A 57671-nucleotide genomic window follows, 5' to 3' on the forward strand; every position below is an offset into this window, starting at 1 on the left:
CATTCTTTCTCTGTACGACCTACCTAAACGTTTTCCTTTTTCAAACTTAAATGAAAAATAATATAGAAAATATAAATGAAAAATAATTAACATTAATACTGAAACGAACAAGAATGGCTCAATATAAATACCCGAAGAAAAATTACACAACTCTACAATGGTTGAATTCATCGTTCCCGCATCCCTTCACTCGCATAGCGCAGCACGGGCTGCAGCACATATTCCAGCACCCGTCTCTCTCCCGTCAGCAGGTCCGCCGTCACGGACATGCCCGGCACCAGGCGCACGTCCCTGCCGTCCACTGTCAGATGTTCCCGTTCGATCTCGATCCGTGCAGTGTAGGACAGCATCTGTGGGGCCGCCTGCGGGCCGGTCGTGGCGGCACCCGCCGCGCCGGCGGCATTGTTCGCGTCCTGGGGCACCACGGCATCAGCGCTGAGGCTGACGATTTTTCCCTCGATGCTGCCGTAGCGCATGTAGTTGAAGGCATCGACCTTCACCGCCGCCCGCTGGCCGATCTCGATAAAGCCGATATCCCGGTTCGTCACCGTCGCCTCAACCGTCAGACGGTCCCCGTCCGGCACGATCCGCATCAGTGCTGCACCAGGCTGGACATAGCCGCCGAGCGTATGCACCGAGAGGCCGGTCACCTCCCCTGCGACCGGGGCCGCGAGCGTCATGCGGCCGACCCGGTCGGTTGCCTTGATCCGTTCCTGCGCCGCCGCGTTTGCCTTCTGCCGGGCTTCCGCCAGGGAGCGCTGACGCTCTGCTTCGAAGGCAAGCAGCAGGTTCTCCGCCGTCGCCTCTGCACTGGCCAGGGTCGCCTGTGCTTCCTCGATCTGCTTATCCAGAACCAGACCCTGGTGCCGGGTTTCCAGCAGCACCTGCTCATGCTCCAGATAGACGGATTTCTGCGTCAACTGCTTCTCGTAAAGAATGCGCTGGCCGTCGACCCGCTCGGTCAGCAGCGGCAGCACCGCCGACACCTTGTCCTGCTCCGCCCGGAGCGAGGCCAAGGTCGCCCGCGCCCGCGCCGCCTCCCGGCCAGCCCGCTGCCGCTCGCCCATCAGCGCCGCCCATTCCGCCCTCAGCACCGCGAGACTGTCCGCCACCTCATGCGCGGGCACGCCCTTCGGGATCTCGAACAGCTCCTCCGGCTGCAACGGCGCACCGCCCGAGGCCAGTGCGGCGGCACCGATAAGCGCTTCCTCTCGGGCGACGTCAAGCAGGGCCGCCAGCCATTCCCGGGTCAGTTTCTCAAGGTCCGCATCACTCTCCGTCGGGTCGAGATCGATCAGCGGGTCGCCCTTGGCGACATGATCGCCATCCTCGACATGGATCGAGCGGACGATCCCCGGCAGGGTGCTCTCCACCACCTTGACCTTGCCGCCGGGCACGATCTTGCCGGGTGCCGCCACGACGATGTCCAGATGGCCGAACCAGGCCCAGACGCCGGTAAAAAACAACATCAGTGCAATCAAGGCAGGAAGCATCATTACAAGGCGTGAGGGCGGTGCCACCGCCGCCTCGACATGGCTGGCGAGGAAGGCCTCATGCAGGTCTTTCAGATCGTCATGGCCGAGCGTGCCGTCACCGCCGACAGCGGGAGGCGTGGGGTCGGCTTGCGGTGCATCGGACTCTTGCTCGGAAGAATGGGACGGCGTCCCGCTGGCGGGCGCTACCGGGGAAGTGTGCGGGTGCAGGATTCGCGTCGTGATAGCCGGATCATCGGCCGGCACAGAATCTTGCACCCGCGCATCACCCGGTCCAACTCCCGCCGCGTTTTCGCGAGCGAGGTCTTCCGCCGAAACCCTTCTCGGCACTATGCGGGCTAATTCCGCCATGCCGTCCCCCAACATCGCCACCGCCGTTCCGGGAGCCGTCCGGATCCGGCGGGGCTTCTATTTCCCCAAAGACCAAGCGCTATTCGGCGCCGAGCCGCTCATCACTCCTCCGGTTCTGCAAGGCGTCCATCCTTGCGTACCACTTCCCTTTTCCGAGCAATTCCCGATGACTGCCCATTTCAGCAATCCGACCGTTCTCGACTACTATAGTGTGACGCAAGTGACGCACTGATGACAAGCGATGCGTGATAATTATGACAGTTCTACCGCGACAAATTTCATCCATTCGATCCTGAATCAGGCGCTCCGCCTCGAAATCGAGGGCAGAAGTCGCCTCGTCCAGAATCAGGATACGGGGGTTGGTCGCCAGCGCCCGCGCCAGAACAACGCGCTGGCGCTCTCCGCCAGAGAGCTTTGCCCCGCGCTCGCCAATCACCGTGTCGTAGGCGTTCGGCAGGGCGAGAATAAAGTCGTGCGCACCGGTCAGCTTGGCCGCCGCCATCACCTGCTCCATCGGCATGGTCGGATCGGCGACGGCGATGTTGTCCCGGATCGAACGATTGAAGAGGAACGGGTCCTGCAGGACATGCGCAACCTGACGACGCAGCCAGGCAGGATCCACCAGGGCGAGGTCCACCCCATCGATCAGAATCTTGCCTTTTTGTGGCCAATAGAGCCTCTGGATTAACTTGGCGATCGTACTCTTGCCCGATCCGGACGGACCGACGATGGCCGCCACTGTTCCCGGCTCGAGAACAAAGCTCACATCCTCCAGCACATCCGGCGTGTCGTCACCGTAGCGGAAGGAAACATTCCGGAATTCGACCCGGCCGCGGATATCCGGCAGGGCGGCAGAGCTGGTCGTCTTCGGCTCCGGCACAGCATTCATCACCTCGCCGAGACGGGTGACTGCGAGCAGCACCTGCTGCAGTTGGTTCCACATCTGCGCCACACGCTGGGCCGGCGCCAGCGCCCGCATGGTCATCATGTTGATGGCGATGAGCTGGCCCGCCGACATGCTGCCGTCGATGACAAAGCGAGCACCGAGATAGAGCGTGACGACAACGCAGATCCGGTTGATCAGGGTAACCAACTGGTTCGCGTTCTGAGTCAGTTTCTCGCTCTTCTCGCCCCAGACCGTCTGGTCGGCCATTTGCCGCTCCCAAGAGCGCTGCAATCCAGGCTCGACGGCGAGGCTTTTCACCGTTTCCATGCCAAACACGGTTTCCACCAGGAAGCCCTGGTTCTCGGTCATGTTCGTTGCCCGGGACATCAGCCGCTGCTTCAGGATCGGCGTGATCACGCCATAAACGACAAAGATCAGCGCCATGCCGATCCCGACCACGAGCGCAAGAAAAGGCGCGAAATATGCGATCACACCAAGGAAGACGACGGAAAACAGCAGGTCGATGATTGAGGTTGGCGCGGAGCCGGTCAGAAAGGAGCGGATCTGTTGCAGCTCCTGAGCCCGCTGGGTGGTTCGGCCAGTCTGCCGGCTGGCGAAGAAACTCACTGGAAGAGCGGAGAGATGGCGGAAGAAGCGGCCAGCCAACTCCACATCAATCCGGTGCGCGGCGAAGGACATCAGTCTGCCGCGGAGCACCCCCATAACGAATTCGAAAATACCGACCGCAAAAAGCCCGATCGCCAAAATATCGAGCGTGGTGAGCGCACCGGTACTCAGCACCTTGTCCATGATCAACATGAAGAACAACGGCGTGGAGAGAGCGAAGACCTGCAGCAGAAACGACGCGATCGCGACCTCGGCCACGAGGTGCTTATATTTCAGAAGGATCGGCAGGAACCAGGAGAGCCCGAAGGCCCGGCGCTCGTCCAGCTCCTGCGTCCGTGGCGGCGCGACCTCGAGAATCCGTCCAGCATATAGTTTTTCAAAATCCGGCAGAGACCAGGTTGCCGGCTTTCCGCTATCGGGATCTGTCAGCAGGATTTTGTCACCGCTCGCCCTACCAATCAGGACGAAATGCACCTTCTCATCGCGCCGCAGCTCGGCGACAGCCGGCAGTCGGGCACCGGCGATTTTACCGGCGGGAACGGATTTGAGCGAGGCTTCGCAATCGAACGCCCGGGCGACGGCGAGAAAGTCCTCCGCCGTCGCCTCCCCTTCCTCCATCCCGAGCTCATGGGCAAGACGGTGAGCAGGTACAGGAAAACCGATCAGCGCGAACAGGGCTGCAAGAGCCCTTATCCCGCCACGTTCGGCTGTCCTGGTTTCTGCCTCGGACAACGCTAAAGAACCTCCATGTTACCTAAACTTTTAGATGAAATTTCTTACCTGAATAGTAAGTACATTGTTACGACACGCTGAAAACCAGCGTCAAGGTAAAGGAAAGGTTAATGCCCTTATTTCGCCCGAAAACTTAGTCAGCGCATCTTACAAAAAAGTCGACTTAATTATTGATATCAGTATCATAATTTAATTCTTAACGCCTTGTTATGTTTAAAATAATTTGATTTCGGCAAAGGTAGGATAGAAATATTTACGGCAAAACGATTAAGCCTCACCACAACAAACGCGATAATGCATACATGCCCCAGTTTTGTCCGCGCCGGCGCCTTATCACCGCACTGAGCGTGATCATCTGCCGTTTTATCGAAAGCTAATTCTCGCGCAGCTGCAGCCGCACATAGCGATTGTCGGCGCGGTCCACAGCACCCCCGATTTTCCCGTTCGACGAGACGCCATTTCCGATACGCGCCATCGTCGGCCCAAGGCACTCGGTCGCCTCGCCCGTTCGTAGAAACCTGCAGCAGAACCACCCGGACTGCTGAAAAACGAGCGGGCGCATGTCCTGCCGTGCTTTTTTTTCCGATGGCCTGGGTAGATTACCCAGCATCTCAATCCAAGCTTCCCGTACTGCATTCGGCCGCCGAATTTTACGCGTAAAGCTTTGGCGGACTCTTTGTCAGGAAAACAGGACCGTCCGCCGAACCAAAACCATCGGTCGCGCATCTCGCTGCCGCGGCGCTTCATCCGGTGATTGAGCTGCGGGCCTCCGCCCAATTCAAGGCGGCACCGAAGGCTTGACCGATCAGATCATGATAACCCGTCAAACGACTTCACGGATTATTCACGGATCATAGCCGATACTGCCCGAATATTCTCGCGTTTCTACGCTATAGAACACAAGGGAAACACATTCCAATATATTGATTTTACTTGAAAAATAATGGTGCTGCCGGAGTGATTTGAACACTCGACCTCTCCCTTACCAAGGGAGTGCTCTACCCCTGAGCTACGGCAGCATTTTGCGGCGAAAAAGCCTGCAGCGAGGAAGGCCCCTCGCAAAGCGCGGCGGAACATGCCACAGGGACTCCCGAGGTGCAAGCACGTTTCTTGACTGGAATTCACGACCCTCTCGCGGCATTCTCCAACCATGGCAAAGCCCCCGAAAACAGCCACTTCAGGCGATCAGAAAACCGAAGCCGATCTCCGCGCCGAGCGCCGGGCCGCCGCGTTACGGGCGAATCTGCACCGCCGCAAGGCTCAGGCACGCCAGCGCACCGACGGGACCGACGCTTCGTCAATCGACGCGAAGAAAGATGACGGGCACTGACGCATGGATGTCAGGCCAGCGACGCGCCTGATAGGCCGGCATTTAATCGCGGCTCACGACTAAAGGCCCAAAATCCTGCCGCATTCTCGGTAAAAGCTCTTCTTACGCAGACTTGTGAGAGCGCACAGGGATAAAGTAAAACAATTCGGGGCTCGGTGCCGCTCGGACCGCCCCGCATGAAAATTGGGGATCTTAATGGACAAGTTGGTCATCAGGGGCGGCACGCCGCTCAAAGGACAAATTCCGATCAGCGGAGCGAAGAACGCCGCATTGCCGTTAATGGCGGCAACCTTGCTGACGGACCAGCCGGTCACCCTCACCAACATGCCGAAGCTCGCCGATATCCATTCCATGGCGGCACTGCTGGACCAGCACGGTGTGAAGCGCAAGACCCAGGACGAAGCAAGCGGCGGGCAGACCGTCGACTTTCATGCAAAGACCATAGAAAGCACCACCGCCCCCTACGATCTTGTACGCAAGATGCGGGCATCCGTCCTGGTACTCGGCCCCCTGCTGGCCCGGGAAGGGCAAGCTACCGTCTCCCTGCCCGGCGGTTGCGCCATCGGCAACCGGCCGGTTGACCTGCACCTGAAGGGCCTTGCCGAGCTTGGCGCCGAAGTCGCCCTTGAAGGCGGTTATGTGAAAGCGGAAGTGCCGTCCGGGCGTCTGCATGGCGGACGCGTGGTGTTCCCGGTTGTTTCCGTCGGCGCCACCGAGAACCTGCTGATGGCTGCGTGCCTCGCGGACGGGGAGAGTATCCTGGTCAATGCGGCGCGCGAGCCGGAAATCACCGATCTCGCCGAATGCCTGATTGCCATGGGTGCGGAGATCGAAGGCCATGGCACCGACACTATACGCATCCAGGGCAAAGATGCCCTGGGCGGCGCCGTTCACAAGGTTGTGCCGGACCGGATCGAGACCGGCACATATGTGATGGCCACGGCCATCACTGGCGGCGAAGTCGAGCTGACCAATACCCGTTCCGGACTGCTCGAGAGCGTCTTCGAGATCCTGCGTGAGGCTGGCGTGACCATCGAGGAAGGCGACCGCTCCATCCGGGTCTCGGCGAAACGCGGCGGGCTCAAGGGTGTCGACGTAATGACCGAACCGTTCCCGGGCTTCCCGACCGATCTGCAAGCCCAGTTCATGACCCTGATGAGTGTCGCAAACGGCGCCTCCATGATCACCGAAACGATTTTCGAAAACCGCTTCATGCATGTGCCAGAGCTGGCCCGCATGGGAGCGAATATCAACGTGCACCACTCTTCCGCACTGGTGCGCGGGGTCGACCGCCTGATCGGTGCGCCGGTCATGGCAACGGATCTACGTGCCTCGGTCAGTCTTGTGCTCGCCGCCATGGCAGCAGACGGGGAAACGGAAGTGAACCGGATCTATCATCTCGACCGCGGGTATGAGAATTTGGTCGAGAAGCTGAGCGCCTGCGGCGCCAACATTCGCCGTGTCGCGACGAATGCCGGTGCATCCGCGGAAGAAGAAACCGTCTGATTGGCAGAATCACCGATGGCACCCAGAAATATCAGCCTGCTTGAAGTCGGCGACAAGCCGCTTCGGGTCCGTGTCGAGGATGCCGAGGATCTGGCCATCGCGGCCAGCCTGCTGCAGGACGCGCTTCTTCCCGTTCGGGAAATGACTTTCGAGCAACAGGACGACCGCTTTGCCATGGTCGTCCACCGCTATAAATGGGAGTCTGCGCCCTCAACAGATACCGTGCCGGCCGAAGGCGACACGCTCTATAGCGAACGTGTTCATTGCGGAATCCGCTTCGAAGGGGTCGGCGCGGTCCGCACGCATGGCCTCGACCGCAGCAAGCGGGACAGTATTTTGAATCTGCTCACCATCCACGCATCGCCGGGGCAGATAGACCTCGCCTTTGCAAACAACGTGACCATTCGACTCGCAGTTGATCGCATCCTGTGCCATATCGAGGACCTCGGCGAGCCTTGGCCGACCGTCTTCACCCCGTCCCATCCTGTTTCCGACGATGAGACGGCTCCGACGGACGAAGCCTCGGGCGCCTGATCGAACGGCCTGCCGGGCACGGCGGCAGCTGTCGGACGCAAACAGGAGAGACGCGGTGACCGCGAACCAGCCACTGATCCTTGCCCTGCCGAAGGGACGGATCCTGAAGGCCATAACGCCCATTCTTAAGCGGGCGGGGATTGAGCTTGAGGACGATTTTTTCAACGAATCCTCCCGGCGCCTTCAGTTCCACACCAGCCAGGCGGACCTTGAAGTCATCCGGGTGCGCAGTTTCGACACGGCGACCTTCCTCGCCTTCGGCGCCGCCCATCTTGCCATTGCCGGCAGCGACGTGCTGATGGAATTCGACCATCCGGAAATCTATGCGCCGGTCGACCTCAATGTCGGTCACTGCCGCCTTGCCGTGGCAGAACCGGCGGAACTTGCCGCGAAAGAGAACCCGCAGCACTGGAGCCACCTCCGGATCGCCACGAAGTACCCGAACGTCACACGGCGCCACTTTGCCGCCCGTGGCGTGCAGGCGGAATGCATCAAGCTGAATGGTGCCATGGAGCTCGCACCGGGCCTCGGCCTTTGCCGGAGGATTGTGGATCTGGTGGAGACTGGTTCCACCCTGAAGGCGAACGGTCTTGTCGAGGTTGAACAGATTGCCGCCGTCAGCGCCCGCCTAGCAGTCAACCGGGCAGCTCTCAAGACCCGCCCGGGTGCGGTGAAGGATCTGGTCGACCGTATCGGGGAGGCAGCCCTTGCCGCGTAAACTGATCGCCGGCACGCCGGATTTCGAAGACGCATTTGAAGCACTGGTCGATTCCAAACGGGAAACCGACAGCGATGTCTCCGATACCGTCTCTGGTATTATCTCTGATGTGATTGCGCGCGGTGACGCCGCCTTGATCGATCTCAGCCGCAAATTCGACCATATCGACCTGGCCGAAACCGGCATTGCAATCTCGGCGGAAGAGATTTCAAGGGCACGTTCCGCCTGCTCCGCCGAAACGCTTGCCGCACTTGGAAAAGCGGCGGAGCGGATCGAGGCCTTTCACAGGGCGCAACTGCCGGAAAGCATCGACTATAAGGATGCGGACGGCGTGGGCCTCGGCCTGCGGCATACGCCGGTGGACGCTGTCGGCCTTTATGTGCCGGGCGGCAAGGCAGCTTATCCAAGCTCCGTGCTGATGAACGCAATGCCGGCCAAGGTCGCGGGTGTGCCACGCCGGGTCATGATGGTGCCGACGCCTGGTAACGACATCAATCCGCTGGTGCTTGCCGCTGCCGAGCTTGCCGGGATCACCGAGATTTACCGCGTTGGCGGCGCTCAGGCCGTGGCCGCGCTGGCTTACGGTACCGAAAGCATCAAACCGGTCGACAAGATCATTGGCCCCGGCAACGCCTATGTCGCCGCTGCCAAACGTCAGGTTTTCGGCAAGGTCGGCATCGATTCCATCGCCGGTCCATCAGAAATTCTCGTTGTTGCGGACGCAGATAATGATCCGTCCTGGATCGCCATCGATCTGCTCTCTCAAGCCGAGCATGACGAGGTCGCCCAATCGATCCTGATTACCGACGATGCGGATTTTTCTACCGCCGTCGAAGACGCGATTGCCGACCATCTTGCCACCCTCCCCCGCGCGAACATCGCGGGCGCGAGCTGGAACGATCACGGCGCGGTCATCGTGGTCGAGGATCTTGAGGACGCGATACCGCTCGTCGACCGTCTTGCGCCGGAACATCTGGAGCTAGCAATCTCCGATCCAGACGCGATGGCGGCCAAAATCCGTCACGCGGGAGCCATGTTCCTCGGCCGTCACACACCGGAAGCCATCGGCGACTATGTCGCGGGCCCGAACCATGTGCTGCCGACAGCACGGACCGCGCGTTTCTCTTCCGGTCTTGGCGTCCTCGACTTTCTGAAACGGACCACTTGGGTGAAATGCGACCCGTCCAGTCTCGCCGCCATTGGTCCCGCTGCGGTGACCCTGGCGGAAGCGGAAGGGCTCGGAGCACATGCTCGTTCCGTTGCCATCCGTCTCGGAGCAGCCGCCGAGTAGGCGGGGCATGCCATGGCGCGCGATTTCGGCGACGGCCCGATCGAGGGAGACGAAGATGCGGGCCGCGCCAATGCCTGCATTTCCAAGATCGAGCTGGATGAACCCTCCGTGGTCCGGCGCAGTCCCGAGGTTGAGCACGAGCGCGCCGTCGCCATCTATGACCTGCTTGAAGACAACAGCTTCGCGCCGGCGGGTGATGATCAGGGCGGCCCCTACGAGCTGAGATTACGGATCGAGGAAAACCGCCTGCTGTTCGACATCAGCGATCCAGAGCGGGGCGGCAATTACCAGATCTGGCTTGCAATGTCGCCGTTCCGCCGTGTGGTTCGGGACTATTTCAAGATCTGCGAGAGTTACTATGACGCAATAAAACGGCTCAACCCGTCCCAGATCGAGGCCATCGACATGGGGCGGCGCGGGCTTCATAACGATGGCTCTACGCTTCTGATGGAACGCCTATCCGGCAAGGTCGATATCGATTTCGACACCGCCCGTCGGCTTTTTACCCTCATCTGCGTTCTTCATATCCGGGGCTGAACCGGACATGACTGATCGCCCCTCTCTCCCCGAAACCCCTTCCCCTCTGGGCGAACCCACACAGGAGCCAAGCGCCGTTCTTTTCGCCTGCACCCAGAATGCCGTCCGCTCGCCCATGGCCGAGGCGATCATGAAACATCTGATTGGCATGAAAGCCTATGTAGATTCCTGCGGCGTTCGGAATGGCGATCTCGATCCCTTCGCCGTCGAAGTGCTGAAGGAAGTCAACATCGATATCTCGCGGCACGCTCCGAAAAGCTTCGACCAGATGGAAGACGATTTTTTCGATGTCATCGTCTCCCTGTCACCGGAGGCACAACACCGGGCCATTGAGATGACCCGGACTATGGCCTGCGATATCGAGTATTGGCCAATGCTGGACGCGACCATCATCGAAGGCTCCCGCGACATGCGTCTTGACGCATACCGGCAGGTTCGCGACGAGCTGATGCGGCGTATAAGGAAGCGGTTCGCGGCGCTGCTGGACGAAAATCAAACAGTGGAATAACCCGTGCGCAGCCCGGTCATGCTCAGAAAAGGCCTTGACCCGCTGCACTCCACGGCGCACTTAGTTGCCCGACTTTTAAGACTTGAAGGAGCAGGAATGCCGAAAGAAGACGTTATTGAATTTTCCGGGACCGTGTCGGAACTCCTTCCGAACGCCATGTTCCGGGTGAAGCTGGACAATGAACACGAAGTGCTCGCCCATACCAGCGGCAAGATGCGCAAGAACCGGATCCGGGTTTTGGCCGGCGATCGGGTGAACGTGGAAATGACCCCGTACGATCTGACCAAAGGTCGTATCACTTTCCGCTTCAAGTAAGTCTTCAGAGGTGACGGCCATGTCTGGCCCCCTACGATTGCGCGCCCCTTCCGGCGCGCATTTCGTTTTGGCCTCCGCCTCGCCGCGTAGGCTGGATTTGCTCGCTCGTATCGGGCTCACCCCTGATGCCGTCAGTCCCGCCGATATCGACGAGACCCCGAAGCCCCGCGAATTGCCGGATGCCTATGCCGAACGTGTCGCTTGGGAAAAAGCGAACGCGGTCGCAGCCGCGCATCCTGATGCTTTCATCCTTGCCGCCGACACCGTTGTCGCCAGCGGGCGCCGGATCCTGCCCAAAGCTGAAACAGAGGCCGAAGCACGCAAATGCCTCGGGCACCTTTCCGGCCGCCGTCACAGGGTGATCGGCGCCATCCGGCTGATTGCGCCAGGCGGCGAGACACGCAGCCGGATCGCCACCACGACGGTTGCCTTCAAACGACTGACCGATATGGATATCGACACCTATATCGCGTCTGGCGAGTGGGACGGAAAAGCCGGCGGTTATGCCATCCAGGGCTTGGCCGCGATCTATATCCGCATGCTCTCAGGCTCCCATTCGAATGTGGTCGGTCTTGATCTTTACGAGACACATGCTCTTTTGACCGGGCTCGGCTTCCGCTACGGTGAGGATCATGCGTGACCCAGACCGCCTGATAATCGACCGCTCGCCTGGTGAGACCCGGATTGCCGGTCTGGCGGGCGGCACCCTGACCGATCTATGGATCGACCGCATGGGTGGCGCGGCCCGCCGGGCTGGAGAAATCGACATCGCCCGTGTCACCGCGATCCGGCCGGAATTGAATGCCGCCTTCGTCGATCTCGGCCATGGCGAGGCATTCCTCAAACTTGGCAAGAAGACGCCGCCGCCGGAAGGGGCGCTCATCGCCGTTACAGTGACGACCGACGCCGCAGGGCGGAAGCAACCTCAGGCGACGCGGCAGGTCGCACTTGCAGGGCGTTTCGTAAGCCTGCGGCCCGATGAGCCGGAATTCGCAATCTCCGGCGCGCTCAAAGCCAAAGGCAAGCGGGAGCGCCTGAAAACACTTTTGCAACCGCTCTTGCCCTCCGGTATCGGCTTGCTTGTCTCAGCACAAGCAGCTGACGCCGAAGACATTCAGCTGATAACCGACCTGACCGCGCTACTGACCGAATGGAAAACCGTCAACGAAGCGCTCGCCGCAGGAGACGGACCCAAAACTGTGCGTGCGGCACCGGATCTTGAGGCCCGGATCGGAGCGGCCTTCCCTGGCGTTGAACGTGCCGAAAGCAGCGCCGGAGCGCTCTTTGCGGAAGAGGATCTCGACAGTCAGATAGACCGGGCGCTTGCCCGCCGCCTGCAACTCGCCAATGGCATTGCGCTCACTTTCGACGAGACAGAAGCACTGGTCGCCATTGATGTAGACATCGCAGGCGCTTCAGGGGGACCTAAAGCCTGGCCACAGCTCTTCCAGGACATGACGAGAGACTTGGCCGCCGAGATTCGGCTCCGCCGCCTCTCCGGTCTTGTTTTGGTGGATTTCCCGAAAGTTCCGGAGAAAGCTGACCGGGACCGCATTGCCGAAGCGATGCAGACCGCATTCGAGAACTGGCCGTCCATTGCGCAGGAGCAATCTCCCCAGGTGCTCGGCTGGACACGCTGCGGCGTGCTGGAAATCACCGTTACGCGAACCGGACGGTCTCTTCGTGACGAATTGATGCGCCCCGTTGAGCAACACCCCCGTGCCGCTACGATTTCGCTCGAGGCATTGCGTCGGCTGTTGCGTGAAACGCAGGGCATCGCACAGCCGGAAATGATCTGCTCTCAGGACGTCGCGGATTGGCTAGACGGACCCGGCCGCAAGGCCCTTGGAGAGACGAAAGACAAGCTTGGCGGCTTCTTGAAAATAACGACCGATCCGGCATACCGGCTGGATCAGATCGAAATCGGCCCGGCGCGGCGATAGAACGGGGAGCGTGTCCATGGGCGATGTCAGTACGTTTGACAAAAAGAAACGCAAGCGCAAGGCCGGGTGTGCGATCTGCGGCAAACCGATGGTCACGGCATTTCGTCCATTCTGCTCGGACCGCTGCAAGACCATTGACCTCGGCCGCTGGCTCGGTGGTGATTACCGCTTACAAACGAACGAGGTTCCCGACGAAGGCGAGTTGCTGGATCTCGCCAGGGCAATGGAAGAACGCAAAGAGCGCTAGCCCGTCAGGCCTGACACCAGAACTGATACATCGCCAGGAAACTGTCCGGGCGTTCCCGCTCAAGCATATCCCAGTTGGCCGGGTTCGTTGCCGCCGGATCGTTAGGAAACCGCTTCCGGTACAGCGCCTTAAGTGCGGCCGTCGGTGTTTCCACTCCGACCATTTTCAGATCCAGCTCCGCAACTGCCGCGCCGATTTCCGGCCAGGCATAGCGCACTTCACGCCGGTGAAAGAGCAGGTCCCGGCAGCCGCTCAGAGAGTAGAAATCGCCGGTCTGCCAGACAATGGCAGCCGGGTCGTCTTCCCCGAGTTTCAGAATATCGTTCCGTCGGCGACGGATCTCCGCCGAGATCTCAGTTTCGTCTTCAGCCTCGATCTCTGCCTGCAATCCGGCGAAGCGGGCACGGGCGATGTCACTGTAAAGCGCGACCCGCATAAGGCCATCCGGCTTCAGCAAACCACGTAGGGCTTTCCAGCCCGCCATCGGGTCCGCCATATGATGCAGCACGCCGGAGCACTCGATCACATCGAAGCGCTCCTCGATGACGTCTAGCCGCAGAATATCGGCCTGGGCGAAGCGGATGTTCGTGCGCTCCAGTTCCTCGGCCATGCGCGCCGCATAGCCAAGCGACCGGCGGCTGAGATCGATAGCCGTGACCTCGACGCCCTCATACCGAGCGGATGTCTGGATCGCATGCCTGCCAGTGCCGCAACCGGCAACCAGCAGCCTTGGACGGATGGTATCTATGCCGTCAAACCGCATGGCCGGAAAGCGCTCACGAAGATGAACATCCAGCGGTTTCCGCCGGATATGCCCGTCGACAGTGCGCCACCGCGGATAAGGATGGGTCTCGTACTGATCGCGGACCCTCTCAGAAATCGTATCCTCGCCCATCGGGGTCAGCGCAGGCAACGTGGCCGCCAGCGGCTTTTCCGCATCCGGCTCCGTAATCGCACGCTCAAGAACGAGCATTGTCATGCCGTCCTTGGCACTATCTCGCAGGGCTTTGATCGCCGCTGGAACGTTTGCAAGATCTCGGTAGAAGGCAATCAACAGAGCTTCTTCTAGACTGAGCGCATCCTGTGAGAGCAACGCGTCTACCGCCGACGTTTCATCCGCCGCTTCCATCCAGGCATGTTCAGCTGTCATCGCCTGCAACGCCAGGGCGGCGAGCTTTTCGGCTTTAACGGAGCCTCGTCCTTCAAGCAACAGGCGCCGTCTCTCAGCCGTCATCCAGGCCTCAAGTCTCGGGTCGGGTAGCGTGGTCCAGACGAGCAACTGGCCCAGCAACGGGTCATCCGGTAACGGCGGCGGAGATTCGCCACCGCCACGCAGCCAGCGCCAGGCCATGTCAGCTCCCCTGGCATATGTCCGGTTGGCAATCACCAGCGAAAGCGCTGCGGGGGCCAACCGCTGAAGGTCGATATCCCGACGCGCGAACAGGCCGGACATCACGGCCTTCATTTTCGCATCCGGACTTTGGAACCGGAGACCAGCGAGCACATCCAGCATGTCTGCCAGATACCCTGCATCGGGCGCGCGTCCGTGAGCACTCTCGAAATGCCGTACCGCTCCGCTACCGTCACCGAGCGCCCCCAGGACCCGCGCGAGATTACCCTCAGCAACGGCATAGTCCGGTGCAAGCTTGAGAGCCCGGCGATAGGCCTGCGCCGCCTCTTTCAGACGGCCAGCGGCCTTCAGCGCGACCCCGAGATTGTTCTGTAACTCCGGCTGACGTGGGTTGGCGCGTGCGATCTCGGCGAAGATTTCAGCGGCCTCTCCGGCACGCCCCTGCCGCATCAAAGCGGATGCCTCGCGGAGCCGTATCATCGGATCGGTGACCGTCATGTTTCAATCATCGACATGCAGGTCGAAGGCAATGCTGATCCGCTCTCCACCGCCCCGGAACGGAACGGTGCTGTGCCAGACATAGGAGGGGAAGACGACAGCCATGCCGAGTTCCGGGCAGATCGCGTCGAGCGGACGCGTGCCGCGATGGGGAATGCCATAGCCTGGCCGATTGAACTCAAGCCATCCCGCCCGCTCCTCATCGTCAGGGCTGACCGTCTCAGGAATCGCTGCGTAGTAGGTTCCACTGAGCCAGCCCGCATTGTGGATATGAGCGCTCTGATGCCCCTCATCTCCAAGAATATTGGCCCAAATATTAACGGCATATCGCTCGGGAATGCGTGCGAAGAACGGATGAGACGGATCCTTAGTCAAGCCGGCGATATATGTGTCGAGGCCCTCCGACAACATACGCTCGAACGCGGTTATGGCAGGTCCCTTATGATCAAAAAGCTGCGATACGAAGGCTCCCCCACGGATCGCCCTCCGCAAAGGGTCGAGTTCGCCAGAGATATTCGGATGATTTCGGATTTCTTCCGACAGTGCCGCGTTAAATTCTTCATGGTCCGCATAGCCTGCCGGTACGGAAAAGCGAAGCGGCCGGGTTGCGCTGCCTTGAGCGATCAATCGGTCGACCTCATCATAATGCCCGAGTTCCTCAAGCGCTACAGACCGGTAAGCCGTCGCGCGAACATGCGTAGGCTGTCGCTGCAGTACCCGGTCCGTCGCCACCAAGGCGCCCCTCACATCTCCTTCAATCAGTAATGCCTGGGCCAGATTATTCGCCGCCGCGACATTCCCGGGCTGCCCGATCAGGGCCCGGGCATAGGCGCGGGCCGCGGCATCTATTTCCTTATCAAGCTGCAACTGATTTCCGATGCCGACAAACGGGCCGGTATTGGCCGGACCAGTCATCAGGGAACGGCGCCAGGCCGCCCTTGCAGCCTCCGGCTGCTGCTGGGCATCCAGAACGTCCCCACGTGCATTCCACGCCTGCATGAAGTCCGGCGCGCTGCGGATCGCCGTTGATGTCAGCCTGTCGGCATCTTCAAGCTCTCCCCGTTTCAGGTGAATGCGCGCCCGTAACGTGGCCGCGGGCGGATTACCCGGATCCACTTGCAGAATCCGGTCGTAGATATCCGCCGCCGCCTGATCCCGGCCGCCATTCTGATGTGAAATCGCGAGCGATAAAGCCTCGGACAATTGCATTGATACGCCACTCCCTGGCAAGCTGACCCTTGGATAACGCCGATGCGCCGCGTCATCAAGCGGGCCAGGAAAAAAAGCGTTTATTGGGCGCTGGACAGCCTGGAGGATATCTTCTATACACCTGCCTCTCGTCGGTTCTGCGGCGCTTGCGCAGCGGCATTGACAGTGTGCCCAGGTAGCTCAGTTGGTAGAGCAGCGGATTGAAAATCCGCGTGTCGGTGGTTCGAATCCGCCCCTGGGCACCACTTCCCCCCCTTATCCATAATCGAAGCATTCTTTCAGCTTTGGCGCTGTGTAACGTGGCTTCTCTTACGATTTCACGGATGGCGGGGAATCGCAAAGCGATATCCGTAGAAAATTTGTGGATCTTCGCTGCCGCCCGACTAGGCAATTCCCGTCTGATCGATACCCTCAAGATCTGACCATGATGTCTCAGCTTATAAGAATTTTCGCTTAAACTGCGAACCAGACATATTATTTGGCGTCAAAATACTCATAAAACCCAACCGCCGCTGAATACTTTATTGTGCCGCAATTAATTTAAGGTCTCCCTCAAGTTTATCAGTATAGTTTGAAATCATCGCCATCTCCTCATTATTGATAATTCAGGTTTAATTTTAGAAAACACAGAGACATTAATATTTATCGTTATTCTACTATTTTTAACTTGTCGAACCGCACCCTTCACTTCATCGTCCCCACAAAATCTGAGTATTCGTTTTACTTTTTTTGGCGATTTTATGCCGAACGATGAACGACATTACGCCAGTACTGTGGCGGACGCGTCTCTCCTGTCTCATCCGGAGCATCGAACGCTGTTCGATCATTGGGCAGAGAGTCGGGGCGACAAGGTAGTGCCTCTACGAAGCAGTTTCGATCCGCTCGCCTTTCATCGCTCAATGCCACGTATGGCGATCATTGAGCGGAGTGGGACGGAGGATGCTCCGATCTTCCGCTATCGCCTTGCCGGGACAGAAATTGTCAGGCGGGCAGGGCGTGATCCGACCGGTAAGAGTTTCGCGGAGCTTTATGACGGGAACTATCTCGAAACGGCAAACCGGACTTACCGTGAGATCGTGGAGAACGGACAAGCGCACTTTTCCCAGCGCGTTTATCCTATCGGCAACGATGGCAGCAGTCTGCGCTATGATCGTTTGATTCTGCCCTACAGCTCCGACGGCTCGTTGATCGATCAATTCGTGCTCCTGATCGTGGTGATCGAACAGAACACCCCGAAGAAACAGAGCGGCAGCTTCTCCATGTTCGGTGGGCTAAGAAACACCTAATCGTGCGTTTTCCACATAAAAAAACAGGCGCCTCAATAGCGCCCGTTTCCTTAACCCGGTCTGTTGATTTTCCTCAGAGCGCTTCGTCGACCCACTGCTGAAGCTGTGCCTTAGGCATCGCACCCATCTTGGTCGCGGCGACCTGGCCGTCCTTGAACAGGATCAGGGTAGGGATGCCCCGGACACCGTATTGCTGCGGGATCTGAGGATTTTCATCGATATTGATCTTGGCGACGGTAACCCGATCACCCATCGACTGCGCCATTTCCTCGAGTGCCGGAGCGATGGCTTTGCAGGGGCCGCACCATTCGGCCCAGAAATCGACCAGAACCGGTTTGTCGGAATTCAGAACGCTGTCGGAAAAGCTGGAGTCGGTGACATTAACCGTCGACATGGGGCAATCCTCGTTTGACTCATCTCACATGCCGGGTTCGCGCCCTCGCATGGACAGTGAATCTAGGAAGCCGGACCACCCGCGTCAAGGCAGCGGGTGTCGCGTTCAAATTTCCGGAATGAAATCAAAGGTCGCCTCATCCAACGACAGAGCCCGGACCATATCCATCGAGCAAATCACCCGGCAAATCGGTCAAAAACGGCCCATCTGTCCAGAGCAAAAGACACCGCACCTCAAGGTCTTCGAACATCCGGGCAAGCAGCGCCCGATAGGCCGCCATCTGTTTCAGATATGTCACCGGCACATCCTCCAGCCGCTCCGGCGGCGGCCGGTTGGTCTTGAAATCCACCACCGTCACCCGGCCCTCCTCGACCAGCAGGCGGTCGATCTGGCCCGAGACGATCGTCACTTCGCCACCACCAGCTCCAACCTGCCCGACGATGGGCACTTCCGCGCGTGAGCCCGGCGCGAAAAGCCCGGCCCAGTCCGGATGCTCCAGGACTGTCATGATCTCGTCAACATAACGCTCGGCAAGCCCCGCAGCGAGGCCGTGAACCGGGCGCTGCAGGAATGCCAATCCTGCCCCCTTGCGCCTTTCGGCGGGAAGATCAGGCAGCACCTGAAGCAATCGATGCAACAACTGCCCGCGCTTGAACCGACCTTCATCGGCCGCAGAGAGCGGCGAGCGGGTGGCCGGTTCCTGCTCGCTCGGACGGGACGGCATTAGAGGACGCGGCGGTACCGGCTCCGGCGCAGGCTGTGCCAGCGCCCAGAGCGGTAACGAAGGATTCTCGGAGCCCCTTACAACCTCCGTAGCCTTTTCCTCCACAGCACGCCCCTGCGGCGTCTCATAGCGCAGCACCGGTAGGTCGGACCCGGCAGCTCCGGAAACGAGGGGATCTTGCACCGGCGTTGCCATCTCGCTCAGCGCGTTCCGGATCAGCTCGTACCAGTTACCCTCCGGCGCCCGCTGTTTTGTCGCCCAGCCGCCGACATAAAGCCGGTCCTCCGCCCGGGTCATGGCGACATAGAGCAGTCGGCGATATTCCTCGTTCCGCTTGCGCTCCGCCGTTTCCTTCGCCGCCGTGCTGGCGGGTGCGTCCTCCGGCTTGGCCGGCGCACAGAGAGGCACCGGCACGCCATCCTCCCTCGCGCCCCAGAGAATCTTTGCCGTGCCGCGCGGAAGCTGCAGTGTGTCCGGCATGAAAACGATAGGGGCCTGCAGGCCTTTCGAGCCATGCACGGTCATCACACGGACACGGCCGCCCTCACCGCCTTCCATATCGCGCTTGATATCGCTCTCGGACGCTTCCAGCCAATGAAGGAAGCCCTGCAGGGAGGCAACATGGCCGCGCTCATATTCCAGCGCCTGGGCCAGGAACTCGTCCAGGGGATCGGCGGCCTCTATGCCAAGCCGTTCGAGTATGCGGCGCCGACCACTCGGTTCGCCCTCAGCCAGAATGCCGGCGAAAAGTTCATATGGCGGGGTCGTGTCGGTTCGCGCCAGATAGGACGACAGCAGCCGGTCCGCCCGCGCGAAGGACGTGTTCTCCGGCGCCCGGCGGCGCAGCTCGCGCCAGAGCCGGTGCTCCTTGCGGCCATGGGCGAGATCGAACAACTCGTCCTCATTAAGCCCGATCAGCGGACTTTTCAGCACTGTCGCCAAGGTCAGATCGTCATCCGGCAACAGCAGGAAACGGCCAAGAGCAATCAGATCCATGACAGCGATCTGGTCGCTCAGCACCATGCGGTCGACACCGGCAACGTCGATATCGCGTTCCTTCAGGGCGCGCACCATTTCATGCACGAAGCTGCCCCGGCGGCGCACCAGAATCATGATATCGCCCGGACCGATCGGTCGTCCTTTCGAGGGCAGGATCTCGCCCCGGTCGATCCACTGCTGAATGCGTCCGGCAATCGCCCCGGCGAGACGGGAGGCCGGGTTATCGAGGCCGCGCTGGGTGACCGGCACGGCCCAGGCGCCTTCATCTTCGCTCTCCACCGGCTCGAACGGCGGCCAGAGCTCAACCAGGCTGGCATCGCCGCTGCGGGAAACGCCATGCCGGATCGACAGGAACTCGCCATCCGCATCGGCCTCCAGCACACCCTCGGCGGCCGGACGGCTGTTAAACAGGCGATCCACCAGCCCGAGTACGGCGGCGCCGGAGCGGAAAGACACTTCCAGATCGACCGAGGCCCAACTCTTGGAGGCCGTCTCCACCCGCGCCGCGAAATGCCTGCGCATGCGCAGGAAGCCTTCCGGGTCGGCGCGCTGGAAGCTGAAGATCGATTGTTTGACGTCACCCACCGCGAAGATGCTGCGCCCTGCCCCGCGCGCCTCCTCATAGGCGCCTTCACCAGAGAAGAATTCCTCAGTCAGGGCGCGGACCACATCCCATTGCTCCGGGTTAGTGTCCTGCGCTTCGTCGATCAGAATATGGTCGAGGCCTCCATCCAGTTTGAACAGCACCCAAGCAGCCACACCGGGACGGCGCAACAACGCGCAAACGGTCGCGACGAGATCCTCAAAATCCACCAGCGCCCCGCGCCGCTTTCCTCCTTCGTACTCCTTGAGAACGGCGGAAGCGATCCGCAGCACGGCAGCCGTTCGCTCCGCAAGTCCGATAGTGTTAAGCAGTTGGCATACAGCGATCAGGCGTTCCGCCTCCCGCGCCATGACGGTCTCGATATCGGCGAATGTCTCAACGGCTTTCTTTGTGGCCAGCCGCTTGCGCATATCGCCGTCACCGGTGAGGAAGACCGAGCCGTAACTCTCGAAGAGATCGATCCTGGTGTTGGGGTCCGCCGCGAGGAATGTCGCGAGACTATCCGCCCGGCCCACGTCCGTCTTGCTGCTGCCGGAAAGAGCCTCCATGGCGCGGCGCAGGCCGACGACATCGAACGCTGTGTCGGACACTGCGTTCCGCATCACGCTCTCCCGGCTTTCCCCCTCCGGCAGATCGAGATGGGCAAGCAAGGCAGGTGCTATCTGTCCTGGCCCGCCAATGCCTTCAAAGAAGCGGGCCAGCCGGGCGCGTTCCATCAGCAGCTCGGAGATCAGCCCGTCGAAGGTCTCTTCCGCAAAACGCCGATTGATCAGGCGGAGCGCCTCGCCGAGTGGACTTTCCGGCGCGGCGGACGCCGCATTCAGAACTCGATCTCGCGCATCGGACAGCCGTTCAGCGGCCGTCCTGTCATCCATAACCTGGAAATGCGGCGGCAGCCCGGCTTCCAGCGGGAAGCGCTTCAGAACGGCCTGACAAAAAGCGTGAATAGTCTGGATCTTCAGGCCACCCGGTGTGTCGAGGGTGCGGGCGAAGAGACGCCGGGCAAGGGCGATCTGGTCCTGCATCGGCTGCCGCCCGAGCAAGCGGTTGAGCTGGCCGGAGAGATCAGTCTCACCAATAACAGCCCATTCGGAAAGTTTCGCGGATATCCGGGCGGACATTTCAGCCGCCGCAGCCTTCGTGAAGGTCAGGCAGAGGATACGGCCCGGATCAGCGCCCGCCAGCAACAGGTTCAGCACCCGGTCCGTTAGCACCTTGGTCTTGCCGGTTCCGGCGGAGGCTGCGACCCAAACCGAGGCGGCAGGATCGGCGGCCCGGCGCTGTGCCCGGTCAGCCTCGGCGATCACCGCATTCGGATCATGCTCCGCCATTGCCTAGACCTCCCCCGCCGCGGACCATTCCTTGACCCGGGCCAGATGCTCATAGTCGGAATAACGCGGGGCATGTTCAGGCGCCGGGCGGGAACGATAGGGCGTCGCAGGATCATCGAAGGCGGCAACCAGTTGCAGCAAACCCTCTTCCGCCTCCTCAATCAGCTCTTCCAGCTTGCCCTTCAGTGGCTTGCGCTCGCCTGCTGGCTCACCCCCACTCAGCCGCCAATATTCCAGTGCGCCGATGGCGCCTGCAGGAATTTCCGAGAAGCCGTCCATGGCCAGCATCATCGCTTCCAGCGGAAGCTGCGGAGAGAGACCCGCCCGGACCTGCTTGTCCGTCGGCGGTGCGCCGGTCTTGTAATCGACGATGACGTAGCCGCCATCCGCCCGCCGTTCGATCCGGTCCGCCTTGCAGGTCAGCTCGACCAGCGCAAGAGGACCACGGATCATGATCTGCCCCTTGCGTTCGGTCCAGATCCGGGAAAGTTCAGCACGGCGCGGGGCGTCCATCGCAATAACCCATTCAGCGATCCGCTCGAAGCGCGGCCACCAGAAGGCATGCACCGAAGGGCGGAGCATGGCGGGGGCGAACTGTTCCCGGCCGATCTCCAGCAATCGTTCCAGGGCCTTTGGTGGAAGTTCTTCCGGGAACTCCCGGACAAACAGGTCCAGAGAATCATGGATCATCGTGCCGCGGTCCGCCGCACCCGGATCCTCGTCAATCTCGTCCAGACTCTTCAGGCCGAGAATGCGTTTGGCATAAATCGCGTAGGGATCGCGCACCCAGGTTTCGATCTCGGTGACGGAGAACTTCCGGGGCCGCACGTTGACCGGCGGACAGGGCGCGGGAGGACGAACCGGCTCCAATTTTTTCGGCGCATCCAATGCCTGCTGCCAATGCGGATAGATCGAGACCCGCCGCCCGATCTTGTCCTGCAAGCTCAAGGCCCGGAGAACCGTTTCCATACGCAGCCACCAGCGCGACGCGACGGTCGGCGCACCATCGACCCGCTCGGCCCGCGTCAACACCACTTCCGGCGCCGATGCCGCCATCTGGAAATCGTGCGCCGAAAGGCCGATACGACGTTCCGGCGACGGCAGACCGAACTCGGCCCGCATGGGACGGCTCATCCAGGGATCGGCGCCAGGATCCGGCGGCCAGGTGCCTTCGTTCAGGCCGCCAAGGATCATGAGATCGAATTGCTGCAATCTGCCTTCGAGCGGGCCAAGAATGGCGAGGCGCGGGTGCGTGCCATAACGCGGCCGGTGCACCCGGCCAACCATCAGGGCCTCCAGGAAAGCGCCATAGGACCGGCCCTCTATGGGCGGAAAATCACGGACCGCCTCGACCAGCTCGCCAAGAAAATTGGCCGCATCCTCGCCCGCCTCACCAGCCCAAAGCCTGCGATCGCCAGTTTCCTCCTCCGTTGCCGCAAGCGCTTCAGCAACGGCGTTATGAGCGGAGAGCAGATCGATCAGGGATACCGCATCACTGTCCAGCAGCTCCGAAAAATGCCTGACCGATGGCGCCAGCCGGTCAATCCAGCCAAGCGCATCCAGCTGTTCCTCTTCGGGGTATGAAGAGCGCACCGCATTCAGAAGGCCTTCGATCCCCGGTGCCGGGCGCGGGCCGCGCAAGACAGCGCGCTCTAATGTGCGGACGCGGCGACGGAAACGCGGCGTTTCCATGCCGCCTGCGGCAAGCGGATGTTTCAGGGCTGCGAGCAGCGGCACCGGCGCGCAGGCGCTTGCCGCCATTTCGGCAGTTGCCAGCCAGAAGGTCATTGGGCCGGTCGCAGCCAGTGGTTGCCCAGCGGAATCGTCCACCTCTATATCCCAGCGCCGAAGCGCCGACTTCACCCGGCGTGCGAGCACACGGTCTGGCGTCACCAGCGCAGCCGTCCGGGTCTCGTCCTCCAATGCCTCGCGCAGCATCAGGGCAATGGTTTCAGCTTCCTCGTGGTGGCCGGGACAGGCCAGCATGGAAAGACCATCGATGCCACCGGACAGAAGCTCCGCATGCTCTTCTGGCAGCCGCCGCCAGGCTTCTGTCGTTTCCGCCGGGCGCAAGGTTTCCTGAATCAATCGCCGGCGCGGAGAGCGCGCGGCACCGGCTCCCGATGTCGGCCATTCGCGCACATCAGACCGCTCGCGTCCAAGGCTTTTCAGGAGGTGAGCCAGACCATGCTGGGCATGGCCCGGGTCCTGCCCGATGGCGGCCCAGGTTATCTCATCCGCATCCCGGTCCAGCCCCGGCAGCACCACGGCACCGAGCGGCAATTCCAGAACCGCGCCCATAAGGCGTGCGGTGGCCGGAATGCTGCCGGTCGAGCCCGCGACGATGACAGGATCTCCCGGCGGCTGTTCGGCCCAGCGCGCCGATAGTCTGTCGACCAGTGCTGAATGCCTGAGCGGCGCTTCGACCGCCCCTTCCTCAGCCAGGAGAGCTGGCCAGAACTCGGTGGCAATTGAGAGAAATTCGAGGACTTCCTGCCAGTGCGATGCGTAACGCTCCTTCGCGAGATCCGCGAGGCCAGCATAGGGCACCTGCTCTGTATGGACCTGATCAAGGAAGCCCGCGAGTTCGCCTGCCAGCAGAGTCGCATGATCGACGCTAGCGGCCTGAATCGCGGTCCCGCTGTCCTTGCGTTCGAGGAAACGCTGAACCAGCTGCGTTAACAGAAGCTGACGGCGCAACCCCGGAATGGCGGGCGGCAGGTCTCCTGCGGCGGCGGCACCATCCAGCCCGCTGAACCCGGCTTCGTCATCGTCGATATCGCCGACCGGCCGGAGCGAGGGCAGCAGCATAGGGCGGCCATTGCCGAGACGGAGAAAGCTTTCGCGAAGGGTTCGGACCGCGCGGCGGGTCGGCACCAGGACGGACATCCGGGCAAGAACCATCGGTTCCTCACCGGCCTGCTGCCAGAGCCCCCGTGCAAGGGTGTCGGCGAAACCGTCTGTCGCCTCGATGGCGTAGAGCCCTCCGATGCCCATACCGTCTCCCCTATTCGCGGACCTCAGAAGAACGGCACGTCGGGCACATGGCCACGCGCATAAAACTCCCGAGCCGTCTCCAAGTCGTCGATTGTGCTGATATGATACCAGAGCCCGTCATGCAGGGCACCGAAGAGACGCTCCGCCTCCTGGGCCTTGTCATAAAGCCGGTTCAGGGAGAAAGCGCCGTCGGGCGCGCCTTCGAACAGGCGCGGATGCAGGATGGAGGCACCCATATACGTATAAGGCGCAATCCGCCTCTCTTCGCGGCGGGTCAAATCGCCCAGCGGGCCCATGGTAAAGTCCCCACGGGCGAGGGAGCCGGACACACGGGCGGAAGGATGCAACAACAGCAACGCGTCCATGGTTTTCTCATGCCAGGCCTCGGCCAGTCTCTCCAGCGTCGGCTTCATCGCATCGACCCAGAGGCTGTCGCCATTGATCACGAAGAACGGCGCTGATCCGAGCAGCGGCAGGGCATTCACAACACCCCCGCCGGTATCTAGCAGGCTATCCTCGTGGCTGATGACAATTTCCACATCCGTCCGGCCGTCAAGATGCGCCTCGATCTGCTCGCCGAGATGGAAAATATTCACCACCACGCGCTTCACCCCGACCGCGATCAGCCGCTCCAGGATGTGATCGATCAAAGCCTTGCCATCGACCTCGGTCAGCGGCTTCGGAGTCTTGTCCGTCAGCGGAGCCAGCCGCGTGCCTCTTCCGGCAGCCAGAACCATCGCGGTCTCAGGGATCGTCGTTTTTTTCGTCTTCAGTCGGGTAAGCAGCATGGCAGTCGGAATTTCCTCAGGCAGCGCATCCGCCCGGCGGCGGTGTCACGCGATGGGACTCGGGCACGTGTTTTTCGATCCATTCACGGACGGGCGCAAGAGCCTCGTCGGATAAATTCTCCAGTGTCAGCCTCCAGAGCCGCGGCATGTGCACCAGATAGCCGTGGTTGCCGTAAAGCGCCGTCTGACGTGCAAAGATTCCAAAAACCTTCAAATGACGCTGCGCTCCGAGCACACGGCACGAGGAAAGAAAAGCCTCCCTGTTCACGATCTCCGGCATGGACGCGAAATAACGCTCCGTTGCCGTTCTGATCACGGCTGGGGCAATGTCCCGGCGGGCATCCTGTAGCAATGAGATGAAGTCGTAACTGGCAGGCCCGATGACCGCATCCTGGAAATCCAGCAACCCGCAAGCCGCAATGCCGGTGCGGTCGCGAAGAACCATCATGTTGTCGATGTGGTAATCCCGCAGGACGATTACTTCCGGGCCATGGCGGGCGGCAGGCAAGCAGGCACGCCAAGCATCCAGAAAGGCCTCCCTGCTGGCATCATCGATCGGGAGGCCCACGCCGCGCCGGAGATACCAGTCAACGAACAACACTACTTCCTGCAGCAGCTTCTCGTCACTGTAAGCAGGCACCTTCCCGGCAACGCCGTCCAATCCGCGCTTTGCCAGATCCGTCAACAGGTCCGTCGCGAGATCGTAGAGAACACCTTCATCCTCGCCCGCAGCCAAAGCACGGGTATAGGTCATATCTCCCAGATCCTCGAGAAGCAGAAAGCCGTCCGACTCATCGGCAGCCAAAAGACGCGGGACGCTGTAACCGAAACCCGAGAGGATTTCTCCAACAGAAACGAATGGCCGCACGTTTTCCTTCTCGGGGGGAGCGTCCATGACAATCGCAGCACGGCCATCCGCGTGCTTCAGCCGGAAGTAGCGCCGGAAGGATGCGTCAGCCGCAAGCGGCGCTTCCCTGGCGCCATCCCAACCGGCCTGCTGCCAGAATGCGCGCCGCTTCACCTCTCGCGCATCCAGCGCATTCATGTCACTCATCTGGTCCACGCACTCTCCACTCCGGCTTCCTCGCAGGCAGCGGCGAAGACCGCGCGCCATTGGTCCGGAACCTGCGCCGTGACTTCGCGCGCTTCCGACCCCGCGCCTTTATCCGCTGCAAAGCCGAAAATCAATTCAATGGCACCTTTTGGTGCAAAAGGACCGAGACGGTCCGGCCATTCGACAAGACAGATCCCTTCCCCAAAAGCCTCATCCAATCCAAGCTCAAGAACTTCATCCGGATCGCCGAGCCGATACAGATCGGCATGCCAGATCTCCAGCTCGTCACCGCCCCGATAAAGTGGTCCATATTGCTGTACCAGCGTGAAAGTTGGACTGGGCACCTCTTCATCCGCCCCGATCAAGCGGCGGACGAACGCGCGGGCGAAGGTCGACTTTCCTGCACCGAGACCACCGGAAAGCAAAAAAACACAGCCTGGAGCCGCGAAGTCTGCACAGGCGTCGGCCAGACGCTCCGTTGCTGACTGCCCGTCCAGGGCCAGCCGCACCGACGTCGCACCTGATGTCATAAGATCAGCTCACCCACCGGTCTTGTCGTCGAATCCGGTGTGATCGCACGGCGTGGCAGGCGACACTGTATACACAAACCCGCCCCTTCGACCGGCTCCACCGACATGGCCCCGCCATGCAACTCAACAAGGCGCCGTACAAGCGGCAGTGCCAGATCCGGTCCCTGCGCCCGGCCACCCCGATCAGGCCCGGTAAAGGCTTCGAAAATCAGATTACGCATTTCGTCTGGCACACCGCTGCCGTCATCCATGACCGAAAACAGAATGTCATCGCCCTGCGTCCGTACGGAGAGATTGATGCGTTCCCCTTGCGCCGTGAACTGGAGTGCGCTGGACACAAGATTGAACAGGATTTGCCGCAGCCGCCGGTCATCCGCCTCGATCCCGGACACGGCTTCATCGACATTCACCTCGATCTCGACACCCTGGCTACGTGCTCTTTCCTCGATCAGTAATATCGCTGCATCAGCCACCTCGCGGACATCAAGCTCCTGCGGATCGAGTGTCAGATAACCGGCCTCGATGGAAGCGAGGTCAATGATATTCCCAATCAATGCCGAGAGGCGGCCTGACGATTCCAGAATCGCCTTCAGATATTCCCGCTGCTTGTCGCTAACGTCACCGACATAGCCGTCGTCAAGCATCTCAGCAAAACCAATGATCGCGTTCAGTGGCGTCCGCAGCTCATAAGACACATTGGCGATAAACTCACTCTTCAGCCGATCCGCTGTTTCCAGCGCCTCGTTCCGATCCTGCAATGCACGCTGCACATTCAGCGTGTCCGTCACATCCAGGAAATTGACCAGCGTCGCGCCATCCGGCAGCGGAACGAATGAGTATTCGAGGGCAGTGCCGTCCGGACGCTCGGTCCGGCCATGCTCTGATACCCGATCAGCAAACCGGGAGGCGAATTCCTGTTTGTAATCGTCCCAGTCACGCTCTTCCAGAGGCGGAAAGAGCGGACGCATCGCATCGAGAACGTCCGAGACATGGAGTGACTGGTCCCGGAATTCTGGATTGAGGTCCCACATGCTGAGAAAGATCGGATTGGACAAAGTCATGCGACCGTCCGCCCCGAACACGACAACACCTTCGGCAAGGTTGTCGATGGTCTCGCGCTGCACCTCGTTCAGCGTGTTGTAATTCCGCTCCAGTGCAAGCCGGTCGGTCACATCCTCGAATGTCAGGAACAATCCCCCGAATGGATGCGGCATCACCACCATGCGTAAGGTGCGGTCGTCCGGCAGGAAGAAAAAATCCTCCATCGGATCGATCAATCGCGTGAAGAGCCCATTCCAGTGATCCCGATAAGCCCGAAAATCGGATTGCTCCGGCAGCCGGCGCAACTCCCGCAACAATTCGAGAAACTCGGTAATGGTCGGGTCCGCGTCGAGTTGGGCCGGATCGACTTGCCAAAGTTCAGCAAAGGCGCTGTTGAAGAATTTCAGCCGTTTGTCCGGGCCGAAAACCGCGATCGCCGTGGACAGCCCTTCAAGTACGTCCTCATGCGCCGCTATATGCCGTGCGATCTCGGCCTGAGCCTCTTCCAGAGACGTAACATCATTGGCCCAGCCGACTGTCCCGCGTGCATCCGGGCTCGGAGCCTCGGTCACTTCAAAAAGCCGGCGCTCGCCATCGACGACAATAAAGCGGCTTTCCGAATAAGGTGCACCAAGCCGGCGGGCACGCCGTGACGTATCCCGCGCCGATTCCGAATCCAGATCAATGATATCCGCCGCGATGTTAGCAAAACGGATTTGAAGGTTTTCATCACGGCGCCAGAACGGAGTAGTCTGCAGGTTGATGGACGCCAGCAAATCCTCGTTCTGGCGCCTTCTGCTGCGTGCCTCCTCTTCTGCGGCCGCACGACTTTGCACTTCCTCAGAGATATCGACCAGCGCGAGAGCCGCCCGAGGGGAGGCGCCTGTGCCAACTTCTACCGGAATGCCCGAAACTCTGAGAACACGCGTTCCGTTACGGATCTCCGCAGCGAAGGAGAAAGATTTCCCCTCAGCCATCAGCGTGCGGACCGCGGACCCCAGCGTGACCGCCGAACCTTCAGCGAGATAGCCGGCGATATCATCGATAGTCTGAAGCCGTCCCGCGTCGGCGCGTAGCAACGTAGAGACGGACGGGCTGACATAACGCAGCACGGACTCATCATCAGATATGTTGTCCGTGATCAGTCCGATCACTCCGACATAAGGCGTCTGGAGCGCAGCATCACGTCCGTCCAGGGCAGCAGCAACGGCATCGCGTTCCGCGTACAAGGCTTTGAAACGGCCACGGCACAAGAACTGAACCACGCCCAATGCTATGATAGAGGCAAACGCAAATGAGAGAAGCACCGCGACAAACGGGTTTGAAGAAATGCCGAGCGAGAGGCTGTTCATAGCCTCTGCAGGGTCCGCATATGCGACCGGAATGAAAGCGGTCAGACAAAAGACCGTCATGGACAAGGCGCAACAGCGGATCGCAAAATTTTTCATGCGCTTCAGACTACCCGCCCGGCAAACACCGCTCAAGGAAAGACGTTCCGTGCTTATCGGTTGTTTCCAAAAAGAAAACCGTAAATCGTCTGATCCAGACTGGCTACAGCGACTCCGGCTTCTTCCAGAGCCTCCGCCAGCCCGGCATTTGCGTCCCGCACCGCATCCTCCGTGGCACCATCCAGTAAAACGACCCATTCCGGCGTTTGCCCTGGCGGCACGGGTTTACCCTGAGCAACCAAACCAACGTTACTGACATCGATATTGTTCTCGGCAAGGCAGCCGCCAAGCATATTGAGGCGCTTGCCCAACTCCGGCATCACAGATGTCTCGAGACTTTCGCGCAGCCTGTCGCGGACGCCTTGTTCCGGAAACAATCGGGTCACGCCAAGCCAGCCGGAAAACCCATGGGTCTGATCAACGGTCACATCGACTGTCAGCCGGTCAAACTTGGTGAAGCCCGCCATCACCTTCTGGCTCCACTCGCTCTGTACCGCGAGCCGGGCCATATAATCCGGATCCGCCAGATCCTGAACCGTGCCGGTCTCGTAGCTGGCGAAGTATTTCACCCGGGCATCGGTATCCGCAGCGACATAGCGCCGGGCGCGGTGGAAGCCAGGCATCCACACACGCTCATCGATATGTTCGCGATTGTACCACTCGTTGAATTCGTTTTCGTCTTCCGGCGTGACCTCGGTGAAGGTCATCAGCATACCGGTACCGTACAAACTCATAACTACTCCTGGCTCCTGTTGTTCAGAGTCCTGTTTGCAGACTGCGTGCGATCTCGGTGATGACGTCCCAGCCTTTGCGAACATGACGCTGCTCAGTGTTGGTCTGCCCGATGGAAAAGCGGATAGCCACCAGGCCCCGGACCTTGTTCTGGGTCAGATAGATACGCCCATCATCATTGATCCGCTCCAGCAGGGCTGCGTTGAGGCGATCAAGCACCTCCGGCTCGTCAACACCGACCGGGTGATAGCGGAAATTGATCAACGCCAAAGAACGTGGCGCGACCATCTCGAAATCTGATTCGGCCTCGACCCATCCCTCAAGCTCCGCAGCGAGATCGATATGCTTACGGATGATCCGGCGCAGACCTTCACTGCCGTAGTATCGGATCACCATCCAGAGCTTCAGAGCCCGAAATCGCCGGCCCAGCGGAACGCTCCAGTCCCGGTAATCGATCACCGCGCCCTGCTCCCGGCTTTTCAGGAACTCAGGCAGGATCGAAAGCGTGCGGATCAGCGCATCGGGATCGCGCACGAAATGGGCCGAGCAATCGAAATTCGTCAGCATCCATTTATGCGGATTGAAGACAATGCTATCGGCATATTCGATACCGTCCAGCATCCAACGCTGCTCCGGCAGCAGCCACGCCGTCCCGGCCCAGGCAGCATCAACATGCAGGAAAATACCGTACCGCTCGCAAATCTCGCCGATAGGCCGGAGTGGATCAACGGCACCGACACCTGTGGCGCCGATGGACGCGACCACGCAAGCCGGAACGCACCCGGCTGCTATATCCGCCTTGACCCACTCTTCCAGCACCTCCGGGCGCAAGGCGAAGTTCTCGTCAACGTCGACAAGCCGGAGGTTTTCCCGGCCGAGACCGATGATCTTAACATTCTTCTCGGTGGCGGAATGGGTCTGATTGGAAGTGTAGACGGTCAACACCGGCTGATTGCCCAGCCCCTGCTCGTTCACCTTCCATCCCGTTATCTTTTCCCGCGCGGTCAGTAGGGCGCAAAGGATAGCACCGGAGGCGGAGTCCTGAATGACCCCGTTGAGCCCGGCCGGCAATCCCGTCATCTGCCGGAGCCAGTCCAGCACCCTTGTTTCCATTTCGGTCGCCGCCGGGCTTGTCTGCCACAGCATACATTGCGCCCCGAGCGTCGCCGTCAACATTTCCGCCAACACAGAAGGTGGCGAACTGTTGGCGGGAAAATAGGCAAAGAAACTGGGATGCTGCCAGTGGGTAATGCCCGGCATAACATCCGTTTTGAAATCCTCGAAAATTAGCGCCATCGGCTCACCAGCTTCAGGCGGTTTTTCCGGCAATTTTGAAGCGATCTCGCCTGGCGCTGTCTGCGCGCGCACCGGATATTCCTCGACCGTTTCCATGTAGTCGGCCATCCAGTCGACAAGGTCGTGCGCGTGACGGCGGAACTCTTCGGGCGACATGAGGCATCCAGGAACAAAGATCAGGGCCGGAAAGACTAAACCGATGCGCTATCTGGCGCCAGTAATGCTCCTCCGCATAGCCTTGCCCCCCGACAAGACCTGGGGCGCGATTTATTCGAAAAGTTAATCGAATTTTAAGAAAACCACCCCATACAAAGAATAGATATTTCCGATTATGCCAGCTGCCCGCACCCCAGTTACCGGCACCAAGGTAGCGCCTGCCGATCAGTTCCCGACCGGCCTGAGGCATCAATCAAGGTTTCAGAATGGAGCCGGAAGAGTGTTTGCCGCATGATCATGGGTCACTATCGAGCAGATCATAGATACCGAAACGACCACAAGCAGGGCTACAACGGTGCAGAGGGCCTGCTCGCCTTCTGGCATGCCAGTTGTGGAGGGAGCGGCATTCCGGACCGGACTGCTTTCGACCCTCAAGCCCTCCATAAATGGCTGGGCTTCATCAGCGTCTACAAATATGTCGAGGAACTCGACGATTTCGTGAATGCGCTTGAGGGCACACTGATCTCGCAAATCACCGGACAGGATTGGACCGGGAAGCTCGCTTCCGATGTCGACAACGAGTTCGGCTCAACATTTCACGATGAATTGTGCGGCGTGCGCAGATCAAGAAGCCCCTTGATGGATCATGTGCAGATCTATCAGAAGGATTATAAATCGGCGACCAGAGTACTGATGCCTATCGCGGACAAGGGCAGCCAGGAAGTGGATCAGATCTTCCTCGGATTATTTCCGGACTGGTCATGACGAGTTGCTGAAACCACTGACCCGCTTCAGCCATTCTTTGCGGACCGCCCGGTCATCCTCAGCGTCAATCCGCCCTTTTGCCAAAACGATGAATTTCTCCTCCGGCAGCAACCGCCCGAGTGCCCAGACCGCCATCGCCCGCACAATCGGTGATGGGTCCAGCAACAGAGCCTCAATCATAGGCGCAAGACAGTCATCTCCACTATTCCCGCAAGCGATCAGCACGTTGCGTAGAAACCGGTCCCGGCCGATCCGCTTGACCGGCGACCCCCGGAAACGCTCCCTAAAATCGGCATCGTCGATACCAAGAAATTCGGCCAGCGGCGGCAGAGTGAGATCATCCCGCGCGGCGAAAGCAGCTTCGGCAGATTGTTCGGCGAACTTGTTCCATGGGCAGACGGAAAGGCAATCGTCGCAGCCATAGATCCGGTTGCCCATGGGCGCTCGAAATTCCTCCGCTATATGGCCTTTATGCTCAATGGTCAGATAGGAAATGCAGCGTCTGGCATCGAGGGCATAGGGGCGCGGAAAAGCGTTGGTCGGGCAAATATCGAGGCAGCGCGTGCAGCGCCCGCAATGATCTATCTCCGGCGCGTCCGGAGTCAGCTCCATGTCGGTGAAGACTTCGCCGAGGAAAACCCAGGAGCCGTGCTCGCGGGAAACCATGTTCGTGTGCTTGCCCTGCCAGCCGAGACCGGCCTGTGCCGCAAGCGGTTTTTCCAGCACCGGCGCCGTATCGACGAACACCTTCACCTGACAGCCGAACTCGGCGACCATCCAGCGGGCCAGCCGCTTCAGGCGTTTCTTGATCAGGTCATGGTAATCCTTGTTCCGGGCATAGACGGAGATGTTAGCCCGGCCTGTCGCATCGAGATTGGCCATCGGGTCGTGATCAGGGCCATAATTCTGCGTCAGGACGACGACGGAACGCGCGTCCTCCCAGATACCCTTCGGGGCAATCCGGCGCTCCATATGGGCTTCCATCCAGCCCATGTCTCCATGCTCGCCATTGTCGACGAATTCACGCAGCCGTTCCTGCTCCCGCGTACCGATAACGGCGGCGGTGATACCGGCAGCGGTAAATCCGATCTCCGCTGCTTCCTGCCTGATCCGTTGTTCCGACTGCATATGCCCTTTCCGTCCGACGGCCTCAGAGGGGCTCGATATCACCCTCCGCCTGCTGAGCCCTGAAGGCCGCAGCATACTCCGACAGAGTGCCGGTCTCGATCGCACCACGCAATCCGGCCATCACTTCCTGGAAATAAGAGAGGTTATGCCAGGTCAGCAGCATCAGACCGAGCACCTCGCCGGTTCTGAAGAGATGATGCAGATAGGCGCGGCTGTAGCTGCTGCAACACGGGCAGGAGCAACCCGGGTCGAGCGGGCGCGGGTCGTCTGCATGGCGGGCATTGCGGATATTCACCGTGCCGCGCCGGGTAAAGGCCTGCCCCGTGCGCCCGCACCGGGTCGGCAGCACGCAATCGAACATGTCGATACCGCGCTCAACCGCGCCGACCAGATCGTCGGGCTTGCCGACGCCCATCAGATAGCGCGGCTTTTCCACCACCATGGACGGCGTGGTGAAATCGAGGGTGGAGAACATCATCTCCTGCCCCTCGCCCACCGCCAGACCGCCAACCGCATACCCGTCGAAACCGACCTTGGTCAGCGCCTCGATGGATTCATGACGCAGATCCTCGAACACACTGCCTTGCACGATACCGAACAGGCCGTAACCGTCCCGGTCGACAAAGGCATCGCGGGAGCGCTGCGCCCAGCGCATGGAAAGCCGCATGGACTCGGCGGCTTCCTTCTTCTCCACCGGGTAAGGCGTGCATTCGTCGAAACACATGGTGATGTTGGAATCGAGCTGGTGCTGGATCCTGATCGAGCTTTCCGGGGTCAACTCGTGGGAGCTGCCGTCGACGTGGCTCTGGAAAGTCACGCCCTGTTCGGTGATCTTCCGCAGCTTGGAGAGAGACATCACCTGGAAGCCACCGGAATCCGTCAGGATCGGGCCATCCCAGTTCATGAACTTGTGCAATCCGCCCAGCTTTTCCACCCGTTCGGCGCCGGGGCGCAGCATAAGGTGGTAGGTATTACCGAGCAGGATCTCCGCCCCGGTTGCCTTCACCGATTCCGGCATCATGCATTTCACCGTCGCCGCCGTGCCGACCGGCATGAAGGCCGGCGTCTCGATGCTGCCATGCGCCGTTGTCAGGCGGCCACGCCGGGCGGCGCCGTCGGTGGTGATGAGTTCGTAGCCAAGGGTCATGTCACGTTATCCGAACGTTCGAGCAGGCAGGCATCACCATAAGAGAAGAAACGATAGCCTTCCCGCTTGGCATGTTCATAGGCCGCGAGCATGCGTTCGCGCCCGACCAGAGCCGAGACCAGCATCAGCAGGGTCGATTTCGGCAGGTGAAAGTTTGTCAGCAGCATATCGACTGCCTTGAAGCGATAGCCTGGCGTGATGAACAGCCCGGTCTCTCCGGAAAAAGCCGGCACGGTTCCGTCATCAAGTGCCGCGCTTTCCAGAAGGCGCAGGCTGGTGGTGCCGACTGCAACCACCCGGCCACCCGCAGCGCGCGCCCGGGTGATTTTCTCCGCCACCTCCTCGCTGATCTCCCCCCACTCGAGGTGCATCTTGTGGTCGTCCGTATCCTCGGCCTTCACCGGCATGAAGGTGCCAGCACCGACATGCAGGGTGAGCTCGGCACGCTCAACGCCCGCCGCGTCGATCTGGGACAGCAGCCGATCCGTGAAATGTAGCCCGGCGGTCGGCGCCGCGACAGCACCGTCACGAGCAGCGAACATGGTCTGGTAAGAGGTCTCGTCATCGACAGCCTCTTCCTCGCCGCGCTTTATATATGGCGGCAAGGGCATGCGGCCGACGCGTTTCAGAGTCTCGATCAGGGCGGCGCCGGTTTCCGGGAAACCCAGAATGACCTCACCGCCATCGCGCTTCTCGCGGACTTCCGCTTCGAGTTCGCCCTCGAAGAGGATGACGTCACCGACCCTGCAACGCTTTGCCGGGCGCACGAAAGCTGCCCAGGACCCGTCGGCTTCCGCCTTGTGCAGCGTCGCTTCGATCTTACCCTCGCCCCTGCGGCCAGTCAGACGCGCCGGGATCACACGGGTGTTGTTATAGACGAGAATATCGCCCGCACGCAGCAGCCCGGGGAAATCCGAGATGGCGCGATCCACGAGCCCGCCGCTGGTAAGATCGAGAAGCCGCGCACTGTCTCGCGGCTCCGCAGGTTCCGTGGCTATAAAGTGCTGAGGCAGTTCGTAGTCGAACAGATCGACGTGCATGCAGAAACCTTATTGAGCGCTGTCGGCAGCGGCTTCACCCGGCGTAAACCTCTGCGGCAAAAACGCGATGAAGGCACGGAACGGGACCAGCAGGACCGCAGCCATGGCTAGCTTCGCGCCGTAATCGCCTATCGCCCACGTCACCCACGGCAGTCCGCTCGCATAGAAGGCGAGAGAGAAGAATAGCGCCGTATCAAGAGCGGAGGACAGCAAAGAGGAGACCACCGGTGCTTTCCACCAGCTTTGACGGCGCAACCGGTCGAAGACCCAGATGTCGAGCAGTTGCGCTGTCAGGAAAGCGGTGCCGGATGCAAGCGCAATCCGCTGATCGGCGAACCAGAGAGACAGCACAACGCCGGTCGCGAAGCCGGCATAGACCACCTTACGTGCGAAAGCCGGTCCGAAGATGCGGTTCATAAGATCTGTCACGAGGAATGCGATCGGATAGATCAGAGCCCCCCATGTCAGCCAGGCATTGATAGGATAGTTGACCGCAATGTTCGAGACGAGCACGACAACGCCCATTGCGCTCATACCCGCTAAAAGCCCGGTACGGCTGAAAGCGGCCGTTTCATTATTACTCATGGGAACAGTCCTTTTCTGTTATGCCGATGCGGGAAGCCTCACCGGCATGTCATTTACTGCCGGTGTGGGAAGCCTCACCGGCAAAACAGTGCGGCAGCTCATAGGTCTTTCGGCACGTTATGTCGATGCGAAAATGCAATCTCCCCATGATATTGCGGCGGCAACCTGAGAAGGAAAATCGAGAGAAGTGTATGCAACTTCTCAAAATTTTCGGGATCGGATACAGTTTCGGATATCTTCAGAGGGTGCGCTATTGTCTCTCGCAATTTGAATACAGTGCTCCACAGCAGTGAGGCGACAGACAGAATGAGGCAGAAAGCCCGGATATTCTTCTTCGTTAGATCCGCCGTCTCAACGGCACTGGCCATGGCATCGCTGATCGCGATCCACTCAGGAGCCATCGCTGACACAGTGGAGCCCAATCGGCTAGGGCTAAGTCCCGAGGAGCGGGCCTGGATCGTTAAAAACCCTACGCTATCCGTTGCATTTGACCCTTTCTATGCCCCGTACAGCTCTCTCGGCAACAGAGGCGAATATACCGGGCTGGCGCCTGAAATCTTCACCAAGATAGCGGAGCTAACCGGACTCCGTTTCACCGCAGCCCCGATCCATGACTGGCAAAGCCTGATGGATAAGGCTCGTGCGCGGAAAGTCGATGTCGTTGCAACCATTGTTGACACTGAGACCCGCCGCCAGTTCTTGTCGTTTACCGAGCCATATCTGCCGACACCTCTGGTGATGATGGCCAGAATTGGCGATTACGGGATCCTTGGACCGAAGAGTCTCGCGGGCAAAACCGTTGCTTTGGTTAGGGGCTACTCAACCACGGACAAAATCTTGTCGGAGCATCCCGACATCATTCCCCATTTCGTCGCCTCACCTTTGGAAGCCCTCAAAGACGTCTCGGTCGGACAGGCAGACGCTTATGTCGGCGTTGTCGGCGTCAACACCTACCTGACACGTCATCATGGCCTCGCAAATCTCCGCATTTCTTCGGAATACGAATTCAACAACGTTGCGCAGAGCATTGGCGTCCGGCCCGACTTTCCGCTGCTAACCTCCATTATCCAGAAGGCGCTCAAAGCTATCGGCCCGATCGAACAAACCGAAGCATATCAAAAGTGGGTCCCCATTCTGAAGGCCGTGGTGGACGAAAGAAGTAATTCACCGTTTGAACTGACGGTGGCCCAGCAGGATTGGCTGGACACAACTGGGCCAATCCGGATCGGCATCAACGCCTCCTGGGCCCCCATGGATTTCGTCGATGCAGATGGTAAACCGCGCGGCATTGGTGCAGGGTTCCTGCGTGCTATGGACCGCCGCCTGGATGGCATTATTGAGATCGTTCCAGGCCCCTGGCCTGAGATTTACGCTGCCGCGAAAGCCGGGGACCTTGACGGCATTGCTGACATCTCCCCAACGCCCGCTCGGCAAGAAATCTTCGCCTTCACTGAACCTTACATCGAGGTGCCGCATGTCATCTTTGCACTAGCGGATGCTCCACTTCTGACATCCCTGAACTCGCTTCGGGGCAAACATGTCGGCGTAGAAAAAGGCTTCTTCCTCGGCGACTTGATCGAAAAACGCTTCTCGAGTTCGACCGTTAGCCGCTTCGCCACTACAGGAGATGCGCTGACCGCGGTCTCGAAAGGTGAGATCGATGCGTATGTCGGCAACAGGGCGGTCTCGAAATACGCAATCCATACCCTCCTCATCAACAACCTGAAAGAACACGGGACCGTCGAGGAAACATCTTCGATCAACGCTTTTGGCTTCCACAAAAGCAATATTGTTTTGCGTGATATCGTGCAGAAAGCGCTCGACAATATAACTGTGCGCGAAAAGCGATCGATATTCGGTGCGTGGGTCCCGCAAGGACGTGATCAGAAACCGTTCACTTTGACGCCCGAAGAACGGGATTGGCTGGCCCGGCATCAGACAATCCGGGTTGCCGGCGACCGAAGCTATGCGCCAGTCGAGTTCATTGGCAGCAACGGGACCTTCCAAGGTCTTTCACCAGATTTTTTAGCGAAGCTTTCCGAATTGCTCGGCATCTCGTTCGTCTATGACACAAAATCGAGCTGGAACGACGCGTTGAGCAGATTTGAGAGCCGAGACCTCGATATCGCCTCCGCCGTAGCAACCACGGCGACGCGGCGCCAGTTCGCGGAATTTACAGAGCCTTATCTGCGTTTACCGCTAATGATTTTCGGCCGCCGAGGCGGATTTTTCGCCGGAGATCTTGACGATCTTGCAGGTCGGCCCGTCGCGGTGGTCAAGGGATACGCCGCAACGGAATATCTCCTGACAGAATATCCCGATCTGTCTTTCGTTTCAGTAGATACGGTAGAAAAGGGAACAGAGTTGCTGCTTGCCGGCCATGTCGATGCCTATATCGGAAGCATTCTCACGACAAGCCATGCCATCCGCGAAGACGGTTTCAACGCACTCATGGTAACTGGCAAGACACCTTTCACCGTAAATCTGTCCATTGCAGTCCGAAAAGACTGGCCCGTTTTTGCCAAAATTATGCGCCGTGCAGTGAACCACCTGTCGGCGACTGAGCGCACAGAGGTGATCAACAAATGGATCGGGCTGCGGATAAAGGAGCCAACGGATTATCGCTTCAGACTGCAATTGAGCCTGATTGCAATGCTCATTGCTGCCCTCGCTGCCGCATGGATTTGGCATCTCTGGCGTCGCACACACTTTCAAGCCAAGAAGCTGGAAGAACAAAACGAAGCTCTCGCTAATGAGTCACGGTCGCGGCTTGAAGCCCAGCAAAATGCTGAGCGTGCGAATATGGAGAAAGACCACCTGCTCGCCAATGTCTCACACGAACTCCGAACCCCACTCAACGCCGTGGTCGGTTACACAGAGCTGCTTGAAAGCAAGATTGAGGTCAAACTGTCCCGAGACAAGGTCGTCGAGTATCTCGACGCAATCAAAACCGCCAGCGGCCAGCTGCACGCAATCGTCCGCGACCTTTTGGAACTCACAGATAGTAACTCCCCCATCGCGCTTTCGGATGAGCCCGTTCCCCTCGAGGAATTGATCTCGACCGTCAGATGTCTTCTGCCAGAACAAACGAACATCGTTTGGCCACCCCCCTTGTCTCTTGCCATTACCGCAGACGTTCACAAACTTTCTCAGGTTCTCGTGAACCTCTTGAACAACGCCATCAAGTTTTCTCCTCCGGAGTCGGAAATCACGCTTTCGGCACGGCGTCTAAACAGCGGCGATCTCGAACTCATCGTCAAAGATGCCGGGATCGGAATTGATCCGGCAATCATCGATGACGTGACATTGCCGTTCGTTCGCGGAGACGATCCCTTTATTCGGGATTCTCAGGGATCGGGGCTTGGCCTCTCCATCAGCAAGACGTTCGTCGAGGCACATGGCGGCGACATCACGCTGGAAAGCACCCTCGGGAAAGGGACGGCGGCAATCGTCAGGCTGCCGGATTCGAGAATCGTTGAGATTGCCGCCTGAAAGGTTCAACGCAAGAGCGCCCAGCTATAACGGACGACAGCGTCCAGGCTTTCCAGATGCACATCGAATCTCCATTTATTAATTCCAAAAACGAACCAATTTCATTATAAATAGCGACATTACCGCCTCATACAGGATCATTATATATATGTTCAGCCGTATTAATGGAGATGAGAGATGAAAAACAGCCTCATTCACACGCCGACTGAAAACGAAATCATCGCCGGAATAATTGCCGGGAAACAGGAACGGTCGATCGCTGTAATGTCTATGCTTTCCGGACTTTGGGGAGCCGTGATCAGCCACTTCGAATGGCGCGCAGACATCAACCGCACCGCCATTTCCGCCCGGTGCCCGGATTGCAGTTGCTGAAATCCAGGAAAACAGTCACGAAACTTCATCCTACATGAAATCTCGCACCCGCACAATTTCCGAAACGGCATGCCAGCCTTGCTGCACCGCAACATTGAAATGTCAGTGAACCTGACCTAAATTATCAGTCATTGGGAAACGCAACTAGCCAAGCAGAAACAATCAGCGGGCTCGTTTACAAACAGGAGCACTGTTATGACTGCTAAGAAAACCCTCATTGAACGTGACACCATCAACTTCTCTGAAGTCGAGCTCTATGTCGCCGCAGGTCGCGCCGAGCGCTCCAAAGCCGTGCACGAAGCACTGCGTGGCCTTGGCCGGAGCATAGCAGCACTCTTTGATCTTCATGCCGCAATGCAAAAGAAGGTCAGCTTCGAGCCGACCATCAAAGTCGCCCCGAAGCACTAACATAAACTTCTCCCCCGAGATCGAGCCCGGGAAACCACCGATCAGGCGGTTTCCCGAAGCTTGAATCGCTGGATCTTTCCTGTCGCTGTCTTCGGTAGCTCGTCCGCATAGATAATCCAGCGTGGATATTTGAAGCTCGCCAGATCCTTTTTGACGAAAGCGATCAGATCTTCCGTAAGCGCGTCTGACGCATCCACGCCTTCCGCCAGCACGACATAAGCTTTCGGCTTGATCAGACCATCATGGTCCGGATAGCCGACCACTGCGACTTCAAGCACAGCTTCGTGCTTCAGCAGCGCGCCTTCGACCTCGAACGGCGACACATAGATGCCGCCGACCTTCATCATGTCGTCATTGCGCCCGCAATAGGTATAAACCCCGTTCTCATCCGCGACATACTTGTCCCCGGATCGCGTCCAGGCGCCCCGGAACGTGTCGATGCTTTTCGCCCGCTGGTTCCAGTACATCACCGCCGACGTTGGCCCGGATACCTCCAGAATGCCCATTTCGCCGGGCTTGCAATCATTGCCATTCTCGTCGAGCAGGCGAAGCTGGTAGCCGGGGACCGCCTTCCCGGTCGCGCCGGGCACGATCTCGCCTACCCGGTTGGAGATGAAGATATGCAGCATCTCAGTACTGCCGAGCCCGTCCAGGATCTCCGTGCCCGTTCTCTGCTTCCAGCGGTTGAGCAGTTCTTCCGGCAAAGCTTCCCCGGCTGAAACGCAGAGCCGCATCGCATGCTCTTCGGTGCCTGGCAAATCCTTGGATGCGAGCAACATCCCGTAAAGCGTCGGCACGCCGAAAAACAGCGTCGGCTTGTGCTCACGGATGATCTCACAGACCGCGGCTGGTGCAGGCGGTCCTTCCAGCAGGATTGCCGTCGCGCCGACCGCAAAGGGGAAAGTCAGTCCGTTGCCTAGCCCGTAGGCGAAGAACAGCTTGGCCGCCGAATAGACGACATCCTCCTCGGAAATCCCGAGCATCGGAACGGCATAGAGATTTGCGCTCTCCAGCAAATGGGAATGCAGATGCACCGCGCCTTTCGGCATGCCGGTCGTGCCGGAGGTGTAGAGCCAGAAACAAAGATCGTCCGGCGTGGTTTCCGCCGGCGCCGTGTCGTCTCCGGGCGCAGCAATGAAATCCGCAAATGATTGCCGCCCGGCCACTTCGGCTCCGGAGACCACAACATGACGCGGCTCCGTTGCGACTTCAGAGAGAATTGACTCGATCAGATTGTCGGAAACGAAAAGGGCCTCGGCCCGGCTGTCCGCCAGGATGTAAGCATAGTCCCTTGGCGCAAGGCGGGTGTTGATCGGTACCGGAATAACCCCGGCCCAGATCGCGCCGAGAAAGGCCGTCGGGAAATCGATCGTATCGTGCAAGGCGAGGATAACGCGCTGCTCCGGCAGGACACCCGCCGCCCGGATGGCATTCGCGAACCGCTGAACCCGCTCCGCCAAATCCTGATATGTGTACGATCCGCCGCTATCGATGACAGCTTTCTTGCCCCCTCGGCCCGCCTTGAGATTACGGCCGATCAAGTCTTCTGCCGCGTTATAGAAACGCGCGGCACTGGCGTTCTCCGCCATATGTCCCTCCCAGTTTGGCCGATATGGCCGAATTGACCGGGTGCCGTTTACCGGCACTCCATTCTTATTTGTTAGCGGCGTCGCGCCTGAGACTCAGGCAGCCGCTTTCGCCTGCAGCGCGCCGATCCAGCCTTCGATCCACTCGATAGCCTCGTCTTCGGCGAGCGCGCCGGAATTCGCATCATGAATATGCCGTTCGATCACCCGCTCGGCGCCGCATTCAGACAGAACCGCATCGAACTTCGCACCGGCAAAATTGAACGTGTCTTCGTATGTCGTATCGCCGAGACCGAAGACTGCGAAGCTGACCCGTGCGAGGTCCGGCTTTCCGGAAACCAGAGCTTCGTAGAATTCCGTACCGTTATCGGGGATCTCGCCATAACCGTAAGTCGCGGTGCAGATGATGACATGCCCTCCCTCATCGAAAACCTCGAGACCCAAATCGCCCATCAGGGTTGCTTCCGCCTCAAAGCCCCGGTCCTCTAGGATATCGACCATCTCCTGGGCACAGAGATCTGCCGTACCGCCTTGTGTGGCAACGAGAATTTTTACCTTCATTCCTCGAACACTCCTCTTCGGCCAGGTCCCGGTTTGGTAATATGAGCTAAATCAGACACGCACTATAATTCATGTTATCGTAAGGCGCAAAGAATGATAATTCAGGTTCCTGCGGTTTATGATGGACCGAAGCGACAAAACCAAGGAAACGCCGCACGAATATGAGGCAGAGAACGCACAGCGACGTGCACCACCAGCGCCGAAATGCACTCGGGATTGAGGACTACCTCACGCGCCTCGGTGAACGGGTGCGTGCGGCGCGGGCTCAGCGCGGCATGTCTCGGAAGATCCTGGCGCGGGATTCCGGCGTTTCCGAACGCTATCTCGCGCAACTTGAAAGCGGCCGGGGAAATCCGTCGGTCGCGGTGCTGCATCAGGTTGCCGACGCCATGGATATGTCGATGATGGAGCTGGCGGACCCGCATGGCGGCACCGACCCGGCACTCGCCGAAATTCAGGCATTGCTCGCCCCTCTCGCCCCGGCAGAATTGTCGGAAGCGGCCGAAATCCTGGAGCGGCGATTTGCCGGCAGCGGAACGCGGGGACGGCGGATTTCCCTTATCGGCCTGCGCGGCGCCGGAAAAACCACGCTTGGCAAAGCTCTGGCGGACGCGCTCGGTTTTCCCTTTATCGAGCTTAACCGCGAGATCGAGCAGGATTACGGCGCCAGCATCGGTGAGATGCTGTCCCTCTCGGGCCAGCCGGCCTTCCGGCGTTACGAGAACCGCTGCCTGAATGCGATCCTGAACGAACATGAAGAAGCGGTGATCTCCACCGGCGGCGGCATTGTCGCCAATGCGGACACCTACACCATGCTGCTGCGACGCTCGCACACGATCTGGCTGCAGGCCAGTCCGGAAGAGCATATGCAGCGCGTTGTCGAGCAGGGCGACATGCGCCCGATGGCCCAGAACCGCGAGGCCATGTCCGACCTCCGCGCTATCCTCGAAGCCCGCGCTCCGCTCTATAACCGGGCCGAGGCGAGCGTCGACACCGATGGTGAAACACCAGAATGCAGTCTCGAGAAACTCACGGAAACAGCGCGCGAGCTGATAACCTGACAGGCAACCGCAGAAGATCGTGACGGCCGTGCAACAGAGGCTCGAAACAGAACGGCTTGTCTTGCGCAGTCTCGCCCGGACCGATGCCATATTCGTCGCGGACCTGATCAGCGACGAAGACGTCCGGCGCTATCTCGGAGGGCCGGTCTCGCCGGAGCAGCATGAAGCGACTTTCGCCCGTTATTCTTCCGGTGAGAACGGCGGGATGGTCTGGGTCGTCGAGACCAAAAACCTGCAAACATCAGTCGGACTCGTTTTTCTGTCCCCGCATCGGGACAACGGCGAAGCCGAGCTATCCTACCAGTTCAGAGCGCAGGACTGGAAACGGGGCTACGCGACAGAAGCTGCAGCACGGGTGCTCTCCCACGCGCTCGGGGACCTCGAATGTGTCCGGGTGATCGCCGAAACGCAAACCGCGAACCTCCCGTCCCGCCGGTTACTGACCCGGCTCGGAATGACGGAAATAAGCCGCCACGTCCGGTTCGGGTCCGAACAGAGCCTCTATGCGACCGGAAACCCGGCCTAGGCAAAAGCCGAAATATCCACCGGCATCCGCTTCTGTCCCCAGCGTCCCGGCGCCTCTTCGATCACGCCCGCCAGCTTCGTGCCGCAGCCGGTGCAGCAGCCACCCGCATCCAGCTTCCATTCCGACAGCACATACCAGTCCCGGCCGATCACCCGTTCGCCGCAGCCGTGGCAATAGGTGCTCTGCCGGCCGAGATCGTGCACGTTGCCGGTATAGGCATGCCGCACCCCATTGCGGCGGGCAATCCGGCGCGCCCGCGCCAGGGTTCCGAACGGTGTGCGTTCCTTGTCCAGCATCCGGTAATCGGGATGGAAGGCGGAGAAATGCATCGGCACATCGGGGCCGAGATGCTCGACCACCCAGCCTGTCATCTCGTCGATTTCCCGTTCGCTATCGTTCTCGCCGGGGATGATCAGGTTGGTGATTTCGAACCAGACATCGGTCTCCTGCTTGAGATAGCGCAGCGTGTCGAGCACCGGGCCAAGCTCGCTCTTGGTCACCGATTTGTAGAACTTCTCGGTGAAGGCCTTCAGATCGACATTCGCGGCATCGACATGCCGGAAAAAAGCGGGTCGGGCCTTGTCCGTCAGGTACCCCGCCGTCACCGCGACCGTTTTCACCCCCGCTTCCCGGCAGGCAATCGCCACGTCGTCCGCATATTCGTGGAAGATGATCGGATCGTTATAGGTGAAGGCGACGGAGCGGCAGCCGAGCTTGGCGGCGGCCCGGGCAATCGCCTCCGGTTGCGCCTCGGACTGCATCGTATCCATCTCGCGGCTCTTCGATGTGTCGTGGTTCTGGCAGAAATTACAGGCCAGATTGCACCCCGCCGTGCCGAAGGACAGCACCGGCGTGCCCGGCAGGAAATGGTTCAGCGGCTTTTTCTCGATCGGATCGATGCAGAAGCCCGAGGACCGGCCATAGGTGGTCAGCACGATCCGGTCATTCTGCCGCGCCCGCACGAAACAAAGCCCGCGCGCGCCTTCCTTCAGCTTGCAATAGCGCGGGCACAGCTCGCACTGAATGCGCCCGTCATCCAGCAGGCTCCAGAACTCCGTCTCGACAATCGGCCCCTTGCCCTTGAGCGCAGGAGGCGCGCTTTCGGCAAGATTTGGTGCTTCCTGCATGACCATATCGCTCACCAGCATTGTTCTTACGCCGGGTTCTCGCCCGGACTTTTAAGGCACTATACTCCGCCCCGTTTTTGACCGCTTCCCCAAACCTGGGACCGATCCTTGTTCGCCACCCTCATTCTGCCCATCGCGCCGATCTTCCTGCTGATCGTCCTCGGCCATCTCCTGCGCCGGGGCGGTATCCCGAGCCTCGAATTCTGGAACCTGAACGACAAGCTGGTCTACTGGGTGCTGTTCCCGTGCCTGCTGTTCAACAAGATCGCCGCCATCGACTTTTCCGGCGTGCATCTGGGCGGGCTGGCGGTCGCGGTCTATAGCGGGTTCGGCGCAGCGGTTCTGTTCTCGCTGCTGCTGTTCTTCTTGTTCCGCACGGAAAAGCCGCTCTGGACATCCGTGCTGCAGGGCTGCTCCCGGCACAACACCTTCATCGCGCTTGCCGTAGGAGAGCAGGTCTTCGGTGCGGAAATCCTCGGCACCGCCGCGCTTGTCACAGCCCTACTGATCCCGGTTACCAATGTGGTGGTGGTCTGCCTGATGGCAACAGCTCTCGCCAAAAAGGATGGGGGCAGCCTGACGGCGGCCGTGCTCCGGGACCTGGCGCGCAACCCGCTGCTGCTCGCGGTCGGGCTCGGCTTGGTGTTCAATTTCATGGGCTGGGTCGACGTGCCGGTTCTGACCGACATGACAACGATCCTCGGCGCCGCCGCCCTGCCCATCGTCCTGCTCTGTGTAGGCGCCAACATCCGGATCAGGGCGATGAGCGCCAGCATCAAGGCTCCCCTGCTCTGCGTCGCCGGCAAGATGGTGGTGTTCCCGGCGGCAATGGCTTTTGCGGGCTATATGATCGGCTTGGAACCCGACCTGCTCATGGCCGCCATGCTGTTCGGCGCCTCACCGACAGCGGCGGGCGCTTACACCCTCGCCCGCGCCATGGGCGGCGATGCTCCGGCAATGGCAGGGATCGTGACGATCCAGACCGCGCTTTCATTCGTCACCATGCCGGCGACGCTGCTGCTCGTCCAATACCTGATCGGGGGATAAGCAATCTCGCCTCCTATGCTACGCAGCATCACGCGCGGCGGAGAGAACGCCATGTGCTTGTTAGCTGCCGGTCTCGCACCCTGATAGTGCGGCGCGCTTCGAACAGTGCGCGAAAGGCGGGGTCGCAGGAGCGAACCAGCATCACCCAAACTTCGGCCAGGCTGCTCGCCTCGCAACGCGCGATAGAGAATTCGGACGGATGGAAAAGAGAAGCTAGTCGAACATTATGCCGCCTCACCGATGATTAGCTCTTGATCGGCTCAAAGGCGCCCGGCAACTATCGCGGGATGAGAATCAAAGAGATTGCCCTCCCGCACCTTCTTGCCGCTGCAATTGCACTGTTTCTGGCCGTAACGCTGTTTACAGTGTTTTGGCGCCAGCCGGATTACAGTGCATTTCATGTGTTCGAAAGCACTCAGGGGTTTCTCGGCGCCGTCGTTGGTGTAATTGGCGCTTTCGGCGTTGCAGCTTGGACGCTTCGATCCGAAAGGCGCCGGGAACAAAGACGACAAACACTCGAAACAGCCATCGACATGTCCCATATGGTTAGAAAAATAGATGGCATTGTTCGCATAATAGAAACATACACAACCCCAAAGGAAGAAGACGAACGTGAATTTAGGAACGGATTTTACAAAGACGCTGTCGATTACCTAACTAACTTTAAAAATAAATCCCTATCCATATCCGCAAAAGATTATAAATATGTCGAACTTCTTTATAGTCTTTCTCTAATAGAAGTACTCATTGATGCATATGAATCTGTTCATCGCGGAAGTATACTGATAAATTCCATTCCAGATGAAATAATTACAGGACAACTTAAAACACTGACCAGACAAGCAATGATATTTATTCGTGACGTTGCGCGAGTTTATCCAGACAACGACATTGCCTCTTTTCTTTCTCTCCATTCGGGACGAACGGACATCAATCCAGACGGCTGACATGACAACACCCACGCCATACTTGTCAGCAGGCAAAACACCAGCCCCAGACCGTGACCGACGCAAAGGCGAAGCCGAGCGCGCGGAAGAAAAGGGAGGCAATAATCCCTCCCGTTCGCGCCGGTCCCTCCCTATATTTGACGTATGGAACAGGAATTGAACAAAACCGGCGCCACCCGCGCGCCGCATGTCGCCGGCGCCTTCTACCCAGCCGAGCCGGACTCGCTGGAAAACATCGTCGCGCAGTGCATCGCTGGCGCGGCGGAGACGCCGGTGGCGGATGCGAAGATCATCATCGCGCCCCATGCAGGCTATGTCTTTTCCGGCCCCATCGCCGGGACCGCGTTCAAGCCGCTCTCCAGACGCCGCGAGACCATCAAGCGTGTGGTGATCGTCGGCCCGGCGCACCGGGTCGGGTTCAAGGGGCTGGCGACGACCAGTGCCGATGCCTGGGCAACGCCGCTCGGCACCGTGCCGGTTGCCTGGGATGCCCTGCGCACGCTTTTGACCCTGCCGAATTTCCACGTCTCCGACCGGGTGTTCGAGGGGGAGCACAGCCTTGAGGTTCACGTGCCCTTCCTCCAGCAGGTGCTGGGTGATTTCGAGATCGTGCCGATCCTGGTCGGCGACGCCAGTGCGGGCGACGTTGCACGGGCGCTCGACGCGGTCTGGGGTGGGCCGGAAACGCTGATTTCCGTCTCCTCCGATCTCTCCCATTTCCTCGATTACGAGACCGCCCGAACGCTCGATACCCGGACCATGCAGAGCATCGAGTTGCTGAAGCTGGAAGCGCTCGACGGCAAAGGCGCTTGCGGGCACCGGGCGATTGCCGGTGCGCTCAGCCTCGCCCGGCGGCGAGACATGCGGGTAACCGGGCTCGATACCCGCAATTCGGGCGACACGCACGGCGCCAGGGACCGGGTGGTCGGCTATGGCGCGGCGGCGATGGAATATGCCGGGAGCGCGCGGATTCCGGAAGCCGACCGGGAGCAGATGATCGAGGCTGCCCGTTTCGCCCTGCGCTTCGGCGCCGAGCATGGCCGGCCGCCGGATGCGCAACTGGGCAAGGATCTGTCGCCCTGCCTGACGGCCATGCGGGCCAGCTTCGTAACCGTGAATATCAAGGGCAAGCTGCGCGGCTGCATCGGCAGCGTGATCGCGCATCAACCGCTGCTGCTGGATGTCATGACCAATGCCTACAAGGCTGGTTTCGGCGATCCCCGCTTCCCGCCGCTGACGGCGGAGGAGCTGGCGACGGCGGACCTGCACGTCTCCATCCTCTCCACCCCGCACGCCCTGCCCTTCACCAGCGAGAAGGATCTGGTGTCCAAAGCGCGGCCGGACGTGGACGGGCTGATCATGCAGGAGGGCAACAAGCGCGGCCTGTTCCTGCCGAGCGTCTGGGAAGGCCTGCCAAAAGCAGAAGATTTCATCCGCAACCTGAAGCGCAAGGCAGGTCTGCCGATGGATTACTGGTCCGACAGCCTGCGGGTGTTCCGCTATACGACGGAGAGCTTCGGGGCGCCGTTCGCGGATCGTGCTCAGACAGGAGAGCACGCAGGATGACCAGCGCCGGGGCATCCGCGAACTGGCATGTCCATTACGTCAATGCGCGCGGCAAGCTCGACGGTTTGAAACCCCATGTCGAAGCCGCCCTGCAAGACGTCTATCCACGCATTTCGAAGGTCTGCGAGCCGCCCGCCGTCGACATTCTGGTGGAAGCTGTCTGGAACAGTTCCGTCATTCCGGAACGGGGACATACCGGCTTCGCCAACGAGGAACTCGTCACGCTCTGGCTAGCGCCCGAGCATCCAAAACTCGCGGAAAACCTTGGCGAGCCTTTGGCCAGAACAGTCGCGCACGAGATGAATCATGTCATGCGGTTCCGCGCTGTCGACGGCCTTAAAACCCTGGGCGACACCCTGGTAAGCGAAGGTCTTGCAGGACAGTTCGTCAAAGAATTGTTTGGCAACGAGCCAGAACTCTGGGAGCAAGCCCTTTCAAGGTTCGAGCTTCGGCAATATATCGAGCTTGCAAAAGAAAATTTCGAAACGAGTGCGAGCTATAGACCGAGCGGCAACGATCTCGATCTTTACGAATGGATGCTCGGCAAGGGGTCTCTGCCGTTAAGGCTGGGCTATACGCTCGGATACGAGATCGTCGGCCAATACCCCGAAGATCATCCAAATCACAGCGCGTCCGGTCTTCTTGACCAACCAAGCGCCGACTTCAAAACGGCACTCGACAATTTCGCGGCTTAACCCGCCAACCCGCCCGGCAAGGCCGCCATCTCTTTCGACCAGACCGCGACGGCACACCATACGCGCACTTCGAGCAACTTTAACCGCCCACTGAGAAAACAGACTCAAATTCGGTTGTTACAACTCCATATTTTTTCTACTCTCAAGGGTATGAATTGGCATGTTCATTATCTCGACGGCCATGGCCGGATATCGCCCTTCAAAGCGGCAGTCGAAAAGGCACTAGACGATGTGAAAGCGCGCATGCTTGCTGTCTGCGAACTGCCGCAGGTCGATATCGTCGTCCGGGCTGTTCCAGCTGATTGGGTGATTCCAGAAAAAGGTCATGTAGGCCGTTGCAGTGGCGAGATCGTGGATCTCTACTTGGCTCCGGAGCACCCGAATCTCACCGGAAATTTGGGTCAGTCGCTCTCCCAAATGATTGCACATGAAATGCACCATGCCATGCGATTTCAGAGCATCGGTCTTCCAAAAACTTTGGGCGACGTACTTGTTTCGGAAGGTCTCGCCGGGCGTTTCGTCGAGGAATTGTTCCAGAATGACCCGGAACCCTGGGAGCGGGCATTCTCACGGCTGGAATTGCAGAAGTTCGTTCCGCTTGCACAAACGAGCTTCGACGGCAGCGACTACGATTACGCAGAATGGACATACGGAACCGGCAAACTGCCCCGCTGGCTCGGCTACACGCTCGGATATGAAATTGTCGGCGATTTCATCGCGAGAAATTCAGGTGCTTGCGCCTCAAATCTTGTTAGCGCGCCCAGCGCCGACTTCAAAATGGCACTCGACAGTTTCGCGGCTTAACCCGGCAACCAGCCCGGCAAGGCCGTCATCTCTTTCGATCAGACCGCCGACGGCACTCCTCCTCCTTTGATCTTCGGCTCCGTCAGCGGTCCGGCATCTCTCGATGACCACCTAATATGCGAGGGACTTGCCGTTCATCGCGCAGTTCTCACCGGAAGCGTTCAATAGCCCAGCATCACTCAGCCAGTGAAATCCGGAACAGCAATGTTGCATGCCCACCCAAGGATTTTTCGGCGGTATAGCGCCGCAACAACGATCCACCAGATTTTTCAATCACGCGGATTGAGGCGAGGTTTTCGGGGCTGGTCGTGACATCTATGTGCTTCAAGCCAACAGCTTTCGCCTCTGGAAGAATTGCTATCAGTGCAGCGGTTGCTAATCCTTCTCCCTGTCTCCAGGGCACGACGGAATAACCAATGTGGCCAGAACATGTGGGCGGTAAATCCTCGGAGCCGGGTTTCCAACGCAAACTGATGTGGCCGCAAAATTCATTGTCCCACAGCCAGCGCCGGATACTTGGCAGACGCTGGACTTCGGACCCGTCCGGTAATTTTATTGGGCCCGCTTTCGCAGTGGGATCATCTAGCTCAGAGACAAATAATGCCGCGTCTTTTGAGATCCTTGAAAGCTGTTCCTGTGATGCTTCCGATCTCAAATTGTCCGGTGACCACCCTCTTTTCAGAGCATCCACATATGCCGGAATTTGATCCATGCCGGGCTTGAGCAATTTCATTCGTGGTCACATTCATTAAATTTCAAATCCAAGCGGACATTTGTCCATTGCGTAACATTGGTCAAGATTGGCTCGACGCTTCCGTTGATCTTGAGGAGCACCGACAAGGGTGCGCCGGGCCTGGGAACTGACGGGTGCCATCGTATTGAAGTACGGCCCGCGTTTGGACTTAACCCGCCGTCCCGCCCGGCAAGGCCGTCATCTCTTTAGACCAGACTTCCAGCGGCACTTCAAACCCGCGGATCTTTTGTTCGCCGAGCGGCTTCAGCAGGTCGTCCGGCCTCGCTTTTCCTGCCACCCCGGTATCCGTCAGTACGGTCGCGCCGGCATCTTTCGCCAGCGCCTCCAGCCGCGCCGCACGGTTCACCGTGTCACCATAGATCGTGAAGGCCTGCCGACGGCTTGAGCCGACACGTCCGCTGGCGACGGGACCGGCTGCAAGTCCGATCCGCACCCGGAAGCCATGCTTTTCGGCGCATGCCAACAGATCAGAAGCTGCGTCGAGGGCAGCCCGTTCCGGTGCCTTGATCTCAAGCGGCGTATTGAATGCAGCGAGCAGACCGTCACCTGTGAAACTGATCACAACGCCCTCCCGTGCGGAAATTGCGTCGGTGGCATCCGCAAGGAAAGACCCGAGGGTTTCGATCACCGCAGCCGGATCGCGGCCATCCGCATATTTGGTGAAATTCTCGATGTCGAGCACCAGGGCAACACCGCGCCGGACTTGTGGCGCGAGCGTCTCCCTGTCTGCCACCAGACGCTCCGCGATAACCTCGGGAACATACCGGCCAAAGGCGCGCTGTAGCTCCTCCCTCGCCGCTTCCGCCTCGATCTGGGCGAAAAACACATTCCGGGCGCGATGGACCGCCAGGGCAAGAATCAGGGCTGCCACCATCACGAAGCCTGTTTCCTCGACGCGGCTCCCTGTCGCGATGAAATCCGGCGATAAAACCAGGGCAAGATAATCGTCACGGGTCCAGTTAACGGGCAGGTCGCCCCAGGAAAGCGGTGTCTCAACGCCGGAAACCGCAAACCCGAAGGCCGCCCACCAGCCGATTACGCTCATCAGTCCGGACCAGGCGACAAGACGCCAGGAGAGCGAAAGGCTGGCCATTGCTATCAGAGGGAATAGAAAATGGATGCCCTGATTCCTGAAACTCAGGATTGGTTCGATACCGGACGGATGGAAAGCAGGCGCCAACACAAACAGCACGCAGATACCGAGAATATCGACCGCATAGAGCGCGTATTTCAACCACCAGCGATCATAGCGCGTCCCAATCACCAGAAATGCGCCGACGCCAAGTGCGGCGAACAGCGACAGAACAGTAATGATCAATGGATCGGGCATATGCCCGTTGGCGGTGCGGCTGGCGATAAACCAGACGATCTGCAATGCCACCGCCGCAGTGCGGCAGAAAATAGCAAGCCTCAAGCCTTGCCGTTCGGCTCTCAACAATCGATCAAGCGCAGCCTGGTCCCGCATCACACTGTCCTCCGACACTGGCAGATGCGCCGAACCGACCTAATTTCAAGCTTATTCAGGCATCTAGGCAGACAATGCTGCCGCGAGCGGTGTCATCGGATGCGCGGCTGCCGAAACGCCATCTTCCGAGACCATGGCACCCAACGGGCACGCATACATGATCGGGTAGGTGGTCGGCGGCCAGCTCTCGGTAGGCGCAACGGCCTTCAGCTTTTCCATGGTTGCTGCATCGAAACGGGCATCGGCATAGATGGTATCGATGGCACCGAGGTCGACCCGAGGCTGATTGAGCGCAGTCGCCATGTCCATGCCGAAATCATTCACGAAGGAGCAGAGCTGGAAGACAGCCGGCATGATTTTCCGGCCGCCAGAAGCCCCAAACCCGAACCAGGGCTTGCCGTCCCTGGTCACCACCGCCGGCACCATGTTGCAGAGCGGCTTGGTGTCCGGTTTCAGCGAATTCGGGCGTCCCGGTCGCGGATCGAACCAGTTAATGCCGTTATTCATCATGACGCCGGTTTCCGGGAACAGCACCCGGCTGCCGAAGCGGGACAGCAGCGTCGTCGTGATCATGACGATATTGCCCTCGGCGTCGGCGGCCGCGATATGGCTGGTGCAGCTCCGGTCACCATGGTCCCCGGCATGACCAAGATTTTCCATCCGGTATTCGTACGAGGCCTTCAGGGTGCGGGCATAAGCGGCATAGGCATCCGCGTCCGGTGCCTCACCAGAGAAGGCCGGCAAATCTTTCAGCGCATCGGCGAAGCTCGGTCCGGCTGTCAGACCGCCCGGCACATGATAGGTCGCCTCACCGCGCGTCATCGACAGCGGCTCCTGGATTTCCGCCTCATAGGCTTCCAGATCCGCCATCCGTACGGAGGAACCGAGCCGTTCCGCATCGGCGGCAATCCGCTCGGCGATGGCACCACGATAGAAGCTGTCAGCGCCGTCCCGGGCAAGTTCCTCGAGCGTATCGGCAAGATTGCCGAGCTTCAGGAATTTCGGTGTCGGGTCCGCCCCCATCGCCGGAGGAAAGCCACCAGGCAGCCAGGTTTCCGCCGTCGCCGCGCTTTTCTGCAGCGCGGGCATGTCCGCTGCACACATCAGCGTGGTCCACCAGGTGACACGATGGCCGCGCCGCGCAAGCCCGATCGATGGGGCGATGACATCGGCCAGGCTTTTGCTTCCGAATTTCTCCATCGCCAGCGCATATCCTGCGACCGTGCCCGGCACGGCAATCGAATACGGCCCGTTCACGTTCCGATCATCCACCACGGCAGGCCAGCCGAAAAGATCGGCGCCAGCGCCCTCAGCCAGCGGATAGTCCGCCGGGTTCAACCCCTTCGGCGACTTCATGGCGAAATCGACGACCCTGACCGCCTTTTCCTTCGCCGAATAGAGCGTGATGTAGCCGCCACCGCCAAGACCGCTCATCCAGGGCTCGGCAACCGTCAGGGCAAAAGCCGTGGCAATTGCCGCGTCCATGGCGTTGCCGCCATCATTGAGAACCGCCTGCCCGACAGCGGCCGCTTCGACGTTCTGGGAGGCCACGGCACCGCGCGGACCGGTTGCCGCCGGCTTTTCCGAGTGCCATGTCTCATAGGTCCGCTCGAACGCGGCAACGGAAGCGGGAACGCTCATCGGTGGTACTCCGGGCATGAAGGTTGCATTGCCGCAAGAGAGTGCGACACCCTGAGTGTGGTATCGATGATACGGAAAAAGCAATTCGGACGTCAGAAAGGGTGATGTTCCAATGACCAGCTACGGGAAATCGGCCCGGATGACGGTCCTCGCGATCCTGGCGGTGCTTGGTCTGCAAATGGCAGCGCTGCCGGCGGTGAAAGCGCAACAGCCACCGCCTGACGAGCCCCCACAGGACGTCAATGACGAAGACTGTTCAAAAATTCCCGGCGGAAACGCACCGATAAACATTCTGGCGCGGCTTAAAGGCGGGATGGCAGTCGAAAACCTCGAATTCACCTATTTCAAGAAGAAGCTCTATCAGCTGACCCAGCAAGATTTCGACTACCTGAAGAAAATCATCCCCTATTGCGGAGAGCAGAAGACAGAGCAGATTGGCTACATCCTTGATCGCCTGTCGGTGCTTGTTCTCGAAGCACAGCAAATCCGTCAGAAATCCATCGACTGGATCAAGGATACGGTCGAAAAACTTGATAAAATGCCTGCGACAAAAGCCTCTATAGAAGATATTCACAATCTCGAGGCCGAGCTGAAAAACCGGCAACTCGAGATGACCCGCGCCGACGGTAAGTACCTAGCCTTGAAGCTGAACGAAACCCGCGACCGGCTCTATCAAGAAGCGAGCGTGGAGCAGTCGCCCGGCAAGGAAGCGCAGGACCCGGATCTCATGATCAGCCCATTCTTACCGGAAGTCCCCGCTGACGAACGGCGACCCGATCCGAGCTGACACGGCAGTCTTCTCGTTTTTCTGCGTGCGAAGATGCGCCCATCGCGACACACTCCCGCTCACAAAATCTATAACGATGGGAGGAAGTTATGTCAGGGAACGGAAAAACCGCTCTCGTAACCGGGGCTGGAACAGGCGTTGGCCGGGCAGTCGCGCTGGCATTCCAGAAGGAAGGCTACAATGTCGTTCTCGCCGGTCGCCGGCTGGAACCATTGGAAGAAACTGCCGCCATGGCCCATTCGGGCGGCGGAGCCATGCTCGCGGTGCCGGCGGATATCGGCAAGGTGGCCCAGGTGGATGCGCTGTTCGATGCGCTGAAAAAGGCTTTCGGCCGACTTGATCTGCTGTTCAACAATGCTGGTATGGGCACACCGGCTATCCCGATGGACGAGTTGACCGCCGAACAATGGCAGGCCGTCGTCGACGTCAATCTCACCGGCTCATTCCTCTGCGCACAGCGCGCCATGGCGATGATGAAGGCCCAAAAACCCCAGGGCGGGCGGATCATCAATAACGGCTCGATTTCGGCGCATACGCCGCGGCCGAATTCCGCGCCCTACACCTCGACCAAACACGCCATCACAGGGTTAACCAAGTCGATATCCCTCGATGGCCGCGCCTTCGACATCGTCTGCAGCCAGATCGATATCGGCAATGCGGTAACGCCGATGACCGAGCGTATGGTCAAGGGCGAGGGCGTGCCGCAAGCGGACGGCTCCATGAAAATGGAACCCCGCATGGATGTGGAACATGTGGCCAGCTCGGCGGTTCACATCGCCCGCATGCCACTCGACGCGAACGTCCAGTTCATGACGGTGATGGCAACCAAGATGCCCTTTATCGGACGAGGCTGATTTGGCTCAGAGATAGTCCTGCAGCATCGCCACAAGGGGCACATCGGCAGGCGGCATCGGGTAGTCCTTCAGACGCATCGGACGCACCCATTTGACCGCCTGCCCTTCCTGCGGCGAGACATCTCCCCACCAGCGGCGGCAAAGATAGAGCGGCATCAGCAGGTGGAAGTCCTCATAGGCATGCGACGCGAAGGTGAAGGGCGCAAGGCAGCTCTCCTTCGTGTCGATGCCGAGCTCTTCCTGCAATTCGCGGATCAGCGCTTCCTCCGGGCTTTCACCCGGATCCACTTTACCGCCGGGAAATTCCCACAGCCCGGCCATCGACTTGCCCTCGGGACGCTGTGCCAGCAGGATTCGGCCATCAGCGTCGATCAACCCAACAGCAACAACCATGATGATCGGCTTCGATGCGCTGTCACTCATGCCGGCATGGCCTTTCCGCCGCGCGCCTGCCAGTCAGAATGCAGCAGCTCCAACTTCATCATGTCGACCTCATCTCCGAAATTCGGACGCTGCACCCGCATATACCTGCATGAGCAAGTCCGCATTTCTCCATAACCCGTATCGATGCGGGATTTTCCAGCATCGCCGCACCCCAGATCCGTTTCAGGCCGAGCGTTCCGAAGCCGAAATCAAGCACGGCAGCAAGCGCTTCGCTGGCATAGCCGCGCCCCCAAACAGGTGTTGCAAGCCAATAGCCGAAATGAGCCGTCTCTTCGGGATCGAACCGCAGGTCTACTGTCCCGACAGGATTTTCGGTCGACCGATCGAGGACGAGATGATAGAGCCCATCTTTCTCTGCACGTCCGGTCCGGGCACGCTGGATATAAGCGTCAGCGTCCGGACGGGTGTAGGGCCACGGCACCGATGTCAGATATTTGACGATGTCGAAATCGTTCATCAGCTCAAAAAGTGCGTCGCCATCTGCAAGCTCCGGAGCCCGAAAGGCCAGCCGCTCCGTCGTCACGCTCTCCATCGTACCGAAACCTAGCTGCGATAATCCGCGTTGATGCTGATATAGCCGTGGGTCAGGTCGCAGGTCCAGACAGTGGCAGTACCTTCCCCCACTCCAACACTGACATCAATGCCGATTTCCTGCCCTTTCAGATGGGTAGCGACAGGCGCTTCATCGTAATCCGGGTTCAGCTTGCCGCCGACCGCTATATCCACCCCGCCGAAACCGATGCTGATCTTGGAGACATCGATCGGCTGCTCCGACTTGCCAACCGCCATAACGACCCGCCCCCAGTTCGCGTCCTCGCCCGCAATTGCCGTTTTCACCAGAGGCGAATTGGCGATGGAGAGCGCAATCTTGCGCGCAGACTCGTCTGAGGCGGCGCTGGAGACTCGAACCTCAATAAGTTTCTGCGCACCCTCACCATCGCGAACGACAAGAAGAGCCAGTTCCCGCAGAACTGTTTCCAAAGCCTGCCGGAAACCGTCAAGTGCTGGATCCGACGCCGAGGCGGGAGCCGCGTTCCCAGCAACACCGGTCGCGAACAGGAGCAAGGTGTCGCTGGTCGAGGTATCGCTGTCGACAGTGATGGAATTGAAGGTCCTGTCGACCGCCGGAGAGAGCACCTCCTGCAAAATTGCCGCCGGGATTGCCGCATCAGTGAAAACAAAGCTCAGCATGGTGGCCATGTTCGGCTGAACCATGCCGGAACCCTTGGCGATACCAGAGATGGTCACAGTCTTGCCGTCGATCTCCGCAGTAGCGCTGGCACCCTTAGCAAAGGTATCTGTCGTAAGGATAGATCCCGCCGCAGCGTCCCAGCCACCTTCGGCCAGCTTGGCTTTGGCATCCGGCAGTTTGGCGATGATCTTGTCATGCTGCAGGACCTCGCCGATCACACC

53 protein-coding genes and 2 tRNA genes (1 of these 55 running past the window's edge) are annotated in these 57671 nt (G+C 59.6%); 27 read left to right on the forward strand and 28 right to left on the reverse strand.

Translation table 11 applies throughout. The features are described from left to right. Positions 1-167: 167 nt before the first annotated feature. The 4 genes from ABJ076_RS04110 to ABJ076_RS04125 all read right to left on the reverse strand — a co-directional run bounded on the left by ABJ076_RS04110 (position 168) and on the right by ABJ076_RS04125 (position 5108). A complete protein-coding gene (locus ABJ076_RS04110) occupies positions 168-1844 on the reverse strand; it encodes an HlyD family type I secretion periplasmic adaptor subunit (protein ID WP_348202563.1) in 1677 nt (558 codons plus the stop codon). Positions 1845-1923: 79 nt separating this feature from the next. Further along, positions 1924-4089 (reverse strand): type I secretion system permease/ATPase, encoded by a 2166-nt coding sequence (locus ABJ076_RS04115; RefSeq protein ID WP_348190543.1) that lies wholly within the window; start codon positions 4087-4089, stop codon positions 1924-1926. A gap of 373 nt (positions 4090-4462) precedes the next feature. Beyond that, complete coding sequence (locus ABJ076_RS04120) at positions 4463-4699, reverse strand: hypothetical protein (protein ID WP_348190540.1); 237 nt, start codon at positions 4697-4699, stop codon at positions 4463-4465. Positions 4700-5033: 334 nt separating this feature from the next. Beyond that, positions 5034-5108 (reverse strand) — tRNA-Thr (locus tag ABJ076_RS04125). A 131-nt stretch (positions 5109-5239) separates the two neighbouring features. On the opposite strand from ABJ076_RS04125, the gene ABJ076_RS04130 reads away from it, so the two are divergent. The 11 genes from ABJ076_RS04130 to yacG all read left to right on the forward strand — a co-directional run bounded on the left by ABJ076_RS04130 (position 5240) and on the right by yacG (position 13018). Beyond that, a complete protein-coding gene (locus ABJ076_RS04130) occupies positions 5240-5419 on the forward strand; it encodes a hypothetical protein (RefSeq protein WP_348190538.1) in 180 nt (59 codons plus the stop codon). A gap of 195 nt (positions 5420-5614) precedes the next feature. Beyond that, positions 5615-6925, forward strand: a complete 1311-nt coding sequence (gene murA, locus ABJ076_RS04135) for a UDP-N-acetylglucosamine 1-carboxyvinyltransferase (RefSeq protein WP_348190535.1) — start codon at positions 5615-5617, stop codon at positions 6923-6925. A gap of 15 nt (positions 6926-6940) precedes the next feature. Next, complete coding sequence (locus ABJ076_RS04140; RefSeq protein ID WP_348190532.1) at positions 6941-7459, forward strand: DUF2948 family protein; 519 nt, start codon at positions 6941-6943, stop codon at positions 7457-7459. A gap of 55 nt (positions 7460-7514) precedes the next feature. Then, positions 7515-8177: an ATP phosphoribosyltransferase gene (gene hisG, locus ABJ076_RS04145; protein ID WP_348190529.1), complete on the forward strand. Its 663-nt coding sequence runs from the start codon at positions 7515-7517 to the stop codon at positions 8175-8177. Beyond that, entirely contained in the window at positions 8167-9468 is a 1302-nt protein-coding gene (gene hisD, locus ABJ076_RS04150; protein ID WP_348190527.1) for a histidinol dehydrogenase, read from the forward strand. The genes hisG and hisD overlap by 11 nt, the downstream gene beginning before the upstream one ends. A gap of 12 nt (positions 9469-9480) precedes the next feature. Then, complete coding sequence (locus tag ABJ076_RS04155) at positions 9481-10005, forward strand: UPF0262 family protein (RefSeq protein WP_348190525.1); 525 nt, start codon at positions 9481-9483, stop codon at positions 10003-10005. Positions 10006-10012: 7 nt separating this feature from the next. Further along, positions 10013-10513, forward strand: coding sequence for a low molecular weight phosphatase family protein (locus ABJ076_RS04160; protein WP_348190523.1), 501 nt, complete (start codon positions 10013-10015; stop codon positions 10511-10513). A gap of 96 nt (positions 10514-10609) precedes the next feature. Then, the gene (gene infA, locus ABJ076_RS04165; protein WP_028467089.1) at positions 10610-10828 is read left to right on the forward strand and encodes a translation initiation factor IF-1; all 219 of its coding nucleotides are present in this window, start codon (positions 10610-10612) and stop codon (positions 10826-10828) included. A 19-nt stretch (positions 10829-10847) separates the two neighbouring features. Further along, positions 10848-11468, forward strand: a complete 621-nt coding sequence (locus ABJ076_RS04170; protein ID WP_348190520.1) for a nucleoside triphosphate pyrophosphatase — start codon at positions 10848-10850, stop codon at positions 11466-11468. After that, positions 11461-12771 (forward strand): ribonuclease E/G, encoded by a 1311-nt coding sequence (locus ABJ076_RS04175; RefSeq protein ID WP_348190517.1) that lies wholly within the window; start codon positions 11461-11463, stop codon positions 12769-12771. Before ABJ076_RS04170 ends, ABJ076_RS04175 begins: the two co-directional genes overlap by 8 nt. A 16-nt stretch (positions 12772-12787) precedes the next feature. Further along, entirely contained in the window at positions 12788-13018 is a 231-nt protein-coding gene (gene yacG, locus ABJ076_RS04180; RefSeq protein WP_348190514.1) for a DNA gyrase inhibitor YacG, read from the forward strand. Positions 13019-13022: 4 nt separating this feature from the next. Here yacG and ABJ076_RS04185 read toward each other — a convergent pair whose 3' ends face one another. Then, complete coding sequence (locus tag ABJ076_RS04185) at positions 13023-14867, reverse strand: methyltransferase domain-containing protein (protein ID WP_348190511.1); 1845 nt, start codon at positions 14865-14867, stop codon at positions 13023-13025. A gap of 3 nt (positions 14868-14870) precedes the next feature. Next, entirely contained in the window at positions 14871-16076 is a 1206-nt protein-coding gene (locus ABJ076_RS04190; protein ID WP_348190509.1) for a putative 2OG-Fe(II) oxygenase, read from the reverse strand. Positions 16077-16245: 169 nt separating this feature from the next. On the opposite strand from ABJ076_RS04190, the gene ABJ076_RS04195 reads away from it, so the two are divergent. Next, positions 16246-16321, forward strand: a tRNA-Phe gene (locus ABJ076_RS04195). A gap of 495 nt (positions 16322-16816) precedes the next feature. Next, positions 16817-17362, forward strand: a complete 546-nt coding sequence (locus ABJ076_RS04200; RefSeq protein WP_348190507.1) for a PAS domain-containing protein — start codon at positions 16817-16819, stop codon at positions 17360-17362. A 73-nt stretch (positions 17363-17435) separates the two neighbouring features. Here ABJ076_RS04200 and trxA read toward each other — a convergent pair whose 3' ends face one another. From trxA to ABJ076_RS04245, 9 genes are all read right to left on the reverse strand, one after another. Then, complete coding sequence (trxA, locus tag ABJ076_RS04205; RefSeq protein WP_348190504.1) at positions 17436-17756, reverse strand: thioredoxin; 321 nt, start codon at positions 17754-17756, stop codon at positions 17436-17438. Positions 17757-17892: 136 nt separating this feature from the next. Continuing rightward, positions 17893-21414: a double-strand break repair helicase AddA gene (addA, locus tag ABJ076_RS04210; RefSeq protein ID WP_348190503.1), complete on the reverse strand. Its 3522-nt coding sequence runs from the start codon at positions 21412-21414 to the stop codon at positions 17893-17895. 3 nt (positions 21415-21417) lie between these two features. Next, positions 21418-24411 carry a double-strand break repair protein AddB gene (gene addB / locus ABJ076_RS04215; RefSeq protein WP_348190500.1) on the reverse strand — a complete coding sequence of 998 codons (2994 nt, stop codon included), beginning with the start codon at positions 24409-24411 and terminating at the stop codon, positions 21418-21420. 23 nt (positions 24412-24434) lie between these two features. After that, on the reverse strand, positions 24435-25199 hold the full coding sequence (locus tag ABJ076_RS04220; RefSeq protein WP_348190497.1) for a nucleotidyltransferase family protein: 765 nt from the start codon (positions 25197-25199) through the stop codon (positions 24435-24437). A gap of 16 nt (positions 25200-25215) precedes the next feature. Next, positions 25216-26253 (reverse strand): phosphotransferase, encoded by a 1038-nt coding sequence (locus tag ABJ076_RS04225; protein WP_348190555.1) that lies wholly within the window; start codon positions 26251-26253, stop codon positions 25216-25218. After that, positions 26250-26783, reverse strand: a complete 534-nt coding sequence (gene tsaE, locus ABJ076_RS04230; protein ID WP_348190494.1) for a tRNA (adenosine(37)-N6)-threonylcarbamoyltransferase complex ATPase subunit type 1 TsaE — start codon at positions 26781-26783, stop codon at positions 26250-26252. The genes ABJ076_RS04225 and tsaE overlap by 4 nt, the downstream gene beginning before the upstream one ends. Then, positions 26780-29272: a PAS-domain containing protein gene (locus tag ABJ076_RS04235; RefSeq protein ID WP_348190491.1), complete on the reverse strand. Its 2493-nt coding sequence runs from the start codon at positions 29270-29272 to the stop codon at positions 26780-26782. The genes tsaE and ABJ076_RS04235 overlap by 4 nt, the downstream gene beginning before the upstream one ends. A gap of 53 nt (positions 29273-29325) precedes the next feature. After that, positions 29326-30006, reverse strand: coding sequence for a hypothetical protein (locus ABJ076_RS04240; protein ID WP_348190488.1), 681 nt, complete (start codon positions 30004-30006; stop codon positions 29326-29328). A gap of 22 nt (positions 30007-30028) precedes the next feature. Next, a complete protein-coding gene (locus ABJ076_RS04245) occupies positions 30029-31456 on the reverse strand; it encodes a pyridoxal-dependent decarboxylase (RefSeq protein WP_348190486.1) in 1428 nt (475 codons plus the stop codon). Positions 31457-31747: 291 nt separating this feature from the next. Here ABJ076_RS04245 and ABJ076_RS04250 point away from each other — a divergent pair, with 291 nt between their 5' ends. Then, positions 31748-32221, forward strand: coding sequence for a PAS domain-containing protein (locus ABJ076_RS04250; protein WP_348190483.1), 474 nt, complete (start codon positions 31748-31750; stop codon positions 32219-32221). Here ABJ076_RS04250 and queG read toward each other — a convergent pair. From queG to ABJ076_RS04270, 4 genes are read right to left on the reverse strand one after another with little or no spacing between them, the layout of a single operon-like run. Next, complete coding sequence (queG, locus tag ABJ076_RS04255) at positions 32216-33349, reverse strand: tRNA epoxyqueuosine(34) reductase QueG (protein ID WP_348190480.1); 1134 nt, start codon at positions 33347-33349, stop codon at positions 32216-32218. The two genes, ABJ076_RS04250 and queG, sit on opposite strands and share 6 nt — an antisense overlap. Before the next feature lie 22 nt (positions 33350-33371). Beyond that, on the reverse strand, positions 33372-34496 hold the full coding sequence (tgt, locus tag ABJ076_RS04260; protein ID WP_348190477.1) for a tRNA guanosine(34) transglycosylase Tgt: 1125 nt from the start codon (positions 34494-34496) through the stop codon (positions 33372-33374). Further along, on the reverse strand, positions 34493-35536 hold the full coding sequence (gene queA / locus ABJ076_RS04265) for a tRNA preQ1(34) S-adenosylmethionine ribosyltransferase-isomerase QueA (RefSeq protein ID WP_348190474.1): 1044 nt from the start codon (positions 35534-35536) through the stop codon (positions 34493-34495). The genes tgt and queA overlap by 4 nt, the downstream gene beginning before the upstream one ends. A gap of 9 nt (positions 35537-35545) precedes the next feature. Further along, on the reverse strand, positions 35546-36121 hold the full coding sequence (locus tag ABJ076_RS04270; protein WP_348190471.1) for a queuosine precursor transporter: 576 nt from the start codon (positions 36119-36121) through the stop codon (positions 35546-35548). Positions 36122-36167: 46 nt separating this feature from the next. Here ABJ076_RS04270 and ABJ076_RS04275 point away from each other — a divergent pair, with 46 nt between their 5' ends. The 4 genes from ABJ076_RS04275 (at position 36168) to ABJ076_RS04290 (ending at position 40393) form a co-directional block, all read left to right on the forward strand. After that, the gene (locus tag ABJ076_RS04275) at positions 36168-36290 is read left to right on the forward strand and encodes a hypothetical protein (RefSeq protein ID WP_348190468.1); all 123 of its coding nucleotides are present in this window, start codon (positions 36168-36170) and stop codon (positions 36288-36290) included. Between the two features lie 137 nt (positions 36291-36427). Next, the gene (locus tag ABJ076_RS04280; protein ID WP_348190465.1) at positions 36428-39613 is read left to right on the forward strand and encodes a transporter substrate-binding domain-containing protein; all 3186 of its coding nucleotides are present in this window, start codon (positions 36428-36430) and stop codon (positions 39611-39613) included. A gap of 177 nt (positions 39614-39790) precedes the next feature. Beyond that, positions 39791-39985: a hypothetical protein gene (locus ABJ076_RS04285; protein ID WP_348190462.1), complete on the forward strand. Its 195-nt coding sequence runs from the start codon at positions 39791-39793 to the stop codon at positions 39983-39985. A 195-nt stretch (positions 39986-40180) separates the two neighbouring features. Then, positions 40181-40393, forward strand: coding sequence for a hypothetical protein (locus ABJ076_RS04290; protein WP_348190459.1), 213 nt, complete (start codon positions 40181-40183; stop codon positions 40391-40393). A 41-nt stretch (positions 40394-40434) separates the two neighbouring features. Here the strand turns inward: ABJ076_RS04290 and ABJ076_RS04295 are convergent, their stop codons facing one another. Further along, positions 40435-41982, reverse strand: a complete 1548-nt coding sequence (locus ABJ076_RS04295) for a benzoate-CoA ligase family protein (protein WP_348190456.1) — start codon at positions 41980-41982, stop codon at positions 40435-40437. A gap of 93 nt (positions 41983-42075) precedes the next feature. Beyond that, a complete protein-coding gene (locus ABJ076_RS04300; protein ID WP_348190453.1) occupies positions 42076-42540 on the reverse strand; it encodes a flavodoxin domain-containing protein in 465 nt (154 codons plus the stop codon). A 161-nt stretch (positions 42541-42701) separates the two neighbouring features. Between ABJ076_RS04300 and ABJ076_RS04305 the strand changes: the two genes are divergently transcribed. Beyond that, positions 42702-43601: a helix-turn-helix transcriptional regulator gene (locus tag ABJ076_RS04305; protein WP_348190450.1), complete on the forward strand. Its 900-nt coding sequence runs from the start codon at positions 42702-42704 to the stop codon at positions 43599-43601. A gap of 19 nt (positions 43602-43620) precedes the next feature. Further along, positions 43621-44127: a GNAT family N-acetyltransferase gene (locus ABJ076_RS04310; protein WP_348190448.1), complete on the forward strand. Its 507-nt coding sequence runs from the start codon at positions 43621-43623 to the stop codon at positions 44125-44127. Here the strand turns inward: ABJ076_RS04310 and amrS are convergent. Beyond that, the gene (amrS, locus tag ABJ076_RS04315; RefSeq protein ID WP_348190445.1) at positions 44124-45275 is read right to left on the reverse strand and encodes an AmmeMemoRadiSam system radical SAM enzyme; all 1152 of its coding nucleotides are present in this window, start codon (positions 45273-45275) and stop codon (positions 44124-44126) included. The genes ABJ076_RS04310 and amrS overlap by 4 nt on opposite strands. An 87-nt stretch (positions 45276-45362) precedes the next feature. Between amrS and ABJ076_RS04320 the strand changes: the two genes are divergently transcribed. The 5 genes from ABJ076_RS04320 to ABJ076_RS04340 all read left to right on the forward strand — a co-directional run bounded on the left by ABJ076_RS04320 (position 45363) and on the right by ABJ076_RS04340 (position 50313). Continuing rightward, positions 45363-46301, forward strand: a complete 939-nt coding sequence (locus ABJ076_RS04320; RefSeq protein WP_348190442.1) for an AEC family transporter — start codon at positions 45363-45365, stop codon at positions 46299-46301. Between the two features lie 251 nt (positions 46302-46552). Next, positions 46553-47248 (forward strand): hypothetical protein, encoded by a 696-nt coding sequence (locus tag ABJ076_RS04325; protein WP_348190439.1) that lies wholly within the window; start codon positions 46553-46555, stop codon positions 47246-47248. Between the two features lie 156 nt (positions 47249-47404). After that, entirely contained in the window at positions 47405-48814 is a 1410-nt protein-coding gene (amrB, locus tag ABJ076_RS04330; RefSeq protein WP_348190436.1) for an AmmeMemoRadiSam system protein B, read from the forward strand. Continuing rightward, positions 48811-49509, forward strand: coding sequence for a DUF2268 domain-containing putative Zn-dependent protease (locus tag ABJ076_RS04335; RefSeq protein ID WP_348190433.1), 699 nt, complete (start codon positions 48811-48813; stop codon positions 49507-49509). Before amrB ends, ABJ076_RS04335 begins: the two co-directional genes overlap by 4 nt. A gap of 150 nt (positions 49510-49659) precedes the next feature. Beyond that, positions 49660-50313 (forward strand): DUF2268 domain-containing putative Zn-dependent protease, encoded by a 654-nt coding sequence (locus ABJ076_RS04340; RefSeq protein ID WP_348190431.1) that lies wholly within the window; start codon positions 49660-49662, stop codon positions 50311-50313. Between the two features lie 175 nt (positions 50314-50488). On the opposite strand, the gene ABJ076_RS04345 is transcribed toward ABJ076_RS04340, so the two are convergent. The 3 genes from ABJ076_RS04345 to ABJ076_RS04355 form a co-directional block, all read right to left on the reverse strand. Beyond that, complete coding sequence (locus tag ABJ076_RS04345; RefSeq protein WP_348190429.1) at positions 50489-51046, reverse strand: GNAT family N-acetyltransferase; 558 nt, start codon at positions 51044-51046, stop codon at positions 50489-50491. A 169-nt stretch (positions 51047-51215) separates the two neighbouring features. Continuing rightward, entirely contained in the window at positions 51216-52550 is a 1335-nt protein-coding gene (locus ABJ076_RS04350; protein WP_348202565.1) for an adenylate/guanylate cyclase domain-containing protein, read from the reverse strand. A 45-nt stretch (positions 52551-52595) separates the two neighbouring features. Next, positions 52596-54173, reverse strand: coding sequence for a gamma-glutamyltransferase (locus ABJ076_RS04355; protein ID WP_348190423.1), 1578 nt, complete (start codon positions 54171-54173; stop codon positions 52596-52598). A gap of 112 nt (positions 54174-54285) precedes the next feature. Here ABJ076_RS04355 and ABJ076_RS04360 point away from each other — a divergent pair, with 112 nt between their 5' ends. Together ABJ076_RS04360 and ABJ076_RS04365 are read left to right on the forward strand one after the other, a co-directional pair. After that, positions 54286-54960, forward strand: a complete 675-nt coding sequence (locus ABJ076_RS04360) for a hypothetical protein (protein ID WP_348190420.1) — start codon at positions 54286-54288, stop codon at positions 54958-54960. Between the two features lie 89 nt (positions 54961-55049). Then, complete coding sequence (locus ABJ076_RS04365; protein ID WP_348190418.1) at positions 55050-55814, forward strand: SDR family oxidoreductase; 765 nt, start codon at positions 55050-55052, stop codon at positions 55812-55814. Positions 55815-55820: 6 nt separating this feature from the next. Here ABJ076_RS04365 and mutT read toward each other — a convergent pair whose 3' ends face one another. The 3 genes in view from mutT to argJ are tightly spaced (at most 58 nt apart) and all read right to left on the reverse strand, a layout consistent with a single transcriptional unit that may run on beyond the window. Beyond that, positions 55821-56237 carry an 8-oxo-dGTP diphosphatase MutT gene (gene mutT, locus ABJ076_RS04370; protein ID WP_348190416.1) on the reverse strand — a complete coding sequence of 139 codons (417 nt, stop codon included), beginning with the start codon at positions 56235-56237 and terminating at the stop codon, positions 55821-55823. A gap of 58 nt (positions 56238-56295) precedes the next feature. Continuing rightward, a complete protein-coding gene (locus ABJ076_RS04375; protein ID WP_348190413.1) occupies positions 56296-56790 on the reverse strand; it encodes a GNAT family N-acetyltransferase in 495 nt (164 codons plus the stop codon). An 11-nt stretch (positions 56791-56801) separates the two neighbouring features. Next, on the reverse strand, positions 56802-57671 hold the 3' portion of the coding sequence (gene argJ, locus ABJ076_RS04380) for a bifunctional glutamate N-acetyltransferase/amino-acid acetyltransferase ArgJ (RefSeq protein ID WP_348190552.1). The gene runs 363 nt beyond the window's last position; 870 of the gene's 1233 nt are visible here — the last part of the coding sequence; its start codon lies beyond the right edge, outside the window; the stop codon is at positions 56802-56804.

This window comes from Nisaea sp. (genome assembly GCF_039990255.1).
In the GTDB taxonomy this organism is placed as follows: domain Bacteria; phylum Pseudomonadota; class Alphaproteobacteria; order Thalassobaculales; family Thalassobaculaceae; genus Nisaea.

What these genes read in the sequence shown, in the direction of transcription:
- ABJ076_RS04130 (WP_348190538.1), top strand. Translation starts at nt 5,240, where the DNA reads ATGGCAAAGCCCCCGAAAACAGCCACTTCAGGCGATCAGAAAACCGAA.
- ABJ076_RS04155 (WP_348190525.1), top strand. Translation starts at nt 9,481, where the DNA reads ATGGCGCGCGATTTCGGCGACGGCCCGATCGAGGGAGACGAAGATGCG.
- ABJ076_RS04335 (WP_348190433.1), top strand. Translation starts at nt 48,811, where the DNA reads ATGACCAGCGCCGGGGCATCCGCGAACTGGCATGTCCATTACGTCAAT.
- ABJ076_RS04295 (WP_348190456.1), bottom strand. Translation starts at nt 41,982, where the DNA reads ATGGCGGAGAACGCCAGTGCCGCGCGTTTCTATAACGCGGCAGAAGAC.
- addA (WP_348190503.1), bottom strand. Translation starts at nt 21,414, where the DNA reads ATGGCGGAGCATGATCCGAATGCGGTGATCGCCGAGGCTGACCGGGCA.
- ABJ076_RS04290 (WP_348190459.1), top strand. Translation starts at nt 40,181, where the DNA reads ATGACTGCTAAGAAAACCCTCATTGAACGTGACACCATCAACTTCTCT.
- ABJ076_RS04275 (WP_348190468.1), top strand. Translation starts at nt 36,168, where the DNA reads ATGTCATTTACTGCCGGTGTGGGAAGCCTCACCGGCAAAACAGTGCGG.
- ABJ076_RS04355 (WP_348190423.1), bottom strand. Translation starts at nt 54,173, where the DNA reads ATGAGCGTTCCCGCTTCCGTTGCCGCGTTCGAGCGGACCTATGAGACA.
- queA (WP_348190474.1), bottom strand. Translation starts at nt 35,536, where the DNA reads ATGCACGTCGATCTGTTCGACTACGAACTGCCTCAGCACTTTATAGCC.
- ABJ076_RS04250 (WP_348190483.1), top strand. Translation starts at nt 31,748, where the DNA reads ATGATCATGGGTCACTATCGAGCAGATCATAGATACCGAAACGACCAC.
- ABJ076_RS04200 (WP_348190507.1), top strand. Translation starts at nt 16,817, where the DNA reads ATGCCGAACGATGAACGACATTACGCCAGTACTGTGGCGGACGCGTCT.
- ABJ076_RS04360 (WP_348190420.1), top strand. Translation starts at nt 54,286, where the DNA reads ATGACCAGCTACGGGAAATCGGCCCGGATGACGGTCCTCGCGATCCTG.
- ABJ076_RS04375 (WP_348190413.1), bottom strand. Translation starts at nt 56,790, where the DNA reads ATGGAGAGCGTGACGACGGAGCGGCTGGCCTTTCGGGCTCCGGAGCTT.
- ABJ076_RS04185 (WP_348190511.1), bottom strand. Translation starts at nt 14,867, where the DNA reads ATGACGGTCACCGATCCGATGATACGGCTCCGCGAGGCATCCGCTTTG.
- infA (WP_028467089.1), top strand. Translation starts at nt 10,610, where the DNA reads ATGCCGAAAGAAGACGTTATTGAATTTTCCGGGACCGTGTCGGAACTC.
- ABJ076_RS04365 (WP_348190418.1), top strand. Translation starts at nt 55,050, where the DNA reads ATGTCAGGGAACGGAAAAACCGCTCTCGTAACCGGGGCTGGAACAGGC.
- ABJ076_RS04280 (WP_348190465.1), top strand. Translation starts at nt 36,428, where the DNA reads ATGAGGCAGAAAGCCCGGATATTCTTCTTCGTTAGATCCGCCGTCTCA.
- ABJ076_RS04175 (WP_348190517.1), top strand. Translation starts at nt 11,461, where the DNA reads ATGCGTGACCCAGACCGCCTGATAATCGACCGCTCGCCTGGTGAGACC.
- mutT (WP_348190416.1), bottom strand. Translation starts at nt 56,237, where the DNA reads ATGAGTGACAGCGCATCGAAGCCGATCATCATGGTTGTTGCTGTTGGG.
- ABJ076_RS04220 (WP_348190497.1), bottom strand. Translation starts at nt 25,199, where the DNA reads ATGCTGCTTACCCGACTGAAGACGAAAAAAACGACGATCCCTGAGACC.
- ABJ076_RS04270 (WP_348190471.1), bottom strand. Translation starts at nt 36,121, where the DNA reads ATGAGTAATAATGAAACGGCCGCTTTCAGCCGTACCGGGCTTTTAGCG.
- ABJ076_RS04140 (WP_348190532.1), top strand. Translation starts at nt 6,941, where the DNA reads ATGGCACCCAGAAATATCAGCCTGCTTGAAGTCGGCGACAAGCCGCTT.
- murA (WP_348190535.1), top strand. Translation starts at nt 5,615, where the DNA reads ATGGACAAGTTGGTCATCAGGGGCGGCACGCCGCTCAAAGGACAAATT.
- tsaE (WP_348190494.1), bottom strand. Translation starts at nt 26,783, where the DNA reads ATGACATCAGGTGCGACGTCGGTGCGGCTGGCCCTGGACGGGCAGTCA.
- addB (WP_348190500.1), bottom strand. Translation starts at nt 24,411, where the DNA reads ATGGGCATCGGAGGGCTCTACGCCATCGAGGCGACAGACGGTTTCGCC.
- ABJ076_RS04305 (WP_348190450.1), top strand. Translation starts at nt 42,702, where the DNA reads ATGAGGCAGAGAACGCACAGCGACGTGCACCACCAGCGCCGAAATGCA.
- ABJ076_RS04110 (WP_348202563.1), bottom strand. Translation starts at nt 1,844, where the DNA reads ATGGCGGAATTAGCCCGCATAGTGCCGAGAAGGGTTTCGGCGGAAGAC.
- ABJ076_RS04245 (WP_348190486.1), bottom strand. Translation starts at nt 31,456, where the DNA reads ATGTCGCCCGAAGAGTTCCGCCGTCACGCGCACGACCTTGTCGACTGG.
- ABJ076_RS04345 (WP_348190429.1), bottom strand. Translation starts at nt 51,046, where the DNA reads ATGAAATTGCTCAAGCCCGGCATGGATCAAATTCCGGCATATGTGGAT.
- amrS (WP_348190445.1), bottom strand. Translation starts at nt 45,275, where the DNA reads ATGCTGGTGAGCGATATGGTCATGCAGGAAGCACCAAATCTTGCCGAA.
- ABJ076_RS04160 (WP_348190523.1), top strand. Translation starts at nt 10,013, where the DNA reads ATGACTGATCGCCCCTCTCTCCCCGAAACCCCTTCCCCTCTGGGCGAA.
- ABJ076_RS04285 (WP_348190462.1), top strand. Translation starts at nt 39,791, where the DNA reads ATGAAAAACAGCCTCATTCACACGCCGACTGAAAACGAAATCATCGCC.
- ABJ076_RS04235 (WP_348190491.1), bottom strand. Translation starts at nt 29,272, where the DNA reads ATGAAAAATTTTGCGATCCGCTGTTGCGCCTTGTCCATGACGGTCTTT.
- ABJ076_RS04120 (WP_348190540.1), bottom strand. Translation starts at nt 4,699, where the DNA reads ATGCTGGGTAATCTACCCAGGCCATCGGAAAAAAAAGCACGGCAGGAC.
- queG (WP_348190480.1), bottom strand. Translation starts at nt 33,349, where the DNA reads ATGCAGTCGGAACAACGGATCAGGCAGGAAGCAGCGGAGATCGGATTT.
- ABJ076_RS04240 (WP_348190488.1), bottom strand. Translation starts at nt 30,006, where the DNA reads ATGAGTTTGTACGGTACCGGTATGCTGATGACCTTCACCGAGGTCACG.
- ABJ076_RS04190 (WP_348190509.1), bottom strand. Translation starts at nt 16,076, where the DNA reads ATGCAATTGTCCGAGGCTTTATCGCTCGCGATTTCACATCAGAATGGC.
- ABJ076_RS04170 (WP_348190520.1), top strand. Translation starts at nt 10,848, where the DNA reads ATGTCTGGCCCCCTACGATTGCGCGCCCCTTCCGGCGCGCATTTCGTT.
- tgt (WP_348190477.1), bottom strand. Translation starts at nt 34,496, where the DNA reads ATGACCCTTGGCTACGAACTCATCACCACCGACGGCGCCGCCCGGCGT.
- ABJ076_RS04340 (WP_348190431.1), top strand. Translation starts at nt 49,660, where the DNA reads ATGAATTGGCATGTTCATTATCTCGACGGCCATGGCCGGATATCGCCC.
- ABJ076_RS04225 (WP_348190555.1), bottom strand. Translation starts at nt 26,253, where the DNA reads ATGAGTGACATGAATGCGCTGGATGCGCGAGAGGTGAAGCGGCGCGCA.
- trxA (WP_348190504.1), bottom strand. Translation starts at nt 17,756, where the DNA reads ATGTCGACGGTTAATGTCACCGACTCCAGCTTTTCCGACAGCGTTCTG.
- yacG (WP_348190514.1), top strand. Translation starts at nt 12,788, where the DNA reads ATGGGCGATGTCAGTACGTTTGACAAAAAGAAACGCAAGCGCAAGGCC.
- ABJ076_RS04300 (WP_348190453.1), bottom strand. Translation starts at nt 42,540, where the DNA reads ATGAAGGTAAAAATTCTCGTTGCCACACAAGGCGGTACGGCAGATCTC.